General features: G+C 42.0%; 44 protein-coding genes and 8 pseudogenes (2 of these 52 cut by a window edge). 26 read left to right on the top strand and 26 right to left on the bottom strand.

Translation table 11 applies throughout. The features are described 5' to 3' along the window. The 5 genes from ANSO36C_RS06835 to ANSO36C_RS06820 form a co-directional block, all read left to right on the top strand. On the top strand, nucleotides 1-2,367 hold the 3' portion of the coding sequence (locus ANSO36C_RS06835; protein WP_251958920.1) for a CHAT domain-containing protein. The gene continues 1,485 nt to the left of window position 1, outside the view; only the last 2,367 of its 3,852 coding nucleotides appear in the window; its start codon lies beyond the left edge, outside the window; its stop codon occupies nucleotides 2,365-2,367. A 161-nt stretch (nucleotides 2,368-2,528) separates the two neighbouring features. Next, nucleotides 2,529-2,678 carry a M14 family zinc carboxypeptidase gene (locus ANSO36C_RS34765; RefSeq protein WP_410174709.1) on the top strand — a complete coding sequence of 50 codons (150 nt, stop codon included), beginning with the start codon at nucleotides 2,529-2,531 and terminating at the stop codon, nucleotides 2,676-2,678. Continuing rightward, entirely contained in the window at nucleotides 2,666-2,914 is a 249-nt protein-coding gene (locus ANSO36C_RS06830; RefSeq protein ID WP_251958919.1) for a M14 family zinc carboxypeptidase, read from the top strand. The genes ANSO36C_RS34765 and ANSO36C_RS06830 overlap by 13 nt, the downstream gene beginning before the upstream one ends. Before the next feature lie 99 nt (nucleotides 2,915-3,013). Beyond that, nucleotides 3,014-3,520: a GNAT family N-acetyltransferase gene (locus ANSO36C_RS06825; protein ID WP_251958918.1), complete on the top strand. Its 507-nt coding sequence runs from the start codon at nucleotides 3,014-3,016 to the stop codon at nucleotides 3,518-3,520. 727 nt (nucleotides 3,521-4,247) lie between these two features. Then, entirely contained in the window at nucleotides 4,248-5,936 is a 1,689-nt protein-coding gene (locus ANSO36C_RS06820; RefSeq protein ID WP_251958917.1) for a fasciclin domain-containing protein, read from the top strand. 50 nt (nucleotides 5,937-5,986) lie between these two features. Here ANSO36C_RS06820 and ANSO36C_RS06815 read toward each other — a convergent pair whose 3' ends face one another. Next, nucleotides 5,987-6,652 (bottom strand): class I SAM-dependent methyltransferase, encoded by a 666-nt coding sequence (locus ANSO36C_RS06815; RefSeq protein WP_251958916.1) that lies wholly within the window; start codon nucleotides 6,650-6,652, stop codon nucleotides 5,987-5,989. A 67-nt stretch (nucleotides 6,653-6,719) separates the two neighbouring features. Between ANSO36C_RS06815 and ANSO36C_RS06810 the strand changes: the two genes are divergently transcribed. The 8 genes from ANSO36C_RS06810 to ANSO36C_RS06775 all read left to right on the top strand — a co-directional run bounded on the left by ANSO36C_RS06810 (nucleotide 6,720) and on the right by ANSO36C_RS06775 (nucleotide 17,291). Further along, on the top strand, nucleotides 6,720-7,127 hold the full coding sequence (locus ANSO36C_RS06810; RefSeq protein ID WP_251960266.1) for a hypothetical protein: 408 nt from the start codon (nucleotides 6,720-6,722) through the stop codon (nucleotides 7,125-7,127). 205 nt (nucleotides 7,128-7,332) lie between these two features. Continuing rightward, nucleotides 7,333-8,106: a hypothetical protein gene (locus ANSO36C_RS06805; RefSeq protein WP_251958915.1), complete on the top strand. Its 774-nt coding sequence runs from the start codon at nucleotides 7,333-7,335 to the stop codon at nucleotides 8,104-8,106. Between the two features lie 267 nt (nucleotides 8,107-8,373). Next, nucleotides 8,374-8,787 carry a thiol-disulfide oxidoreductase DCC family protein gene (locus ANSO36C_RS06800; RefSeq protein WP_251958914.1) on the top strand — a complete coding sequence of 138 codons (414 nt, stop codon included), beginning with the start codon at nucleotides 8,374-8,376 and terminating at the stop codon, nucleotides 8,785-8,787. Between the two features lie 259 nt (nucleotides 8,788-9,046). Further along, nucleotides 9,047-9,271, top strand: a complete 225-nt coding sequence (locus ANSO36C_RS06795; RefSeq protein WP_251958913.1) for a hypothetical protein — start codon at nucleotides 9,047-9,049, stop codon at nucleotides 9,269-9,271. Next, on the top strand, nucleotides 9,261-10,358 hold the full coding sequence (locus tag ANSO36C_RS06790) for a helix-turn-helix domain-containing protein (RefSeq protein ID WP_251958912.1): 1,098 nt from the start codon (nucleotides 9,261-9,263) through the stop codon (nucleotides 10,356-10,358). The genes ANSO36C_RS06795 and ANSO36C_RS06790 overlap by 11 nt, the downstream gene beginning before the upstream one ends. 183 nt (nucleotides 10,359-10,541) lie before the next feature. Further along, on the top strand, nucleotides 10,542-12,389 hold the full coding sequence (gene treZ / locus ANSO36C_RS06785; protein WP_251960265.1) for a malto-oligosyltrehalose trehalohydrolase: 1,848 nt from the start codon (nucleotides 10,542-10,544) through the stop codon (nucleotides 12,387-12,389). Nucleotides 12,390-12,877: 488 nt separating this feature from the next. Further along, nucleotides 12,878-15,676, top strand: a complete 2,799-nt coding sequence (treY, locus tag ANSO36C_RS06780) for a malto-oligosyltrehalose synthase (RefSeq protein ID WP_251958911.1) — start codon at nucleotides 12,878-12,880, stop codon at nucleotides 15,674-15,676. A 97-nt stretch (nucleotides 15,677-15,773) separates the two neighbouring features. After that, nucleotides 15,774-17,291 (top strand): trehalase family glycosidase, encoded by a 1,518-nt coding sequence (locus ANSO36C_RS06775; RefSeq protein WP_251958910.1) that lies wholly within the window; start codon nucleotides 15,774-15,776, stop codon nucleotides 17,289-17,291. Between the two features lie 87 nt (nucleotides 17,292-17,378). Here the strand turns inward: ANSO36C_RS06775 and ANSO36C_RS06770 are convergent, their stop codons facing one another. After that, complete coding sequence (locus tag ANSO36C_RS06770) at nucleotides 17,379-18,068, bottom strand: PEP-CTERM sorting domain-containing protein (RefSeq protein ID WP_251958909.1); 690 nt, start codon at nucleotides 18,066-18,068, stop codon at nucleotides 17,379-17,381. Nucleotides 18,069-18,802: 734 nt separating this feature from the next. Beyond that, entirely contained in the window at nucleotides 18,803-18,955 is a 153-nt protein-coding gene (locus ANSO36C_RS06765) for a hypothetical protein (RefSeq protein ID WP_251958908.1), read from the bottom strand. 453 nt (nucleotides 18,956-19,408) lie between these two features. On the opposite strand from ANSO36C_RS06765, the gene ANSO36C_RS06760 reads away from it, so the two are divergent. The 4 genes and pseudogenes from ANSO36C_RS06760 (at nucleotide 19,409) to ANSO36C_RS06745 (ending at nucleotide 24,123) form a co-directional block, all read left to right on the top strand. After that, complete coding sequence (locus tag ANSO36C_RS06760) at nucleotides 19,409-20,815, top strand: nicotinate phosphoribosyltransferase (protein ID WP_251958907.1); 1,407 nt, start codon at nucleotides 19,409-19,411, stop codon at nucleotides 20,813-20,815. A 72-nt stretch (nucleotides 20,816-20,887) separates the two neighbouring features. Then, a pseudogene (locus ANSO36C_RS06755) lies at nucleotides 20,888-21,400 on the top strand (nicotinate-nucleotide adenylyltransferase); the annotation flags it as partial. Nucleotides 21,401-21,447: 47 nt separating this feature from the next. Further along, nucleotides 21,448-22,194, top strand: a pseudogene (locus tag ANSO36C_RS06750) (NUDIX hydrolase). A 180-nt stretch (nucleotides 22,195-22,374) separates the two neighbouring features. Continuing rightward, nucleotides 22,375-24,123 carry an NAD+ synthase gene (locus ANSO36C_RS06745; protein ID WP_251958905.1) on the top strand — a complete coding sequence of 583 codons (1,749 nt, stop codon included), beginning with the start codon at nucleotides 22,375-22,377 and terminating at the stop codon, nucleotides 24,121-24,123. 181 nt (nucleotides 24,124-24,304) lie between these two features. Here the strand turns inward: ANSO36C_RS06745 and ANSO36C_RS06740 are convergent, their stop codons facing one another. The 3 genes and pseudogenes from ANSO36C_RS06740 to ANSO36C_RS06730 all read right to left on the bottom strand — a co-directional run bounded on the left by ANSO36C_RS06740 (nucleotide 24,305) and on the right by ANSO36C_RS06730 (nucleotide 26,070). Then, complete coding sequence (locus tag ANSO36C_RS06740; RefSeq protein ID WP_251960264.1) at nucleotides 24,305-25,024, bottom strand: response regulator transcription factor; 720 nt, start codon at nucleotides 25,022-25,024, stop codon at nucleotides 24,305-24,307. 609 nt (nucleotides 25,025-25,633) lie between these two features. Then, nucleotides 25,634-25,918 (bottom strand): annotated as a pseudogene (locus tag ANSO36C_RS34175) (histidine kinase dimerization/phospho-acceptor domain-containing protein); the annotation flags it as partial. Then, nucleotides 25,879-26,070 carry a PAS domain-containing protein gene (locus ANSO36C_RS06730; RefSeq protein ID WP_251960263.1) on the bottom strand — a complete coding sequence of 64 codons (192 nt, stop codon included), beginning with the start codon at nucleotides 26,068-26,070 and terminating at the stop codon, nucleotides 25,879-25,881. The gene ANSO36C_RS06730 and the pseudogene ANSO36C_RS34175, both read right to left, overlap by 40 nt. Before the next feature lie 135 nt (nucleotides 26,071-26,205). Between ANSO36C_RS06730 and ANSO36C_RS06725 the strand changes: the two are divergent. After that, nucleotides 26,206-26,490 (top strand): annotated as a pseudogene (locus ANSO36C_RS06725) (IS4 family transposase); the annotation flags it as partial. Between the two features lie 426 nt (nucleotides 26,491-26,916). On the opposite strand, the gene ANSO36C_RS06720 reads toward ANSO36C_RS06725, so the two are convergent. The 5 genes from ANSO36C_RS06720 to ANSO36C_RS06700 form a co-directional block, all read right to left on the bottom strand. Then, nucleotides 26,917-27,771, bottom strand: coding sequence for a phosphodiester glycosidase family protein (locus ANSO36C_RS06720; protein ID WP_251958904.1), 855 nt, complete (start codon nucleotides 27,769-27,771; stop codon nucleotides 26,917-26,919). Between the two features lie 591 nt (nucleotides 27,772-28,362). Further along, nucleotides 28,363-29,616: a DUF4912 domain-containing protein gene (locus ANSO36C_RS06715; protein WP_251958903.1), complete on the bottom strand. Its 1,254-nt coding sequence runs from the start codon at nucleotides 29,614-29,616 to the stop codon at nucleotides 28,363-28,365. A 418-nt stretch (nucleotides 29,617-30,034) separates the two neighbouring features. Further along, a complete protein-coding gene (pyrR, locus tag ANSO36C_RS06710) occupies nucleotides 30,035-30,571 on the bottom strand; it encodes a bifunctional pyr operon transcriptional regulator/uracil phosphoribosyltransferase PyrR (protein ID WP_251958902.1) in 537 nt (178 codons plus the stop codon). Nucleotides 30,572-30,678: 107 nt separating this feature from the next. Next, nucleotides 30,679-31,650: an adenosylcobinamide-phosphate synthase CbiB gene (gene cbiB / locus ANSO36C_RS06705; RefSeq protein ID WP_251958901.1), complete on the bottom strand. Its 972-nt coding sequence runs from the start codon at nucleotides 31,648-31,650 to the stop codon at nucleotides 30,679-30,681. A gap of 43 nt (nucleotides 31,651-31,693) precedes the next feature. Next, a complete protein-coding gene (locus ANSO36C_RS06700; RefSeq protein WP_251958900.1) occupies nucleotides 31,694-32,134 on the bottom strand; it encodes an Rrf2 family transcriptional regulator in 441 nt (146 codons plus the stop codon). Nucleotides 32,135-32,629: 495 nt separating this feature from the next. Between ANSO36C_RS06700 and ANSO36C_RS06695 the strand changes: the two genes are divergently transcribed. Continuing rightward, nucleotides 32,630-33,043, top strand: a complete 414-nt coding sequence (locus ANSO36C_RS06695; RefSeq protein ID WP_251958899.1) for an AbrB family transcriptional regulator — start codon at nucleotides 32,630-32,632, stop codon at nucleotides 33,041-33,043. Between the two features lie 120 nt (nucleotides 33,044-33,163). On the opposite strand, the gene ANSO36C_RS06690 is transcribed toward ANSO36C_RS06695, so the two are convergent. After that, nucleotides 33,164-35,068, bottom strand: coding sequence for a chloride channel protein (locus ANSO36C_RS06690; RefSeq protein WP_251958898.1), 1,905 nt, complete (start codon nucleotides 35,066-35,068; stop codon nucleotides 33,164-33,166). Between the two features lie 478 nt (nucleotides 35,069-35,546). Between ANSO36C_RS06690 and ANSO36C_RS06685 the strand changes: the two genes are divergently transcribed. Then, nucleotides 35,547-35,933, top strand: a complete 387-nt coding sequence (locus ANSO36C_RS06685) for a hypothetical protein (RefSeq protein WP_251958897.1) — start codon at nucleotides 35,547-35,549, stop codon at nucleotides 35,931-35,933. A 268-nt stretch (nucleotides 35,934-36,201) separates the two neighbouring features. Here the strand turns inward: ANSO36C_RS06685 and ANSO36C_RS06680 are convergent, their stop codons facing one another. From ANSO36C_RS06680 to ANSO36C_RS06645, 9 genes are all read right to left on the bottom strand, one after another. Then, entirely contained in the window at nucleotides 36,202-37,821 is a 1,620-nt protein-coding gene (locus ANSO36C_RS06680) for an ArnT family glycosyltransferase (RefSeq protein WP_251958896.1), read from the bottom strand. Nucleotides 37,822-38,536: 715 nt separating this feature from the next. Beyond that, nucleotides 38,537-39,844 (bottom strand): recombinase family protein, encoded by a 1,308-nt coding sequence (locus ANSO36C_RS06675; RefSeq protein WP_251958895.1) that lies wholly within the window; start codon nucleotides 39,842-39,844, stop codon nucleotides 38,537-38,539. Between the two features lie 27 nt (nucleotides 39,845-39,871). Beyond that, entirely contained in the window at nucleotides 39,872-39,997 is a 126-nt protein-coding gene (locus ANSO36C_RS33830; RefSeq protein WP_267145358.1) for a hypothetical protein, read from the bottom strand. After that, a complete protein-coding gene (locus ANSO36C_RS06670; protein ID WP_251958894.1) occupies nucleotides 39,994-40,353 on the bottom strand; it encodes a VOC family protein in 360 nt (119 codons plus the stop codon). Before ANSO36C_RS06670 ends, ANSO36C_RS33830 begins: the two co-directional genes overlap by 4 nt. A gap of 111 nt (nucleotides 40,354-40,464) precedes the next feature. Continuing rightward, nucleotides 40,465-42,069: a hybrid sensor histidine kinase/response regulator gene (locus tag ANSO36C_RS06665; RefSeq protein WP_251958893.1), complete on the bottom strand. Its 1,605-nt coding sequence runs from the start codon at nucleotides 42,067-42,069 to the stop codon at nucleotides 40,465-40,467. Nucleotides 42,070-42,071: 2 nt separating this feature from the next. After that, a complete protein-coding gene (locus ANSO36C_RS06660) occupies nucleotides 42,072-43,667 on the bottom strand; it encodes a histidine kinase dimerization/phosphoacceptor domain -containing protein (RefSeq protein WP_251958892.1) in 1,596 nt (531 codons plus the stop codon). Beyond that, nucleotides 43,664-45,115: a PAS domain-containing protein gene (locus tag ANSO36C_RS06655; protein ID WP_251958891.1), complete on the bottom strand. Its 1,452-nt coding sequence runs from the start codon at nucleotides 45,113-45,115 to the stop codon at nucleotides 43,664-43,666. Before ANSO36C_RS06655 ends, ANSO36C_RS06660 begins: the two co-directional genes overlap by 4 nt. Next, nucleotides 45,082-45,285, bottom strand: coding sequence for a hypothetical protein (locus ANSO36C_RS06650; RefSeq protein WP_251958890.1), 204 nt, complete (start codon nucleotides 45,283-45,285; stop codon nucleotides 45,082-45,084). Before ANSO36C_RS06650 ends, ANSO36C_RS06655 begins: the two co-directional genes overlap by 34 nt. 163 nt (nucleotides 45,286-45,448) lie before the next feature. Continuing rightward, nucleotides 45,449-46,396, bottom strand: a complete 948-nt coding sequence (locus ANSO36C_RS06645; RefSeq protein WP_251958889.1) for a response regulator — start codon at nucleotides 46,394-46,396, stop codon at nucleotides 45,449-45,451. Nucleotides 46,397-46,558: 162 nt separating this feature from the next. Between ANSO36C_RS06645 and ldpA the strand changes: the two are divergent. Together ldpA and ANSO36C_RS06635 are read left to right on the top strand one after the other, a co-directional pair. Beyond that, nucleotides 46,559-47,718, top strand: a pseudogene (gene ldpA / locus ANSO36C_RS06640) (circadian clock protein LdpA). 93 nt (nucleotides 47,719-47,811) lie between these two features. After that, entirely contained in the window at nucleotides 47,812-49,545 is a 1,734-nt protein-coding gene (locus tag ANSO36C_RS06635; RefSeq protein ID WP_251958888.1) for a R3H domain-containing nucleic acid-binding protein, read from the top strand. Nucleotides 49,546-50,338: 793 nt separating this feature from the next. Here ANSO36C_RS06635 and ANSO36C_RS06630 read toward each other — a convergent pair. Beyond that, nucleotides 50,339-50,633: pseudogene (locus ANSO36C_RS06630) on the bottom strand (2Fe-2S iron-sulfur cluster-binding protein). A gap of 144 nt (nucleotides 50,634-50,777) precedes the next feature. Next, nucleotides 50,778-51,616: pseudogene (locus ANSO36C_RS06625) on the bottom strand (uroporphyrinogen-III synthase). Between the two features lie 159 nt (nucleotides 51,617-51,775). Between ANSO36C_RS06625 and ANSO36C_RS06620 the strand changes: the two are divergent. Next, nucleotides 51,776-52,688: pseudogene (locus ANSO36C_RS06620) on the top strand (S1C family serine protease). A 163-nt stretch (nucleotides 52,689-52,851) separates the two neighbouring features. On the opposite strand, the gene ANSO36C_RS06615 reads toward ANSO36C_RS06620, so the two are convergent. Next, nucleotides 52,852-53,193 carry a hypothetical protein gene (locus ANSO36C_RS06615; protein ID WP_251958887.1) on the bottom strand — a complete coding sequence of 114 codons (342 nt, stop codon included), beginning with the start codon at nucleotides 53,191-53,193 and terminating at the stop codon, nucleotides 52,852-52,854. A gap of 156 nt (nucleotides 53,194-53,349) precedes the next feature. Between ANSO36C_RS06615 and ANSO36C_RS34170 the strand changes: the two genes are divergently transcribed. Both ANSO36C_RS34170 and ANSO36C_RS06600 read left to right on the top strand, forming a co-directional pair. Then, nucleotides 53,350-54,738, top strand: a complete 1,389-nt coding sequence (locus tag ANSO36C_RS34170; RefSeq protein ID WP_323374571.1) for a trypsin-like peptidase domain-containing protein — start codon at nucleotides 53,350-53,352, stop codon at nucleotides 54,736-54,738. Nucleotides 54,739-54,832: 94 nt separating this feature from the next. Further along, nucleotides 54,833-56,062, top strand: a complete 1,230-nt coding sequence (locus ANSO36C_RS06600) for a glycosyltransferase family 4 protein (RefSeq protein ID WP_251958886.1) — start codon at nucleotides 54,833-54,835, stop codon at nucleotides 56,060-56,062. Between the two features lie 369 nt (nucleotides 56,063-56,431). On the opposite strand, the gene ANSO36C_RS06595 is transcribed toward ANSO36C_RS06600, so the two are convergent. Then, nucleotides 56,432-56,731 carry a hypothetical protein gene (locus tag ANSO36C_RS06595; protein WP_251958885.1) on the bottom strand — a complete coding sequence of 100 codons (300 nt, stop codon included), beginning with the start codon at nucleotides 56,729-56,731 and terminating at the stop codon, nucleotides 56,432-56,434. Then, the gene (locus tag ANSO36C_RS06590; protein ID WP_251958884.1) at nucleotides 56,724-56,957 is read right to left on the bottom strand and encodes a hypothetical protein; all 234 of its coding nucleotides are present in this window, start codon (nucleotides 56,955-56,957) and stop codon (nucleotides 56,724-56,726) included. The genes ANSO36C_RS06595 and ANSO36C_RS06590 overlap by 8 nt, the downstream gene beginning before the upstream one ends. A gap of 536 nt (nucleotides 56,958-57,493) precedes the next feature. Here ANSO36C_RS06590 and ANSO36C_RS06585 point away from each other — a divergent pair. Further along, nucleotides 57,494-57,671, top strand: the beginning of a protein-coding gene (locus ANSO36C_RS06585; RefSeq protein WP_251958883.1) for a DUF3131 domain-containing protein. Its footprint extends 1,115 nt past the window's final position; 178 of the gene's 1,293 nt are visible here — the first part of the coding sequence; it begins with the start codon at nucleotides 57,494-57,496; its stop codon lies beyond the right edge, outside the window.

Raw genomic sequence — 57,671 nt, 5'->3', positions numbered from 1 at the left:
GAAGCTATTGCTAGCTATGACCAAGCGCTGCATCTGGAACCAGAAGACCAGGAAAACTGGTATCACCGAGGCATAGCCCTAGCTGTAAGTGAACAATTTGCCGAGGCGATTGTATCTTATGACAGAGCGATAGAAATTGACCCAGAGTACCACGAAGTTTGGATAGACAGGGGTGTAGTGCTGTTTAATTTAGGAAGATGGTCAGAAGCGATCGCCTCCTGGGATAAAGCACTTTCAGTTCAAGCCGACTTTTACTTAGCTTGGTACAACCGGGGTATAGCATTAGACAACTTGGGGCGTAGACAAGAAGCGATCGCCTCCTATCGGCAAGCGATCGCTATCAAACCCGACTTCCACCTAGCTTGGTATAATCAGGCAGTAGCACTGTTTTATTTAGAACAATTTGTCGAAGCGATCGCTTGTTATGACAACGCTTTGCAAATTAAACAAGATTATTGGGAAGCTTGGATTGGTCGGGGAACTGCGATCGGTCATTTAGTCAACTCTGACGTATTGCAGAATTTATTGAGTAGTATCACAGCAGCAAATCCCGCCTTACAACTGGGTGGCTACGAAGGGAAAGTAGCCAGCTACGAGGAAGGGTTAAAGCATCTGCGGACAGATACCCACCCAGAAGGTTGGGGTAGATTGCATTTAGCGATCGCTAATACTTACTACGAAGAAGGTAAAAAACATACCAATACGCGCGACTATTGGCGTAAAGCTGCATCTGAGTACCATCAGGCACTGTTAACCCTCACATTAGAATATTTTCCCCAGTTGCATTTAGAGGTTTTACAATCTCTAAGCAAAGTGCTAATGGGCTTGGGACAGACAACACAAGTTCAAGAATTGCTGCAACGCGGTACAGATTTATTGCGACAATTACTGAGTGAAGAAACTCGCTCAGATGAAAGTAAAAAACAGCTAGCTTTAAAATTTGCAGGCTTTGATCAATTAGCTGTTGATTTAGCTGTAGAGTCGGGTGATTTAGTAGAAGCTTGGGAAATTGCCGAGCAAGGTAAAAATGCTTGTTTAAACTGGCTGCTTTCTGGCTGGAATGATAATATATACTCGCCTTATTATGGCGCAATTCAACAACTATTCAATCCCACAACAGCAATTATTTACTGGCATATTAGTCCAGTTGCCCTACATACTTTCATTCTCAAAGACCAAGCGCCATCACCAATTCTCCTGTTTACACCCATGCAAGATACTGGGGCAATATCTTTAGGAGAAGACGCTATCCGTCTTAATGAATTGCCTTTACCCGAAGCAGTGCAACGCTTAATTGAATTTGAAACTTGGCTAGAAGATTGGCATCAACAATACCAAGAATATCGCACTACAGCCCAAGACAAAGAAAGTAAAAGTCACCATTCTTGGCGAACTGAGATGGAAGAGAAACTGTTGCAACTGTATGAAATCCTAAATATTTCCACAATTGCACAGGAACTCGAAGGCATCACCCAACTGGTCTTAATTCCTCACCGTGACTTGTACAAATTGCCCATTCATACACTTTTCCATCTTTCTTCGCCATCACCAGAAGAGTTACCCAACGTAGAATCAAATTTCAGCGTCACCTATCTACCTAGTGCCCAAATAGGTTTATCAATCAGGACTGAGGATATTTGGCAGTGGCAAAATAAGTTCTTGCTTAGTGTTGAACATCCTGAAAGTACAGGTTATCCTACACTGAAATTTGCCAAACTGGAGTCTGAAATTGTTAGTCAGATGTTCAATAATATCCAACGAATTCAGGGAGCAGAGGCTACGAAAAGTATTGTTGAAAATGCCCTATCTGATAATTATAATATTTTGCATTTTACGGGTCATGTCGCTAATAATTTAGCTGAACCTAAAAAATCAGAATTAGCATTAGCAGGTGAAGACAGACTGACTCTCGATGAAATCTGCCAACAAAATCTAGGAAGTTACAACCTTATTACTCTCTCTGCTTGTGAAAATTTGAGTACTAGCAACCACACTATCAATAGCGAATATGTGAGTTTAGTCAGTGGTTTTGTGAGTCAAGGCGTACCTCATGTAGTGAGTACTCTCTGGAGTGTAGAATCTTCGGCTAGTGCTTTGGTAATGATCGAGTTTTACCGAAGATTACAGCCCAATAAATCAGCAGTTACTGCCTTAGCGGAAGCAACACGATGGCTGAAAGAACTAACTGCTGGAGAGCTAACAAAATGGTATGAAGATATCTTGAATAATCTGCATCCAGAGGAAGTAAGAATTCAAACTTATTTAACAACACAACTATATAGAAATAGTAAAATGGCATCAGATAAAAATCTTTATAACCATCCTTATTACTGGGCAGCATTCACGATTACGGGGAAGCAAAATTAGATAATTCGTAATTCGTAATGACGCTGCTGCGGACGCTCGATTAGTCGCTACCGCTTCGCTAACGCTAACGTAATTCGTAATGGGGAGGTTTGTTATGCCAGATATTCAGTTTGATAAATACTGTCGTTATGAAGACCTAGGAATTTCCCCAGCTAGTACGCATCGAAAGTATTGGCAAAAGTTACGAAGGGCGTGACATCTGGCTATTCACAGTTACCAATTTTGCCACTGCTGCACATCAAGAAAAACCTGCCCTTTGGGTTGATGACAACATCCACGCCACTGAACTAGCACCGTCATGCAAACATTAGTTACAGCTTACGGTACTCACTCAGAAATTACCCGTTGTTTGGATACTCGCACCTTCTACATTTGCCCCCGTGTTAATCTTGATGGTGCTAAGTTGGCATTGGCTGACAAACCGAAATTTATTCGCTCCGGTACTCGTCCCTATCCCCATGATGAGGAACGTAACGACGGGTTAGTGATAGAAGATATCGATGGCTATGGTCGGATTTTACTAATGCGAATCCCCGATGCTAATTAATGGGGCTTGGAAAGTCTGCCCTACTGAACCACGGCTGTTAGTGCGACGTGAATCAATAGAAATAGGTGGTCAATATTATCGCGTATTAAGTGGGTAGGCATGATTAAATATAAGATGTCATTGCGAGTGAAACGAAGCAATCGCAAATTCTCTGGGATCGTTCGCCTGATTAGACGCGACGAACTTCCTCAACTTCTGGCGTTGTATCACCACCTAAATCCTGTCGATGCACCTCTACCTGCTGACGATGTTTTACAATCCATTTGGGATAAGATTTTACATGATCCCCGTTTGTATTACGTTGTAGCTGATCTTGCTAATCAGTTAGTAGCAACGTGTAACTTAACCATTGTTCCCAACTTGACGCGTGGCGCACGTCCCTACGGGATTATTGAAAATGTTGTCACTCACCCCGATTATCGACGGCAGGGATTAGGTACGCAAGTGCTGCACTATGCCTTAGCTTTGGCATGGGAGCAACAGTGTTATAAAGTGATGCTTTTAAGTGGCTCAAAACGCGAGGAGACTTTGCACTTCTATGAAAAAGTAGGGTTTAAGCGTAGACTAAAAACCGGATTTATTGCCCTACCTCCAGAGGAGTTATAAGTAAGGTTCATCCAGATTGGACAGCTTTTAAAAAGCCTAATCTATCTTTGGATTCCTTTTCATAAAATTGTCTTTTGCAAAAAACTTAATTCTTAGGCAAAAATATTGGGTCAATCAGGCTGGAAATTTTTGATTGCGATCGCTAATTTTCAGTTTAATATTTTGAAATTTACCATCGGGGACAACTATCTAAAGAGTGAAAGTGTTTCCTTAAAATCTAGCCCTGAGTTAGTTGTATAATCAGGATTAAAGACTAATAATACATTATATGGCCAAGACACATTTTACTTATTAAATCTTGCTACAAATCATGATGCATTGAGCTTGACGGCATTAACTCTCCTCGGCAATTCTAAAGATACGGCTATTTAAGGCCAATTATCTTACTGCTTGGCTGCAATTTTAGAAATAATGAAATCGCCTACTTGCACTAATTATCTTTATTGTTGCAATCTACCACATTACCACAGTATGCCTGCTTATTTTTAGTGTCATCTGCGGTTTTTGAAAAAACAAATAAGATTCCTATACCATCTGTAGTGAACATTAGGATAAATGTTATGAGATGTCAAAGCAGCTACTCATAATCTCCCGCATTTTAATTTTCCAGAGTTAACGGGTTTCATATCGAGGTAAACCAAATAACTATCTGGATATTTGTATTCACTTAAGTTGCATTCAGTATTTCCCAATAGTCAACCCAAAAAATTCAAAAGAGGATATTTCCATGTCTAGTTTGTTTCCCTGGTCATCAACAAAGATTGCTTTGCTAGTTCTGGGAATGACCACAGCTATAATAAGTCCCATCGTAATTTCTAGCCCAGCTTTATCCCAAACCACTGTTCCATCTACAACCCCATCTACAACCCCATCACCAACTTCAACAGTTAACTTGTCTGATGTTTCCTCAGATTATTGGGCGCGTCCTTTCATTCAAGTTTTAGCTGAAAATAACGTCATTAGTGGCTTTCCTGATGGCAGTTTTAGACCGAATCAACCTGTGACTCGTGCTGAATTTGCCGCCTTGATTCAAAAAGCTTTCGGCAACCAAAACCGAGTTCGGCAATTAAGCCCAGGTGGATTTAGTGATGTTCCTGCTGGCTACTGGGCGGCTTCTGCAATTCAAAGCGCCTACGAAACTGGATTTTTAGCAGGCTATCCTGGGAACGTGTTTAGACCAAATCAACAAATACCCAGAGTACAGGGAATCGTTGCTTTAAGTAATGGCTTGGGTTTATCTGGTGGCGATACAAGTACTCTTAGTACTTACTACACCGACGCTTCAGCTATCCCAGACTACGCTGTTGGAAGTGTGGCAGCAGCAACACAAGGTAATCTTGTTGTCAACTACCCAGATGTAAAACAACTCAATCCGCAACAGTCCCTGACTCGTGCTGAAGCCGCAGCACTTTTATATCAAGCTTTGGCTAGACAAGGACGGGTGCAACCCATTGCTAGTAATCTTCCAGCTAGTCAGTATGTCGTAGCTGGAACTCCTGGCGGTACTCAAACCGGTACTGATATTGTTTCTCTTGCTGCATCCAGTACTTCTTTTACCACTCTGACTTCTTTATTAAAGACATCGGGTTTAGCTGATGTTCTGCAACAGGCGGGGCCTTATACAGTTTTCGCTCCCACCGATCAAGCATTTGCTGCTTTACCTGCTGCTACTTTACAACAGTTACAGCAACCAGAGAATAGAGATGCATTAATTAAGATTTTGAGATATCACGTAGTTCCCGGTGCGGTAACTGCCAGTCAACTTTCGGCTGGGGAACTGAGAACCGATGAAGGAACACCGGTAAATATTCAAATCGATACCGCTAACAATCAAGTCGGCGTGAATAATGCCAGAGTTCTCCAGGCAGACGTGAAAGCTAGCAATGGTATTATCCATGCAATTAACCAAGTCCTGATCCCAGCTGATGTTAATATTAGTCAGTTAAATCAGCCACCAACAGGAAACACAGATGGTACAACTGATACTACAGTAGGTAGAGCTACTCGTGGTGGCAGAAGCTATATCGGTGTTGCTGGTAACATTGGTTTGAGCGGCAGCGATACAGCTTTGAGTGACGGTAACTTTGCAGTAATCAGTAAAGTTGGTCTGACACGCAATATATCAGTGCGGCCATCAGTTTTATTTGGAGACGATACAATATTTTTGGTTCCATTGACTTTGGATTTTTCTCCCCAAGCAGGAGCTGAGGTGGGACAAAGAACCTTTGCTATATCTCCTTACGTAGGTGCTGGCGTAGCTATTGAAGCTAATCTTGATACTGATTTTGGATTACTGCTAACTGGTGGTGTAGACGTTCCTCTGGGTACTCGGTTTACGCTGACAGGTGCTGTAAATGCTGCTTTTATGGATGAAACTGATGTTGGGCTACTATTCGGACTTGGCTACAACTTCTAAGAGTTAACAGTATCAACACGCGGTAGGGACGCACAGTTGTGCGTCCCTATTTAGGGCCGCTTGATGGCTAAAGTAAGTCCATCGGCGATGGGGACAAGGGAGAGTGTTATTCGTTCGTCATGATGTAACTTTTTGTTGAGCGCCCGGATAGATTGGGTGCTTTCATCTTGATATTGATCTTCAGCTACTTGTCCCGACCATAAAACATTATCAATAGCAATTAATCCACCTGGACGTACTAATTGCAGCGATCGCTCATAATATCCATCATAATTTTCTTTATCAGCATCAATAAAGGCAAAATCATAAGTCTCAGCTTGCCCAGTTGCCAATAGCTGATCTAAAGTTTCCAAAGCTGGTGCTAATCGCAGCTCGATTTTATCAGCAACCCCAGCTTTCTGCCAATACCGTCGGGCGATCGCAGTAAATTCTTCACTCACATCACAAGCGATAATCTTGCCATCAGGCGGTAGTGCTAAAGCTACAGAAAGTGAGCTATAACCTGTAAAAACTCCAACTTCTAGGGTTTTCTTCGCTCCAATTAACTGCACCAGAAGGCTCATAAACTGCCCTTGTTCTGGTGAAATCTGCATTCCCCTCTGGGGATGATTGGCGGTTTCTTGGCGTAACTTCCCAAGAATTTCTGGTTCTCGTAGCGAAACTGATAAAAGATAATTGTACAGTTGGTTATCAAGACCTATAGACTGTTTTGGCATGGTAGATGAGAGAATTGAGAGAATCTACAGTTATACTATCGCTGATAAGTGGAATCTCAGGAATAACATGGTGCGGTTAGTTTTGACAGCAATATTGCTAGTGCTAGTAACAGCTTGTGGCAGTATTGGACTGCTACCGACAAACGATTTAGTGCAAAAAGCGATCGCACTTGGGCTAGAGCAAACTCAACAAAAACTTAGCCAACAGTTGGATCTAGATTTTCAAGGATTTGAAATCAAGCGGCTATCAATTGCCCAGGAACAACCTCTAACGATTGAAAATTTACCAGCTTTCCACGTTCGGGGAACCTACGACTTGATTATTAAGCTACCAAAACGACAGTTGACGCAAGCAAAAAAACCCTTTGATGTTTACCTGCAAATTCAGCAAGAAGGTAAAACTTGGCGATTGCTGCTTCCAGATAAAGGTAGTAAAGATACTCAACCAATTTGGCGTAGTTATCTCATTCAATAGCTGGTTTGTGCAACTACAAAAACCATCACAATCATCTCTGTTGCGACTTTTTCCAAAAAGGTAGCAAAGAGACTCAACCTAATCGGCGTAGCTATTTCATCAAAAAGCTGGTGTGTGCAAATAGAAAAACCAGCACAATTATTTACGTATAACTGCTAGGGTACAGTCATGATCGAGGTGATAGTTTCACCGGAGACAGGGTAAAATGTATATTAACTTTTTCATCAGTTCCATTGCCGGAATTGTGGTTGTGGTGCTAACGGCTTTTGGCTTACTGCAATGGTTGCACATCCCTGCTGGTAACTTTCTTGATTGGGTGATTGGTGGTGCAAGTTTTTGGTGGCTATTGGTAATTGTTACCGTCCCGTGGAATGTGCATTTTCAAGCCAAAGAAGTCTTAGCAGAGGCAGCACAATCAACTGAGAGAGGAATTCCAGTCGATGAGAAACAAGTGAAGTATGTCACAGTGTTGGCAAAGCGATCGCTTTGGGTTGCCATTGCTTTACACTTATTCTCAGCCATTGGTCTTTATACTCTTGCTGCCACTGGTATTAGTACGGTGGGATATATAAGTTCTGGTGCAGCTTTGTTATTAACAATTCTGCGTCCAGCAATTCGCGCTTATGAGTATTTATATGCACGGTTAGCGATGATTCGTCAAGAATGGAAGTATCCGCGTGAAGATATTTTTGAACTGCGCGATCGCTTCTCTATATTGGAACAAAAAATCCAGTCATTGGAAGATCAACTCAACGCAGAACAACCCTATTCATTACCCGCAACTCAACAACGCTTTGCCGAAGAGACTCGTAGAGATTTAGCTCGAATTGCGGCTAATTTAGAAGAATTACGAGCGACAAATCAGACTGAACATGAGCGTTTGGGAAGAGAAGCCAGAAATGCGATCGCGCAACTTTCCACCGACGGGCAATTTCTCGATCATGTCCGCGAAATTATTCGATTTTTTAAGACTGCTTAATTATTGCTCCAATAACTCTAGAACTTACGCAAAATATCTCTCAAACTCTGATTTCTCTGTGCCCTCCGTGCCTCTGCGGTTCGTTATTTCTTCAGGAGGCAGAAGGCAGAAAGCAGTATCGATGAAACAAGTTGATCATAAGCAATAATCAGGCAAATGTAGCGTTGTAAAGTACACCCGTAGAGAACATACCGTGCTTAGGCTACAGTTTTCTAAGCTAGAATACCAAAGTTGTATTTATACACATCTGACAACTCAGTTATTTTTATGAATTACTACGTAATCTACGATGGCAATTGTAATCTCTGCGTTACCTTAGTGCGATCGCTAGAAACCTTAGACCAAGGAAAGCTGTTTCGCTACAGTCCCATGCAAGATGAGCAAACACTTTTACAGTGGGGAATTACAGCCCAAGACTGTGAACAAGGGATGATTTTAATTGATGGTAACGAACCTCAAAGACGTTGGCAAGGTAGTGATGCAGCTGAAGAAATTGGGCGATTATTGCCAGCAGGAAGTATTTTTGTAGACGCTTATCGAGCCTTACCGGGGATGAAATGGGCAGGCGATCGCTTTTACGAACAAATCCGCGATAATCGCTACACCATATTTGGTAAGCGTTCTAATACATATCAATCGGCATACTGTGTGGATGGTAGCTGCAAAGCGGGTAATGAGTAACTTTGAGACTGAGCTAGCTTTAGTACATAAGTTCTAGTATTCAATACGATAACTCCCATTTCCGGAGGATTACTATCATTTTTGATTTTTAAACCTAAAATATTGTTAACCCTTGAGGTTAATAATATTTTAGAATGGTGGTATAATGGATATTGTATTTAGAAACAAAAAATTTCAGAAAGAGTGCAATAAACACAGCCTCCTAGTACAAAAACACGGTCTAAACAGGGCGAAACTCATTGAGCTAAGGCTCGACATCTTGCGTGATGCCAACATACTTGAGGATACGCGAAATCTTCCAGGGAATTGCCACGAACTGCATCAAAACCGCGCAGGTCAGTTATCACTGGACTTAGATGGGCCATATAGGTTGATCTTTGAACCAGCAGATCAACCAATTCCGCTCAAACCAGATGGTGGACTTGACTGGAATAAAGTTACTGCCGTTGAAATACTCGGCGTGGAGAATACACATGGAAAATAAAATTCAAAATCAGTACAGTCCAGATTATGTTTCCCCTCCAGGGGATACTCTACTAGAAGTTCTGGAAGAACGGCGGATGACCCAAGCAGAACTGGCAGAACGGACTGGAAGACCTAAAAAAACAATTAACGAAATTATTAGTGGTAAAGCAGCAATTACCCCTGAAACTGCATTACAGCTAGAACTGGTATTTAATATACCAGCTAGTTTTTGGAACAACCGCGAACGACGATACCGAGAATTTTTAGCGCAACAGGAAGAAAAAGAGCGCTTAGAAAAGCAAGTAGCATGGCTTAAAGGAATTCCTGTTACAGCCATGATTAAGTCTGGCTGGATTCGCCTCTGTCGGGACAAAGTTGAGCAACTGCGGGAAGTGCTAAATTTTTTCGCCGTTACCTCCCCTGAAAATTGGGAGGGAATATGGTTGAAGACTCATATAAATTTTCGTAAATCTCAAGCATTTCAAAGTGACCTTGGTGCTATTACCGCTTGGCTGCGTCGAGGAGAAATTGAAGCATCTGAGATTGCTTGTGCTCCCTATGATGCCAAAAAGTTTCAGGAAGCACTGCAAAAAATCCGCGCTTTAACTGTGGAACCACCAGAAATTTTCCAGCTAAAAGTGAAGCGTCTGTGTGCAGAAGCTGGTGTTGCTGTAGTTTTTGTACCACAACTTCCTAAAACACGAACCAGTGGAGCAACTCATTGGTTGAATCCTGATAAAGCACTGATTCAACTCAGTTTGCGCTACAAGACTGATGACCATTTATGGTTTACTTTCTTCCATGAAGCTGGTCACATTTTGCTGCATGGTAAGCGTGATTTCTTTCTTGAGGGTACAGGTGTTGCATCTGTCAATGATCAAGAAAAGGAGGAAGAAGCAAACAAATTCGCTGCGGATATACTCATCCCCCCTGCCGATTTGAAAATATTTCTGGCATCAGTTCAACAATTCAGTAAAGCAAATATTATTCAGTTTGCTGCTGAAATCGGCATTGCACCAGGGATTTTAGTTGGTAGACTTCAGCACGATAATTTATTACCGCCTAGCCACTGCAATGATCTCAAACAAAAGCTTGAGTGGGCGTGAGATGATGAATAGCTAATTAGATAGACTTTTTCAGTACAAAAATCCGCCTCCAGGTGCTAGCAAAAACTCTGCTAGACCAACCATTATGCTATCTAGCGTGTTTGTAAACATTTTGCAATCAATGACATTTGCGATTGCGCCACGATTCGGCACAACAAACTGAAACTGATGGGAGGATACTGCGTGAGAATAGGTGCTAACTACTTGGGTGACGGAGAATGTGAATTTACAGTTTGGTCTCCGCTATTAGAGAGCGTCACTGTACAAATTTTGACGCCAGAACAGCAGTTAATTCCCCTCAAGCCTCAGTCTGAGGGATATTGGCAGACGAAAGTCAATGATGTGTATCCAGGCACACTTTATCGGTATGTCTTAAATGGGCAAGACGCTTTTGCCGATCCCGCGTCGCAGTATCAACCAGAAGGGGTGCATGGGCCGTCGCAAATTGTCGATCAACACTTTGATTGGACTGATGAAGGGTGGACTGGTATTCCTGTGGAGTCAATGATTTTCTACGAACTCCATGTTGGAACATTCACGCCTGAAGGAACTTTCACCGCTATTATTCCCCGCTTACCGGAACTGAGAGAACTGGGAATTAACGCCATTGAAATCATGCCCATCTCCCAGTTTCCGGGAGATACCCATATTGAAGCAACTCTTGCATATCGCAACTGGGGTTATGACGGCGTTTACCCTTATGCTGTGCAAAATTCTTACGGTAGCCCAGCCGAACTGAAACAACTGGTAAATGCTTGCCACCAACACGGAATTGCTGTAGTACTGGATGTGGTGTATAACCACTTTGGGCCAGAAGGCAATTATGTGAGTCAGTTCGCGCCCTACTTTACTAAAACTTATAAAACACCTTGGGGCGAAGCGCTGAATTTCGACGATGCCCATAGTCAAGGTGTGAGAAATTATTTTATCGAAAATGCGCTTTACTGGTTGGGCGAGTTCCACATAGATGCATTGCGGCTGGATGCTATTCAAGCAATTTACGATTTGGGAGCGAAGCATTTTCTGTGGGAATTGGCGGAAGCAGTTCATCATTTTTCACAACAAGGGCAAAAATGGAAACGCCATTTAATTGCCGAAAGTGATATGAATAATCCGCAAATAATTCGTCCAGTAGAATTGGGTGGATATGGACTTGATGCCCAGTGGAGTGATGATTTTCACCATTCATTGCACGCACTGTTGACAGGCGATCGCCAAGGATATTATCAAGATTTTGGGCAAGTAGCTCAGTTGGCAAAAGCTTATGAAGATACTTTTGTCTACGATTGGAAGTACGCACCACACCGCAAGAGATTTCATGGCGTATCTTGCCGCGATCGCCCCCTATCACAATTTACAATCTGTATTCAGAATCACGATCAAATCGGCAATCAAATGAAAGGAGAACGCCTCAGCCAGCGAATCTCTTTTGAGGGATTAAAGTTAGCTGCTGGCGCTGTGTTGCTGTCGCCCAATTTACCCTTGTTATTCATGGGAGAAGAATACGGCGAAACAGCACCCTTCATTTACTTTGTCAGTCACTCCGATCCCGATTTAATTCAAGCAGTTCAAGCCGGACGCAAACAAGAATTTGAAGCATTTCACTATGCAGATGATCCCCCAGATCCCGAATCGGCAGAAACTTTCCTAAAGTCTAAACTCAATTGGGAATTACGCAATGACGGTAAACACAAAGTTCTGTGGGATTGGTATCGCCAGTTAATTAATTTACGTAAGACGCATCCAGCCCTTTTGAATCAAGAGCGCAACTCTATCAAAGCGACTAGCGATAAAGATAAGCAGTTGGTCATCGTGCGCCGTTGGTGCGAATCGAGTGAACTAATATTTGTGATGAATTTCAATTCGTCTCCAGTGACAGTGAATTTGCCGTTTGAGCAAAATGCTAATAAATTGTTAGACTCTGCTGATACCTCATGGTTTGGGCATGGTTCAGAAGCTGCTGAACATCTGTCTGTGGGACAAGAAGTAAAATTGCAACCTACTAGTTTAGTACTCTATGAAAAAGGATGAGGGGGAGAGTTAGAGCTTAAAGTTTCAGCCTTATAACTTTAACGTTAGAGCAATAAGGCTTAAGGTTCGAGCTAGAAGACTTAAAGTTTGAGCAATAAGACTTAAGGTTCGAGCTAGAAGACTTAACGTTCGAGCTAGAAGACTTAACGTTCGAGCTAGAAGACTTAACGTTCGAGCTAGAAGACTTAACGTTCGAGCTAGAAGACTTAACGTTCGAGCAATAAGCTTAAGGTTCGAGCAACAAGGCTTAAGGTTTGAGCTAAAAGGTTGTTTTAAAAATGGTTGACTGTGATGTTAGGCACTTATTTATCTCCCCTAACCCCACCCTAACCCTCCCCTTGTAAAGGGGAGGGAACTAGATTTCTTCTTTCCCCCCTTTATAAGGGGGGATTAAGGGGGGTAATACGCTTAGGACTTTTCAAACATCCTCTAAAAGGTTCAGCGTTTATCCTCAAAACCTCATCTCCCTTATCCCCCACTAAAAAAATATGCGAATTCCTACCGCCACTTATCGAATCCAGTTTACACCTCAATTTGGCTTTGACAACGCCAAAGCGATCGCAGCTTATCTAGCAGATTTAGGTATTTCCGATTTGTATGCTTCACCCATTTTTAAAGCACGATCCGGAAGTACACACGGCTACGATATAGTAGATGCCACTCAACTTAACCCAGAACTTGGAACTAATGAATCTTTTGATGCATTAGTTAATGAAATCCAATCTCTTGGTATGGGCTGGTTACAAGATATTGTGCCCAACCACATGGCCTATAGCAGCGAAAACGATTATTTAATGGACGTATTGGAACACGGCCCAGACTCTATCTATACCGACTACTTCGATGTTTCTTGGAATGCTCCCTTTGGCGATCGCCAAGAGCGAATTCTCGCGCCGTTGTTGGGAGATTTCTATGGTGCATCCCTAGAAAACGGACATATTCAACTGCAATACGAACAAAACGGTTTAACTGTCAACTATTACAGCTTAAAATTACCACTCCGGTTAGAATCTTACACAAAATTTATCACCCATAATCTGGGTCAACTCACGCGCACACTGGGACGCAATCATCCTGATTTTATTAAGCTATTGGGAATTCTCTACATTCTCAAAAATGTACCTTCAGAAGTTGCAGGAAAACAGCGACAAGACCAAATTGCATTTATTAAAGGCTTGGTTTGGGAACTCTACACCACAAACGACACCATCCGCGAATTCATTGACGAAAATATCAAAACTTTCAACGGTGAACTCGGTAATTCAGAAAGCTATAACCTCCTAGATGAATTACTTAATGACCAGTTTTACCGCCTCGCCTTCTGGAAAGTTGGCGCGGAGGAAATGAACTACCGCCGTTTCTTTACTGTCAATGAACTGATTTCCGTTAAAGTTGAAGAAGTGCGGGTTTTTAATAATACCCACAGCCTAATTCAGAAGCTGGTTGAAGAAGGCAAATTTACTGGTTTACGGATTGACCATATTGATGGGCTTTATAACCCAATCCAGTATTTAGAAAGGCTGCGGGAAAAGATGGGAGATGTTTATATCACCGTCGAGAAGATTTTAGAAATCACCGAAGAATTGCCGGAAAACTGGGCAATTGAAGGAACGTCTGGTTATGATTTTCTCAACTATGTAAATGGCGTATTTTGTCAAACAGAAAATGAATCATCGTTGGATAAAATTTACCAAAACTTTATCAGTTCCAGAATAGATTATGCCTCAGTAGTGAAAGATAAAAAGCACTTAATTTTGGAAAAGAATTTAGCAGGTGACATTGACAATCTGGCACTTTTGTTAAAGAATGTTTCCAGCAAATATCGCTATGGCAATGATTTTACACTCAATGGATTAAAAAGAGCGATCGCGGAAGTTTTAACACTGTTCCCGATTTACCGCACATATATTACACCCGATGGGATTGGAGATAGCGATCGCGCTACCATTCAAGAAGTAATTGATCAAGCCAAAAAACAAACGCCCCTGTTGCACAATGAACTGACTTTTATTGAAAAGTTAATGCTGCTAGAGTTTGATAATTCTCTGACTCAAACAGAACGCGAACAATGGATATATTTTGTCTTGCGGATGCAGCAATACAGTGGGCCGTTAATGGCAAAAGGCGTTGAAGACACCACATTATATGTTTACAATCGCTTGCTGTCGCTGAATGAAGTCGGGGGAAATCCTGGTCATTTTGGCATCGACTTAGCCAAATTTCATGCCTTTAACAAACAGCACCAAGAAACCTGGCCTCACACAATGAACACCACCGCCACCCACGACACCAAACGCGGCGAAGATGTTCGCGCCAGATTGAATGTCCTCTCAGAAATCCCCGATGAATGGGATCAGCAGGTAAACACCTGGAGTGCCATGAATCGAGGACATCGTAGCCATCGCCAGGGCTTTGCTATGCCCGATCGCAACGATGAGTACTTTCTCTATCAAACCTTAGTAGGGGCATTTCCCTTTGCTGAACAAGACCATGCATCCTTCGTGGAACGGGTGAAAGACTATATAATAAAGGCAATTCGAGAAGCAAAAGTGCATACAGCATGGTTGCGGCCTGATAGCGAATATGAAGAAGCTTGTACCTCCTTTATTGAGAAAGTACTTGACCCTTCCCTCTCTAGCGAATTTTTAGAAGCCTTTCATCCCTTTCAAGGGCGAATTGCAGAGTATGGTATCTTCAATTCCCTTTCCCAAACTATACTGAAGATTACCGCCCCCGGCGTACCCGATGTATACCAAGGAACAGAACTTTGGGAACTAAGCCTAGTCGATCCAGACAATCGCCGCCCGGTAGATTTTGAACAGCGACGCACCTACTTAAGCACCATCCGCAAACAGGTGAAAACCGACATTCTAGGTTTGATTCAAGAATTACTGAGTGATAAAACCGACGGCAGAATCAAACTGTTTTTAACGGCTCAATTACTCCAAGCCAGAACAAACTATGTCTCATTATTCCAAGACGGCGACTATCTCCCCTTAGAAGTACAGGGAACCTACGCCAATCACATTATCGCCTTTGCACGACGGGAAGGTAATCAAACAGCAATCGCGATCGCCCCTCGTTTTTTAACAAGTCTCATCCAACCAGGAGAAAACCCCTTGGGTGAGTCAGTATGGCAAGATACGCACCTACAATTACCCCCTGGAACTCCCTCCACCTGGAAAAACGTCATCACTCAACAACCCCTACAAACCACACAAACCCTATCTATCGGATCAGCCCTCGCCCATTTCCCAGTCGCCCTATTAGTTAGTACTGCCCAATAAAAACATAAATCTACCCCACGCAGAGAAAACCCCTAAAACCTCTGCGTACCTCTGCGATTCCCTTTGCGTCCCTTTGCGTTAAAAAAAATTCTGAATTATGATCACTTCCCCCACACTTACCACCACGCAGATAGACACCCTACGCCTCCATATCAAAAAAACCTGGAAAACCTTAACGCGATCGCACGAACACTTATTACAATCTGCCAAAGATACCAAACTAGACCACAAAACCGACACTCCCTGGATCGTCTACATTTCCCCCTTAGAAGATTGTCCCGACATTCAGACAGTGTTAGAGCGATCGCTATCTTCCAAAGATATGCAAGAAATTGAAATTCGCACTTTGCCGTCAGAAGTCGAAGCGATTAAAGAGCATGGGTTACTATACCTACCAGGGCCTTATGTCGTACCAGGTGGTCGGTTTAACGAAATGTATGGCTGGGACAGCTACTTTATATTACTGGGACTTCTGCAAGACGAGGAATGGGAGCTAGCGCAAAGCCAGGTAGATCAATTCTTGTACCAGGTGAAGCATTACGGCACTATCCTCAATGCCAACCGGACTTATATGCTGTCGCGATCGCAACCTCCAGTCCTCAGCATGATGGTTTTGGCATTATTCCAGCACACCCAGGATGAAGAGTGGTTGAGGACAACCGTACCGCTTTTAGAACAATTTTACTATTACTGGGTAGTACCGCCCCATTTGAATTCTGGAACCGGCTTATCCAGATTTTATGCCTTTGGCGAAGGCCCCGCGCCAGAAGTTTTATTTTCCGAGCGCGATGATGAGGGAAAAAGCCACTATGATCGCGTCAAGGAATATTACCAAACCTTTGAGGTTGAAGATTACGACGTTAATCTTTACTACGATCGCGAAAATGACAAACTGACCCACCTATTTTACAAGGGCGATCGCACCATGCGCGAGTCCGGTTTTGATATCACCAACCGATTTGGCCCCTTCAGTGCTGATATCCTCCACTATGCTCCTGTGTGCCTCAACAGTTTGCTATATCAGGTAGAACAAGATTTAGCGCAAATTAACGCTATTTTAGGGAACGAGCAACTAGAAAAACAATGGCGCGATCGCAGCGCATATCGGCGCGATCGAATCGATCAATTTCTCTGGAATGAAGAACGAGGACTCTATTGCGATTATCACTTCCAGAGTGGAAAACGCCGTTGCTACGAATTTGCTACCACATTCTATCCCCTGTGGCTAGGAATTTCTTCTCAAGCCCAAGCCCAGCGCGTCGTTGACAACCTCTCTTTGTTTGAAGCCCCAGGCGGAATTCTTACCAGTACTCATGTCACCGGGAACCAGTGGGATGCTCCCTTCGGCTGGGCCCCATTGACATTTATTGCTGTCGAGGGACTTCATCGTTATGGGTTTCATACAGAAGGCGATCGCATTGCTAACAAATTCCTGACTATGGTAATTAAAGAATTCGAGCGTCACAATACCCTAGTTGAAAAATATGATGTTGAGCGCTGTTCTGCCAACGTTTCCTACGAAATCACCTTTGGATATAGTTCTAACGAAGTTGGCTTCGGTTGGACAAACGGAGTCATTCTGGAACTTTTAGCAGGCGGTGAGAAAAAAGTTTAAATAAAAAGGCGTGAGGTTTTTCTCACGCCCTGAACTTACTCATTTTTTAAATTTCAAGAGCTAAAAAAGAAAAAACAAAACTGATAATTAAGCTTTGATTTTTTCTTGTTTCCACTTTTTATCATGATTTCCTTTGAATAAGGTAGCAAGTCCAAAAGCTAAACCTGCTCCAAACAAAATAGATGGTTCAGGAACTGGTGTCCTGGAAGTTGGTACACTATTAAAATAGCTATCACTAGCACCCCCTGGAAGACTGCCCACATGGATACCTAGCTTCAACGTACCAGCATTGATAGCTGCAAGAACAGCATTGTAGTTAGCAGTGAATGTAATACCTAAAGATTCTCCAGATTGTACTGCTTTGGAGTTACCACCGTCTGGATCTGCACCAAAGGTTGTACCATCCCATCCAGAAATATTGTTACTTTGCGACAAATTTTGAGTACTTTTTTCAAACAGAACATTACCAGTATTATTTATATTCAGCTTGATGTTAGACAAAAGACTAGATACACTATTGTCAAGGCTAAAAGCGACCTGTTTCAAAGCTGGGTTCGAAAAAGTAGTAGAAGCATTATTCAAAAATTTGAATAAAACTGTACCACCTCCCTTGTCAGTTACATCAAGTAAAAAATCTTTAGCAAAAGCATCACCAACAGTATCACCTCCTGGAATATTTTGAAAACCAAAAGTTGCAGCCGAAGCTGGTGCAGAGGTTGCAATAACAGTAGCTCCAATTCCAGCCAAAAGAAGAGAAGCAATCGTGGTAACTTTCATCTCAGTAAATCCATTTATTTCGCCGTCAATATTAAATTAGTTCTTTTTTCTTTAAACAAGTAGATTTACTGACTGATTTCATCAAAATTTTATTGATTCTCTTGCTCATATAAAGCAGCAATAAGGAAAAAATAGCTATAAAAAATTCACAGAAAATTTACCGAAAAATTAGAAAATTATTTTATAGTTATTTAAAAAATGGTATGAAGCGATAATTTCTTCATAATTATTCTTTTAATTCAGCATTACAAAGATGTGCAATCGCAATGTCTCTACGTAATACCAATCCCAACAAGGTTCGGATAAGCAGGGGAGAGAAGAGAGTTCTTATTAAGCAATTTCTCTTCTCCCTCTGCTAAAGAACATCTCACCTCAACAGATAACTTTGTTAACCGAACCGTATTGATACCAATCCTGTATAAAGATGCGCGTTATAAAACCCCCCTGTAGTTTTTCCTTAGCAAAAGGGGACTACAGGGGGGTAAATATAAAAAAAGGTATAAGGATTTAGTCTATCGAAAAAGGAATTAGCAAAGGGTACGCAATTACCTGACTAATATCTGTGCGTAATGGCGAGGTAAAAAGCCAATAACAGTTTGAGATTCGCTAACTTCAATTTCAACCTACAAACTCAATCACTTTAGACGAATAAATCGTGTGCTGAATCCCCTCGTCTGTATTCTAAATTATTCTGAATTATTCTGAATTTTGAGTATTGTATTCTTTATCAACACTTACCAAGTATCATCTCTACGCTTATCGTAAGGCTCACCTGTAAAAGGTTGTACGCCTGTAGCAGGATAAGCGTCATCATTAGGCCCAAAAATCCGCATTGCAGCTTCAGAAATATACTGAGTTATATTCGCAATGATTCGGGAAATAGCCATAATATTGGACTCCGTTTTTCGAGCCGCTTTAATTGTGCTACCTATACTCTAATACTGATATTCAAGGCTGGCTCTTATTCTCAATATATTGAGACTATATGCAATGTTTATTCAGATAACTTCTCAATACTTTAGCTTGTCAAAAACTCAAACTTTTGCCTTTGATTCTAATTGTAACATAGTTGTTTCTTCAACCCCAGTTGGGAAAAGAGCAAAGCAAAACAAACTTTCTCTGACAGGATATTGTTTCCCTTCATTAGCCGCCTTATTTCATTAACATTATTGTTAGCTCCTACTATTAAAAAATATTAAGTATTCTATGAAGTTAGTATTAATTTGCCTATAAATCTATTGTTATACGGCAATCTCAGAAAATATACTTGCCGGGAGTTGACATTATTTATGGTAAATATTACCATAAATAAAAGAAGCATCTTGTAAGGAAGCTCTTGCATGACAACTTTGGATTATGTATATAAACAGCAAAACCAGCACAACCAGGAACTAAACCTTTCTGCGGATGATTACAGCTTGCTGACCGACCTTTATCAATTGACGATGGCAGCTTGTTACACAGGCGAAGGTATCGAACAACGACGGGCCAGCTTTGAGTTGTCTGTTAGACGATTGCCAGAGGGTTTTGGTTATTTAATTGCAATGGGGCTGACGCAGGCATTGGAATATTTAGCCAAAATTCGCTTTAGTTCCGCGCAAATTGCAGCATTACAAGCAACGGGAATTTTTGCTCATGCAGGCGATCGCTTTTGGTCACTTTTAGCTGAGGGTAAATTTACGGGTGATGTTTGGGCAGTACCAGAAGGGACAGCTGTGTTTGCCAATCAACCCCTGTTGCGAGTAGAAGCACCCCTTTGGCAAGCGCAACTAGTGGAAACTTACCTCCTGAATACGATTAATTACCAGACTCTGATTGCCACAAAAGCAGCCCGGTTGCGGGATGTAGCGGGGGAATCAGCAACACTTTTAGAATTTGGCACAAGACGAGCATTTAGTCCCCAAGGGTCATTGTGGGCGGCGCGGGCGGCGTTAGCGGGTGGGTTAGATTCCACTTCCAATGTGTTAGCAGCGCTACAACTAGGACAACAGCCAAGTGGTACGATGGCACACGCCCTGGTGATGGCGTTGTCAGCAATAGAAGGCACTGAAGAACAAGCTTTTAGTGCATTTCATCGATATTTTCCGGGTGCGCCATTGCTGATTGATACTTACGATACCATCGCTGCTGCCGGGCGCTTGGCCGAAAAAGTAAATTCCGGGGAAATGCAATTAACAGGAGTGAGATTGGACTCAGGAGATTTAGTTACCTTATCAAAACAGGTGCGATCGCTCCTTCCTGGTGTGCCAATTTTTGCCAGTGGCGACTTGGATGAGTGGGAAATTGCCAGATTAAAAGCTGCTGGCGCTGAGATTGATGGTTACGGACTGGGAACGCGACTAGTTACAGGTTCGCCTGTAAATGGAGTCTATAAACTTGTAGACATTGATGGTATCCCAGTGATGAAGCAGTCTAGTGGTAAAGTTACTTATCCAGGGCGCAAGCAGATTTTTCGCTCGTTTACGGGAGGTAAGGTAAAAGCAGACAGGTTGGGACTTTTAGGTGAAATTCCTGTGGATGAAGAACCTTTGTTGCAATTGGTAGTGCAGGAAGGTCAACGGGTGCAACCGTTAGAGTCTTTGGCAACAATTCGTCAACGTACCGCCGCTTCAGTTGCTAGTTTGCCACAACAGACACGGCTTTTGGATCATCCGGTGGCTGTAGAAGTGGAAATTTCTGAGGGGTTACGGGTGTTGACGGAGAAGACTAAGAAACGAACCGCAGAGGCACAGAGAACACAGAGGTAAGAAGTACTCTTTCAGTCTGTCTTAATTACGAATTACGTTAGCGAAGCGGGGCGAAGCCCATTACGAATTATTATGAGAGTTGCTTTGTTTGGTACTAGTGCCGATCCACCAACTGCGGGACATCAAAAAATTCTGAGTTGGTTGTCTGAGCGTTATGATTGGGTAGCGGTTTGGGCGGCGGATAATCCGTTTAAGTCTCATCAAACACCCCTAGAACATCGGGCGGCAATGTTGCGACTGTTGATTGCGGATATAGACGCGCCAAGGCACAATATTGCTTTGGAACAAGAATTAAGTAGCTTCCGAACACTGGAAACAGTGGAAAAAGCGAAGTTTACTTGGGGTGAAGACGCTGAATTAACGATGATCATTGGTTCAGATTTACTGAATCAGCTACCACGTTGGTATCGCATTGAAGATTTGTTACAGCAAGTGCAACTACTAATTGTACCGCGACCCGGATATGCAATAGATGAGTCTAGTTCAGAGGTAGTGCAAAAGCTGGGAGGGAAAATTGCGATCGCTAGTCTGACCGGTCTAGATGTTTCCTCAACAGCGTACCGCGAACATGGAGATTCTCAAGCCCTCACAGCCCCTGTAGTTGCCTATATTAATCGAGAGCATTTGTACGAATGCCAGGACGTTCACAAAAAAGATACCAACTCCGTTAAACCAACAACTTTTGGCCGATTTCAAGGTTGGTGTTGATAATGTAATTTTTTCTGTAGATACTGTACAAAATCGGCTGTTAGTTTTACTCGTAATGCGACAGCAAGAACCATTTTTAAATCATTGGAGTCTTCCCGGTACTTTGGTACGTCCCGGAGAGTCTTTAGAAGATGCCGCCTATCGCATTATGGCAGAGAAAATTAAGGTCAACAATCTCTATTTAGAACAACTCTATACATTTGGCGGGCCAAATCGCGATCCACGGGAAGCAATTGATAGTTATGGTGTGCGTTATCTATCAGTTAGTTACTTTGCCCTAGTGCGATTTGAAGAAGCCGAATTGATTGCCGATCGCATGACTGGCATCGCTTGGTATCCAGTAAAGCAAGTGCCGCAATTAGCTTTTGACCATAATGAAATTCTGGCTTATGGACACAGGCGATTACGAAATAAATTAGAGTATAGCCCCGTGGCTTTTGAAGTCTTGCCAGAAATGTTCACTTTGAATGATTTATATCAGTTATACGCCACAGTTTTAGGTGATAACTTTTCCGATTATTCTAATTTTCGAGCGCGTCTACTCAAGTTAGGTTTTTTTATGCGATACCGGAATTAAAGTATCACGGGGCGCTGGCCGTCCAGCTAGTTTGTATAAGTTTGACGCAGAAGCATTTGCTCCTTTAAAAGATAAACCTTTGGTGTTTATTTAACCAATCACTTTGTAGAGTTCAAATTCCTGCAATACCTTTCGGTTAAGATCCCCCCGCCCTTTTTAAGGGGGGTTGGGGGGATCTTCAAAATATTAAAACGTTAACTGAACGGCATTGCAAAGTCCAGAGTAACTTATGACTCTTGACAAATGACAAATGACCAATGACAAATAAAATAATATGAAAATTGCGATCGCTCAAATTAATCCTACTATCGGTGATTTGCTTTTAAATGCCCAAAAAATTCTAGAGGCAGCACAACGAGCAGCATCTAGCGGTGCGCGTTTATTGCTGACACCAGAACTTTCTTTATGTGGCTATCCACCAAGAGATTTATTACTAAATCCTAGTTTTGTGGAAGCGATGGGCATCACTTTACAAAACTTGGCTCAAGATTTACCACCAAATTTAGCTGTGTTAGTTGGAACTGTTGAACAGAATCTTAACGCACATATTAGTGGCGGTAAAACCTTATTTAACAGTATGGCTTTGTTAGAAAATAGCAAGGTCAAGCAAGTTTTTCACAAGCGACTTTTGCCTACTTACGATGTATTTGATGAACGTCGCTATTTTGAACCAGGGTTACAAGCTAATTATTTCACTTTAGATAATATCGATATTGGCGTAACTATTTGCGAAGATTTATGGAATGATGAGGAATTCTGGGGCAAACGTAGTTATACAGTAAATCCGATTGCTGACTTAGCAATTTTGGATGTAGATTTGGTTGTAAATTTGTCTGCTTCCCCCTACACTGTCGGCAAGCAGCAGTTTCGTGAAACAATACTCAGGCATAGTGCAATACGTTTTCAACAACCGATAATTTATGCTAATCAGGTTGGCGGAAATGACGATCTAATTTTCGATGGGCGTAGTTTTGTCTTAAATCGTCAAGGTGAAATTATGTGTCGCGCTCGTGGTTTTGACACTGATTTATTAGTAGTAGAATTTGATGAAGCGCAACGAGATTTTCAATTAGGTACTGTAGCACCTGTTTATGAATCGGGAGATGAAGAAATTTGGCAAGCGTTGGTTTTGGGAGTGCGAGATTACGCTCGTAAGTGTCGCTTTTCTAAAGTAGTATTGGGTCTAAGTGGTGGGATTGACTCGGCAATCGTAGCTGCGATCGCCACGGCGGCACTTGGTAAAGAAAATGTCCTCGGTGTTCTTATGCCTTCCCCTTATAGTTCCGACCATTCCATCAGCGATGCTGTAGCATTAGCTGAAAATTTGGGGATTAAGACTAATCTTTTACCAATTGGCGAGTTAATGCAAGGCTTCGATCAAACTTTAGGTAATTTGTTTGCAGGTACAGAGTTTGGACTGGCTGAAGAGAATATACAGTCCCGAATTCGGGGTAATTTATTAATGGCGATCGCTAATAAATTTGGCTATCTGCTTTTATCTACGGGTAACAAGTCAGAAATGGCAGTTGGTTACTGTACTCTTTACGGCGATATGAATGGCGGGTTAGCAGTGATTGCAGATGTTCCTAAAACCCGTGTGTATTCACTTTGCCAATGGTTAAATCGCAATAATGAAGTCATCCCGCAAAATGTTCTAACTAAACCACCCAGCGCCGAACTCAAACCAGGCCAAGTGGATCAAGACTCTCTACCGCCTTACGAAATTTTGGACGATATTTTGCAACGCCTGATTCATAATCACCAATCAGCAGCACAAATAGTTGCAGCCGGTCACGATGCGGTGATTGTAGACAAAGTAATCCAAATGGTGGCGCGGGCTGAATTTAAGCGGCGACAAGCACCCCCCGGCTTAAAAATCACCGATCGCGCTTTTGGAACCGGTTGGCGAATGCCCATCGCCAGTAACTGGGTTGGTTTGAAAAAGGCTTACCAGACTAAAACCATAGCTACACCTACCTTGGTTTCTGGGGATGGACAAGATGCCCATCCACAAATCAAGTAAATATAACTCCTGTGGGGTGGGCAACATGAGCGCCCAGCTTATGCAATTTAAATGTGGAACAGCTTATGAGGCTTGAACAGACAGGAAATCACCAAATCAGTTTGTATCAACACTCCAAATTAACTCAACTTATCTGAGCTATTCTTTGTAATGAAGCACTGTTGAAATCAAATCAGGAAACTTAAGAAATAGGATTATCATCAGGTGCTTCAAACTTGTAACCATAGCCGCGTACAGTTTTAATAAACTCCGGTATGCTAGGATCGACTTCCATCTTCTTACGAAGCTGACCAATATGCACATCAACCACACGTCCGTCTCCTATGTAGTCGCAACCCCAGATTTTTTGAATTAGCTGTGGGCGACTCCAAGCCTGATTAGGATGACTTGCCAAAAAATGTAAAATATTAAATTCTAGCGCTGTTAAAGCGAGAGGTTTATCATTGAGTGTTACCTCCCGTCCCTCTGGGTTAATTACTAGCTGCTTGAAAATGATACGTTGTGTTGGGGAGGGATTGATGTAGCGTATCCGCCTCAAAAGCGCTTCTACTCTGACTTCAACTTCTGCAAGACTAAATGGTTTAGTCATGAAATCATCAGCACCTGCGCTCAAGATTTTAATTTTATCAGCCTCTTCAGTCCTACTAGTCAGTATCAACACTAAAACATTAGTACGACTTTGCATTTCTTGACAGAGGCTATAACCAGTAACATCCGGCAAATTCCAATCCAGAATCACTAAAGCTGGGTTAAATTGTTCAAACAACGATAAGGCAGTCTTACCATCTGCTGCGGCCTCTATTTGATATTTCCGGCTTAAAAAACGATAAACAAGATTTCGGACACCAAAGTCGTCATCGACGATCAAAATTTTAGGAGTAGTAGCGGGAACCATAACCATAATGCTGCCTATTGTTGATTGGGCGATTCGTTCTTGTGCCAGTTTTGCGTTACGTGTTTTTGTTGAGAGTATATTCACGCGCATCTCTGCTGAGTGCGATCGCTACTGTAGTACTTGTGTACAATCAATTTTCCATGAAGTTTAGGAAAACTTCAGCCATTATAGTGCTAATAAAATGTATAACTATTGTATGGTTTTTGTATAGTTTTGAATTTATATGGTATAATTTTTGCTTTTATCATATTTAAATACGTCTAGTTGCAGACCATCTTCATAACCGCAGTAGTCCAGAAAAACATCAAATGCCACCGCAATCGCTACAATTTTAAAACACCAAAGCACTCCCCGATTAATTAGACCTCTACAAAGCCTCACAAACTCAGCTATAAGCCAATCTAGATGCTCAACTTCTAGTTGCCCAAATGTACTCAAGCCAAAGGGAATGTTTTCTTGAAAAAGGTCTACGAAAATTTACCCTGGTGCATTTACATATAGATGCCCTTTTAAGCATATACTATACTACAAGTTTCAGCCTTAGACTATGACAAGCCAAGGACTGAGAGTAGGGAGCAGGGAGCAGGGAGCAAAGGAGAAAATTTCCCAGCAAGCCTAGCTATTCCCACTCCTGCCAATCAGAGTTGCAATTGCCTTGACTAACTCCTCTGGTTCGACGGGTTTGGACAAATGCTTTTGAAACCCTGATTCGAGTGCTTGTTGCTGGTTGATTTCTCCTGCATAAGCAGTTAAAGCGATCGCTTTCTTCACTGCTGGTGCGTCAAACTCACGAGTTTGCAAGAGTTTCGCCCAACCAAGAATGAGATTAAGAGGCGATCGCAATTCATGGGAAAGCACTGCTAGAAACTCATCCTTAATGCGGTTGGCTCTTTCGGCTTCATATCAAACTGAACAACAGTTTGTTGTGCCATCGCCCGATGAACCTGAGTATAAAACTCGGTTTTAACCACATCTGGAAACACTTCCCAAATTATCCTACCTTGCAACTCTTCCTTTTGAATGCCAGCAACTTCTGCTATCCGGTCATTCACAAAGGTATAACGCCATTGTCGATCCAACCTTGTTCGCGTTCCATTGCCTCTTGGCGGAGACGAGCCATTTTTAGGGCTGCCTCTACCCGCGCCAACAATTCACGGGCAGAGAACGGTTTAATCAGATAATCATCTATCTGGGTGGGTGATACTAATGGTGTTCAAATCCAAATTTTTGCCACTTGGATTTTTTATGCTGTTCTCAATCAATTATGTATTGATGTAGCGTTGGCGCAGCCCGCCGTAGGCATCGCTCTCAACCAACCAAAAGAGCGAATTTCTACAGAAATGGTGTTTCGCAGTTTATACCATTTTTCTCAAGCTGTTCTCCGTGGTGATGCACATGAGGCTGTTCCTTATCTTGTGGAACGTCAAAAGCTGTTTGGATTAGTTAAAGCAAGGCGTAAGCGTCATCGATAGATTGACACTTACACCCAACAAATTTGGGCAATATCTTCTTAAGTTGACACCAATGGGCAGTGCCGTGCCCTTACACCTTGCCATATATTTTGTACTGCATCTGAATGATAACCGCTATAAGTTCTAAACAAGTGCAAATCAAGGTGTACAAACATAACCATGAATTTGTTAATCGTTGGGTGAATCCAAACAAACTTGAGAATTTGCAAAAACTTAAAGAGTTTGCACTCTAAAGTTTCGCAAGATGCAAGTAAATATAATCTTAGCCAGCTAAAAAAAACTATTTGAAATTTCTAAACAGATTAAAAAAAGACTTGAATCTCCAAAGATTTAAGTTATTAGCCATAAAATAATTTTTTGGGTACTTTTTCGAGTTTTAAAGAAACCTTCTGTACAAAACCTTAAATAGTGGTTAGTATAACTCTTTTATTTTTTGTAAATCAAAAAAACTGAACCGATTGTCCCAAGATTTTCTACATAAGTGTTCTGGTTGTAATACAATCCTGGAGACATACCTCCATCAAATAAAATCCCTTCTTGAATTTTGCCTAAACAGTTATTCCCAGCAATGCCTTCGAGGACATTATCAAACATATCTGGTAGTAACTCTTGATTAACTTGAGATAAATCAATATCTGAATTAGCTTTCAAGTCATTAACTAGTAAAATTACATAGCCTTGATTAGTGATAGCTGCCAAAGAGCGATTTCTAGCATTCTTACAAGCAAATTCTCCCAAATCTTGGCAAATATCTTTAAACTTACCCTGACGATAAAATCTGCCATTACCACCCACTAAATTGTAATTGAGAATATCGCTTTTTCTTCTGCCAGTTTGGATAGTAGCCTGTCGCTGGTTGGGTGTACCTCCTGATATTCCAAAAGAAGAACGTTTATTTTTAAATGCTCCTGAATACTCTACGCCACGAGAAACATTTAAGCCTTGTGGTTTATCATCAGTATCTATATAATCAGCATTGATTGCGGCGATTGGTGACTGTCCGTTTAATTTAGCATTCTCATCGGCGATAAGTTCACGAAACTGTTTTGCTATATATTCTTTACGCAGTTTACCTCTAGCATCTTTAGCGTAGAGTTTATGAGATAGACCAACGTTAACTTTGAAATCTAATTCTGCTGATTTGGGATTAAAAATAATTACATTGTTAATACCTCTTTGATTTTTTTTACCTTGATTATTAGTTTTAAAAAAATCAATACTGAAGTTAGCATTTTTACCAGGGCAAGTTTTAGATGCTTTTGGGGCTGAATTTGCTTCCATTTTTTGACAACCTGATAAAAAACTCGCACCAATTATCCAGATAAATAACAAAAATAATTTTGGTGTACTACATATAATTCAAAAAGATTTAATCATGCCTACCTACTTATAAAACAATACAGTTCAGTTAAGCAATTTTTTCCTTCTCATTCTTCTCTTTGACGTCGCGCCAGTTGCTACCCTGCGGGAACGCTAAGAGCGAACAAGTCGGGAAACCCGCCCAACGCACTGGCTTCTCTGCGCCTTCTCTACGAGACGCTACGCGTTGGCGAAAGCCTCTCGTAGAGAAGGCGGTAGCCTGCGGCAAGCCGAAGCGTCTACGTTAAAAAGTTGACTTTGATAACAGAGTTTTAGTCTTAACTGAACCATATTGATACCATTTAACTTTAATAATGATACAAATACGCTGGTAAGGGCATGGCAATGCCATGCCCCTACGATAAATCTATGTGTATCAGGCTTTTCGTGAATTGGTATGACTTATAAAAGTTTTTTGTAATCTATTAAATACTCAAAAATCCCCCTTTTTTAGGGGGATTTTGATTTATTTTCCCGTTTTTAAGGGAGGTTATGAGGGATATTTAATATCCTCTAAGAGAACCATTCTAAAACAGCTTCTTCTTTGGTGTTAGTATTCCGAGATGGTGTTTCACGATTAAATTTCATTTGAATTGACCGGGTTTGCTCACCATCAGCAGCTACAGCCAAAATCGGATAGTCGATTAAACCATCCTGGAAGGACATTTGGAAGCGGAACGTCCCATCTGGATTTAGCTTAATTTCACGACCACCAATAGTTACGGTAGCATCGGGTTCGGTTGCACCATAGACTATCAATTCAGCATCGGCAATTAACCAGAACTGGCGCGGACGCACTGGTACGGCGGAAGCCGAGAAGCCAACACCTGACATTCCCACACCGGAAGCGGTTAAGCCAGATACGGTGGGAACTGCCCACATACCCACACCAGATGGGAAAATGTAGGAGCTAATGGGTTGCACTCCACCTGCTACTTGATGCTGGGAACCGAAGATAGAACCAGCAACCCTTAGCGCTTCGGCAGATTCTGCTAAACCAAATATTTGGTCGTAGATGGGGTTGCCGTTACCATTGACAACAGCATTACCATTAGCTGTTGCTGCAATCTTCTTGGCTGGGGGAACTAGTTCGTACTGAGTCTTACCACGCAAATCTTCTTCAAAGTTGACGGTGATGAAGACATCTTCTATCCAGTCTGAAGGATAAACGGGAGGAATGTGTACTCTAGTTGAACGAGCTAGTACTAACCAACGACCATCAGCAGTACGATAGCCGATATCGATCACATAATCGCGATCGCTAACTGGAACTGGTATATACCATTCTCTAGCTAGTTCATCAGCAGGATATTCTTGAATGCTATGGGGGCTTTGGTATTCGATATTAATGTCGGTGACATCATAAATCCGTAGTGCCAATTGTTGTCCCCCTTGGCGGCGTAGTTCCTGTTTGTGTTCATTGGGAACATCCCAGTAAGTGTAAGCCCACTGAGGATCACGCGGTAAGAGTACAATCCGGCTATCACCGTAGCCAGAAGGCAAATCTGCCAGTCCTTCATCAACATCAGCTAAAGATCCACCAGTACGATCTTCCTGACCTAATTCAAACTTTGCAGCTTCCACGGTTTCTTGTGCCTCCAATGAACGAGATGGACTGAGTAAAGTTTTGCTGCGCTGGACATCTTGGATTGATGCCAACAGTTGCGATTTACGCATTCGGCTATAGCGAGAAATGCTATATTCACTAGCAACTTTGCGTAGTTGGCGTAAGGTCATCTCCTCTAGTGGCGGGCGTTCTTTTGCCATTAATTTGGCCTCCAGTAGTTTAAGCGGTAAATGATTTCCCCTGGTTAAAGAATGCTATGTAAAATCTCATCCATTCCAGATGAATTTCTTATCCTGACTCCTGGTTTTGCCCAGTTGTTACGTTTTTTAATCTGTTTTTAAATTGAGCTAAGATCCAATCAATTCCCTAGTTCTGCCAAAATTAGCATTTCTTTGGGATCGGAGGAGTTTTATTTGTTAAGTCAATATTAACCACTAAGCATATCTAGGGATCAAGTGTTTTCTATAGGTTTTTTACCTGTTTCACGAATTTATCAGCTCTTCTGGGATCGAATTGTCATGTTTTCATAACATTAGTACTTGTGCATAAGTTGAGCGATCGCCCCAATGTTAACTTTGCATGACATTAGATTGTGGTTATTCGACTAATCAAATATGACTAATGACTAATCAACTCCACTGCATCTCGTCCATCAGAATTTTGTAAGAAAACTTTGACAATTTCTTCTTTAGCAGTAGGCAACTTTTTGCCAATAAAATCTGGGTGAATTGGTAATTCTCGATGGCCTCTGTCTACCAATACAGCTAAACGAATCACTTCTGGTCTACCGTAATCGTTGACTGCATTCAAAGCAGCGCGAATCGTCCGTCCTTTGAAAATCACATCATCTACGAGTACTACCGTTTTCCCCGTCAGGTCAAAAGGAATTTCGCTTTTTGTGGGAGTTCGCAATCCAATTTTGTCAAGGTCATCTCGATAAAATGTAATGTCCAAAGCACCGACTGACACGGCGACACCTTCCAATATTTCAATCTGACGCCCTAACAATTCGGCTAATAACGCACCCCTGGTATAAATCCCAAGCAGCACCAGTTGAGACAAATCACGCGTCCTTTCCACAATTTGAGACGCAAGACGAGTCAAGGTACGACGGATTTCTTCGGATGAAAGAATTTCAACTACTTTGGCAGACATGGCGAGTGATAAGTTAGGAGTGATGAGTTAAGAGTTAGGAATTTTATTCTTAACTCCTGTAGAGACACGATTAATCGCGTCTCTAACTCCTAACTTTATACTTATCATTACCTATTTGGAAGTATTAAGAATATAGCGATCGCTATTCCCAACCATAGCAAAAAACAATATCGAGTCAGCTGCAAAGCATTCTGAATAGAAGTTGCAGTAATAGGATAGATAGCATCTCCTAGCAGTGGTTTGTCCTTAGCTACCCCGCGATACCAATTTGTACCTCCCATCTGCACGCCCAAAAAAGCAGCATAGGCGCACTCACTCCAGCCAGAATTGGGACTAGGATCGTTCACTGCATCCCGACGGCAAATTCGCCAAATATACATCGGTTTACCCGATAACAGCGCCAGAGTCAGGACTGTTAACCGACAAGGTAGCCAAGTCAAACAATCTTCCAACCGCGCACAAAACCATCCTAAATAAGTATAGGGTGCTTCCCGGTAGCCCACCATTGAATCAAGGGTACTACTGGCTTTATATGCCAAAGCTAAGGGAGTTGGCCCGATAACTGGTATGAACACACCAACAATTGCATAAAAAAGCGGAGCCATTACTCCATCGGTGGCATTTTCTGCAACTGTTTCTAAAACGGCTCGCAAAATTTCTGCTTGTGAAAGGTTTTGTGTATCTCGACCAACATAATTACTTAAAATCTTCCGAACCTCAGCCAAATCTCCTGCTGTTAAAGGTTTTAAAACAGCCTCTGCTGCTGCTCGTAAACTTCTGCCAGCAAAACAACTAGCCAAAAGAATGCTATTTATGGCAATTCCTAGTAATGGATGAACCAATCTGGCAATTTTTATAATCAAAAAGCCAACAAGCCCGCTACCAATTATTAAAATAATCCCTAATACAATTCCTGCTAGACGTTGTGTTAGAGAATTTTGACACAATTGGAGAGAAAATTTGCTTAAGCGAGAAATTACCCAGCCCATAACTTGCACTGGATGAGGCCAATCCCAAGGATCGCCAATTAAGTAATCTAAAAATGCAGCAATTATTAAGATATAGATACTATTAGTCATAAGCCACGAGTCAAAGGTCAATATTTAGACTATTGACTCTTGACTAAACCACAAAACTTGCTTCTTCTCCCAGGGAAGCTTGCCAGCTACGAGCATCGTAATAAAGGTCTGCCAGAGTAATACTGTACAAAGCTTCTTTGAGCTTTTGGTTGAGTCTTTGCCAAAGGCTAAATGTTACCCAATCTTCAGCTTGTGTCGCTGCTGGGGTGTGATGGGGTAAATGGCTAGTTTCGCCAACTGCTTCTAAAATTTGTCCTATAGATATTTGTGCAGGCTCTCTTGCCAATTGGTATCCGCCGATGCTACCACGAATTGATTTAACTATTGATGCACGACGCATTTCTATTAGTAGTTTTTCAAGGTAAGGAGCTGGGATATCTTGGCGTTTAGCGATCGCTCTTACAGATGCAGGGCCATATCTTGGCTGTAAACTTAAATCTAGCAACGCCTTGACACTATAGTGTCCTCTGGTAGTTAGTTTCATTTTTGCAAGTTTTGTTGTTTGTAGTCATTTATCCTTATACTAATTCTTTGCGAAACTGCACAAAATTAGGCTTGGTAAGACAACTTGCTCTGAGCAACTGGTTCTATGCAACCTTACAGGTAATCGGTATTAGTCATTTGTAAATATCCAATGGCTAATGATCAATGACCAAGGATCAGTTTTACTTATCATTTTGTAACTTAGTTACCATCGAAAGCTTGTAGACAAGTTTTCGAGCGTTAGTTTAGAAAACTTAAAACAATTCTAGTCTAGCAGTGATTCACTAACTATATATATATAGTTATCAGCATTGCCAGCATTTTCTAAAATAGATTGTTTTGGCAATATTGGTAATGGCATAACAATTGTGCCTATGAGTGTAATATACTTGGCTAGGTTGAGATAAAAACTAAAGGATTATGTTCCTATTAGCTCAACCTCAGCTAAAATAAAATCGATTCAAACACTTCAAACATTCATTTTCGACCTAAGTTGATGCCTAAACTGAAAAAAATTGAACCCCTACTCGGTGAAGAACTGCTCAAAAAAGTCAAAGAGCTAGAGAGCGAGAGCAAGGAAGATAAAGCCAAGAAGTGCGGCTACTATACCGTTACCAAAAATGGTATAGAGCGCGTCAATATGATGAAGTTCTTAAATGCCCTAATTGATGCTGAAGGCATTCAGTTGGACAGTACACCCAGCGCTAATGGGCGTGGTGGACGTAGTGCTAGCTATAGAATTAGTGTGCAATCGAATGGTAACTTACTTATAGGTTCAGCTTATACAAAACAGATGAATCTTCAACCAGGAGATGAGTTTCTGATCACTTTAGGCAAAAAGCACATTCGTCTAAAACAGGTAGATCCAGAAGATCGGGAAGATGATGAAGCCATAGACGCTACAGCTTAATAAATTGGTTATTAGTCCTTTGTCATTAGTCCTTTGTCCTTTGTGAAAACAATGACTATAAACAGTCATTAGTCAAGTGTCATTTGTGAAAAATAATGACTAATGACCAATGACCAATGACTAATGACTAATGACTATATCTGTGGTGGGTAAGACTGGTAAATAGTGGCGAAGTGCCTTGCGCGTGACGGCTAAATTGCAGGTTAATGCAATTTGCTCTTTTTCTAGTAAACCCAAAATGCGATCGGGTTTGTCTCGTGCTACCACTGGTAATTGATGCAAACCTCGAAGACTCATGCGGTCTAAAGCTTCAGATAAAAGTTCATCTTGCCATGCATAGAGTATTTCAGTAGTACAAATGTCTATGAGGGTTTGACTGGATAAATTATCTGGAATTTCAGTTAGGGAATTTTGGTAAGTTTGCCAAAGAGCAAGGGCACGATTAATATCTTCCAGAGAGAGTATACCAACTAATTGCTCTGCTTCATCAACTACTAAAGCACTGCGGACGCGATCGCGGATCATTTCTACAGCAGCTTCTAATACCCCAAGGGTTGCAGGTAGCTTTTTTGGACAGGGGTACATAGCATCTTCTACCAAAATTTGCTGCACAATTTCCGCTTGTTCATCTTTTAATTCCGAAAGACCAATTTGTTGTAAGTTAGAGTTAGAGTTAAAAGTTGGTTTAATCCTTTCCGCTAGCCAAACACTCAAACCTACAGCTGCCATCAACGGTAAAACAATCCGATAGTCACGGGTTAATTCAAACAACATTAAAATAGCCGTTAACGGCGCTCTCACACTAGCAGCTAATACTGCTGCCATTCCCACCATTGCGTAAGCTGGAGGAGCCGCCATTAAATCGCAAATATTTGGGAATGCCACAGCCAAAATTTTGGCGTAAGCTGACCCAAAAGAAGCACCTAAAAACATTGCTGGTGCAAACAAACCGCCGATGAAACCGCTACCTGCACTAATTGCTGTAATCAGTAGCTTCACCACTAACAGCAGCACCAACAGGTAGAGTGGAAACTCCACATCCTGAAGCATTGCTTCTACAGTTTCATAACCTACGCCTAAAATTTGCGGGAAGTGCAAAGCAACTGCGCCAATTATCACACCGCCAATAATTGGATGAATCGGCTCAGGAATTTGCCCCAAAAAAGCGAAACCTGGAACTCTCCCAGCAAAACAGGCTTTTGCTACCCGAATTGATTGAGTATAAGCCAGAGAAACGAGGCTGGCCCCTAAACCTAAGCCAAGATAAAGGGGTAATTCCAAAGGACTGCGGACTTGGTAAGCAGGCAAATCAAAAGCAGGTTGTGCCCCTAAACCAATTTGGGCAATTAATGCTGCTACCACCGCCGCTAGCAGCACTACACTTACAGCAGAAGTAGCGAAAGATGTAGCTCCCATCACTACCTCTAGGGCAAAAAATACTCCAGCGATGGGAGCATTAAATCCCGCAGCAAGTCCAGCCGCCGCCCCAGCACCCAACAGCAAACGTTGTCGTTCTTGAGATACGTTAAGGATCACAGAGAACAACATTCCAAAATTCGCGCCAATTTCTACACTCGGCCCCTCCGGCCCCAAAGAAGCACCGCTCCCCAAAGAAACAGATGCGGCCAACATTTTCGTAACTGGTCGTAGTGGTCGCCTAATCTCTTTTCCCTGCGAGGCGGCGATGAGAGATGAAAGTTCAGGGCCAAAATCTTGAGTGCGCCAGCGCATCAAGCCAACGATTAATCCGCCAAGGGTGGGAACGCAAGCTAAAGTCCAAGCACCCCATGCACCGATTTGACCCATTAAATTTTCCAGCATCAACTGGTGAATCAGCTGGATTAAATAATGAAAGGTGACTACACCCATCCCAGTACCACCGCCAATGAGCATGGCTAAAAACAGGACAACGGTTTCTGGGGATGGTTGAAAACGATTAATTAGATGAGCTAAACGAGCGGAAGGTGTAGGAAAGGCAGGTTGTTCCGTTACCTTCCTCAATTGAGTGGGAGGCAAGAGAGTCATTGAGGGGCGGGGTAAATGTAAGAAAAAATTTAAATTTTTATCTGTTACTTCTCATTGTGAGCCATTATTTAGCAACCAGACAAGTAGACTTTATTTGCTTGATTTACAAACCTTTAGCCAAAAATGTCATTGTGCAAAATTTTTGTAGGGAGAATGGTTAAATAGGAGACAATTATTATTTAGGGGTTAGCGATCGCTAGGTTGGACATAGCTGCGGTTAGTAGAGTGCGCCTCTGCGCCAAAGCTATCGTTGTATAGAGACAAGAGAGTTTTTGGGGGTTGGGTGAACGCACCGGCAAACAAAAACTTGGAGTCATCCTTGCTTAAATCTAGCTATACTCGTCTTGCGACCATTGAGGCATCCTTGGTAGTAATACAATATATGTATGGTTTATGCCTGATGTTAGACCATACATTGATTCCAATTCAATATAGTTATTGTTATAGAGCGAGTAAATGGACTAGGCGGACGAGGTAAATGAATATACACACTTTTGATAATCATTATGTTACTTGCCCAATTTGCCAAAGAAATGCTACGCCCAAACCAGTTAAAACACGCATGGGCTTGTTTTGCTGTCCCTATTGTCAGGAACGGCTAGTCGTTTGCCAAAGTGGTCATTATGTCCGCGATCCGTTTACTTGGAGACAATTGATGATGTCTTCATCGCTACGTCGGCAAAGCCGACCTTTAGCGAGGATTCTCAGAGATTTTGTCTTGCTCAAACGTCCTATGGTAGCCTTGGCTGTAGGAAGTGCCATTTTTTTTAGTGCGATCGCTCTTACCCAAGAGAGGACAAACTACGATAGCCAAATTCTTCCCAGAACGGAAAAAATTAATGAACCAGGAAACAAATCTCAGTAAATGGATTACTTTTGTATAAATCAGATTTTGTTTTGATTTTTGTAATATTATAACTAAATACTTATGTAAAACCGTGTCTTATTGCCCTAAATAAGACACGGTTTGACATTATGTTCGCGGAAATACCGGGAGCATTCCAAATGTGTAAGTTATATCAAACCCAAGTTATAAATTGTCAGGTAATACTTGTATCATTACCTTTTGGGCAATGATCTGATTTTTTATTCACAAGGGGACAAGGAGAATAACCATGCCCAATGCCCCACATTTATAATCGTTCAGTGTCTTTTGTAATCAGTTTCCAGCCTTCAGCTTGGTCAATTAGCTTCATCGACTCTAGTTGAAGATTGTTGAAAGCAGATGCATGAAGTAGAAAGTAGGGTTGGCCGTTGTAGTGCCAATAATATTGGAGTTCACCAACAGAAGCGGGAATGATGGTGCGATCGCTATAATAATCCAACGAGGGACGATGGTGGGGAAAAGATGTGTAAATCTTCTTCGTAGCTGGATTTGCCCGCACAATCATCGCTGCTACTGGTTTAACTGGATAGGCTTCAGATAATTCCCAAACCCAGTAGTTAGATTTCATTAACAACAGCAGTGAAATATAACTTCCCCAAAACAAAATCTTCAGAAATTGGCCGTCGCCCCGTTCTGCCAAAATAGCTGCTAAGGTCATAGTTAAAGCCACTGCTGCAAAAATCAGTTGTAGGTCTGTTTTCGGTGTTGTGCCCCAACTAAAATAAATACTACCAGCAGAAGCAACTACAGCAAGTATTGCTAAACCAGCAACCCAAGCACGGGGGTAGGATGAGAGTAAAGGCGAATTTTCTGTTTCTGATAACTGGATACCAAAAGCTAAAGCTAAACTAGGGTAAATCGGGAATAGATACCAGGGAACTTTGGTAATCATGAAAGAAATTACCAGCAGGTAAACACCACTCCATGCCATTATTAGTTTTGCCCAGCTAAGGTTGCGATTTTCCCAAGTTAAGCGGGCAGTTTGCGGTAAGAATAATAACCAAGGCCATGTGTATTTGAGAAGTTCAATCACATAGTACCAAGGTGGTTGAGAATTCGCTTCTACAACTGAGCCAATTCGGCCTAATGATGGGTTTGCAAGGCCAATTTGAACGAAAGTATAACCGTATTCAATTAGTTGGGCACTATACCAAGCAGCGACAGGCAGAATGCCAATTAAGATTGCTATCCAGAAATAGTAACAGGTGAGCAGTCGTGGTGTATCCCAAAATAGAAAGACGATCGCGATCGCACCTAGTAATATGCCTAGTAATCCTTGAGTGAGGCAAATGAATCCGAAGCTAATGCCAACACCAAGACAATAACGTAAATCTCGGCGCGATCGCAACACGCACAACATCATCACCATCAAAAAACTTACCATTGCCCCATCTAACATTGCTAACCGCCCATGACGTACTACGGGTAGCATTGTTAGGTAAATCAAAGCGCTATAAATCGCTGCCCAACGCTGGCGAAATATCTCTTGAGCAATGCAATACAGTAAAGGTACAGATGTCGCTGTTAAAATTGCTCCAGGGAGACGCGTTGTCAACTCATTTTCGCCTCCCAAAGAATAAGCCCAAGCAATTAGCAAATGCATCAAAGGCGGCTTGTTGTGATATGGTTCGCCTCCTAGTGTTGGGTAAAGCCAACGCATGGAACCTGCTGGCGCTTGCCAAATTTCATGAGCAACCTGTGCCACAGTCCCTTCATCCCAATCTCGCAGAGGCAATCCTCCCAGATTGATGCTAAACAGTAATACTGCTGCTAACAGCAATACTATTAGCCATACCCAATCAATCCATTTGCCAACTGTGCGATGCTGTTTTTCCAGATGACTCCAAATAAAACTTCCTTCTTGCATATTCTATGTTAATCATTTTACTTGCTGGTTTGATTACATAGAGACATCTAGCTAATCTCCAATGTTGCCACCCAGTAACAACGTATGTTCTTAACAATTGCTAGTTTCTAAGATTAACTCAACTTTTTATAATTAGCCCTATTTTTTGAAAAATTCATCTTAGTTATTTAAACAACATTTCAGCAGGTAAATGATAAAAATAATACAAACAATAAATTATTTATTACCTCTTAAGTAGTCCGGGTATTAACTAGCATCTTATTTTTTAACCTTAGTTTAATTTTTATCTACTTAATTGTAATACCTTTTATTTGTGAGGTTAAACCAAGTTTTCTTAGCTTCTTGTTTTTGGTGTTCTTCTCTACAAAAACTATGTGTAGCTTGATTATACGTAAGATTATGTACCTTTTATGATTTATTAATCATATAGTTTGGTGTATCTTAATACAGAATTTATATAAGTTAGCTTAACCACGAAAATACAGAAATAATTGTTATAAACTTTGAATTTTGTCCTGATGGGAAAGTAATCTTCAGAATAAAATATAAGCATTGAGGATGAGAACAAAAATTTAATATTCAAAATTGTAATAATGAAAATTAGGATGTTATAGAAATTCTCTAAAAAAGTATTGAAATCAACAAACAAGCGAAAATATTGAGTTTATTTACTCAACCAAATTTATTATTTTTGACAAAGACAAGCATATTTAAGTTAAAAAATAAAAATAACTCTGAGTTGTAATTCTTTATTTTGAAAAGTAATGTCAATTTGCCTAATAAATTCTCGAAAGTAAAATCGTCGCTCTGTTTCTGACAAATCTAACCAAAATTGTGGTATGGAAACAGCTTGAGCAACAGAACGCAAGTTAACTGGAGGGAGAGTTGCCAACTTTGCTTCGAGTGCAGAAATTTCTGTGCGGAGTTTGTAAGCCCTTAACTTTGCTGTTTCAGCATCTAAAATTCCAGTTTCAATTAAAGCGGGTAACTGGACGAGTATTTCTTGCTGACGAGCGATCGCTTGCCCTAAACTATTCTTGACTGCATCCAATTGCGGAAAATTCATCCCTGCTACCGCCAGTGGTAAATCACGGCAAACCGTTTCAATTGTATGTTCCAACACCTCTTGGTAAGGAATAGCCTTACACTTGGGGCGTTGAGGGCAGCTAGTAGAACGTAAATAAAGATACTCCTTATCTTGGTTGCGTTGGGTGACACGGGTAACTGTCAAATGTGACTGACACTCAGCGCAAACAACCAACCCAGCTAGAGAACGCGGTGCGCTAGCAGTTCGGGATGATAAACGGCTGTTACGGCGTAAAAGTCGGTCAACTTGGGCTGCTTCTTCTTTAGAAATGATTGGAATATGGGTATTGGAGATAATTTCACCATTTTGGTAAGCTGTATTGCCGCGATAAACTGGATTAGTCAGCCAGCGCCTTCCTGTAGTGACAGAGATTTTCTTACCGTATTTTTTTGCCAAGTAACGAACTGAACCTCGCAGGGAACCATAAAGTAGAAAGTGTTCAAAAAAATCTTTGACTACTGGTGAAGTACTGCGATCAACAGTATATTTTCCCTTACCTCGGCGATAGCCGTAGGGAACTTTGCCGGGTGGCGGTGCAACCTCAAGACGATTACGGGCGTGTCCTTGACGGATGCGGCGACTACGTTGCTGACGTTGGATTGCGTGTAACAAATTCAGTAAATCAGCGCCCAGTGGGTAATTTTCGGAAGTGTAGGGTTGTTCAGTGGCGATTACCGCTATTCCCATTACTTCGAGTTTATTTAAGCGATCGCTAATTTCTTCTACAGTATCACCCAATTCTTCCAACCGACGAATCAACAAATAATCTGCTGATTCAGTTTCGCAATCGGTAAATAATTGTTGTAATTGCGATCGTTCAGAAGAGTCTGGCTTGCCCAAATCTTCATAAACCCGATCTACTTCCCATCCCCAATCGGCTTGATCGGGAGAAGATTCTAAAAGCGGATCGGTGTAAGAATAGGCAATAATTTTCATTTGTCATTTGTCATTTGTCATTGGTTATTAATTCTCTTCCCTCATCTCCCTCATCTCCCTCATCTCCCTCATCTCCCTCATCTCCCTCATCTCCCTCATCTCCCTCATCTCCCTCATCTCCCTCATCTCCCCCTGCCTCCCCTGCTTCCTCACTGCTGACTCAACTCGATAATATTCCCATCAGGATCTTGAGTGAACAGGGCAGCGCGACCGGAGGCGCTGGTTTGAATGGGATAATTATGATTTAGTAATTCCTGTTTGGCGGTGTCTAAGTCAGCAACAGAGAAAGCAATGTGGGGATTGCGCCCCCATTTTTCGTTTGGGTTTTTCGTGGGGACAGTAGGCGCAACTATCAGGTGAAGTTGGTAGTTGCCGACTTGATACCATGCGCCAGCGTATTTCAGGGAACGATCTATTTTAGATAATCCCAACACTTTGCCATAAAATTGCTCGGAGCGTTCTAAGTCAGTCACAAGAATCGCTGTATGGAGACTTTGAGTAATCTGCATTGTCGGTAATATGCGTAGGCGTAGCCTGCCGCAGGCATCGCGTTTATTTAGATTTTGACGTACTTTGAACTCTTTCGGGCAATGGGGAGACAATTACAAATGACAAATACATCAAAGACTCAACGGCAGTTTAACTGTAAACGTTGTCCAGCCTTGAGTGCTGGTAACTTCTATTGTGCCTTGGAGATATTTGACTAACTTCTTCACTAATGCTAAACCTAATCCTGTGCCACTCTGTTGCCAGCGTTCGCTTTGAGGAATTCGGTAAAACGGCTCAAAGATTCGAGATTGTTCTTTTTTCGGAATTATCACCCCAGAATTGCTAATTTCAATTTGAAAGTAGGGAGATGGAAAATTAAGTAATACACCAGATTCAGCATCTTCATTAGTGTCGATTAGCTGAACATCGACTGCAATCTGTCCATCAGGCGGTGTATATTTACAAGCATTGTTGAGTAACTCTGAGATAATTTCGGTCAAGCTAGACAAGTCTGAAACTAAGGGTGGTAAATTTGGAGCAACGCTAAGTTTAAAAGACTGTTGCCTAGCTTGAGCGCGTTCCTGAAAATACTCGGCAACGTGAGGCAGCCATCTTTGGAGTTGAATTGAAGTTAATTCTAAAGGATAGATATCTGCATCAATCATCCGTATATGCAGTAAATTATCTACTAAATCTAGTTCTTGTTCGCACTGATCGCGCAGAATACTTAAATAGCGGGCTACAGATTCAGATGGGGAAAGTGCCTTTGCATTTAAAATACCCTGCTGATCAAGAATATTTTCTAGTACGGAGATTGCCATTTTGATGTTTGATAAGGGCGTTCGCATTTCATGAGAAGTGGTTGCCAGAAAATCTTCTTTCAACTGGTTCAGCCGTTGAAGTTCTGCCACTTGAATTTCTAGTTGTCGGGCACGTTCACTTGCGAGATTACGTTCTTCAGTTAACCGTCGTTGTGTGTCATCTCGGAAAACTAGGATTGCTCCTGTAATTACACCATTATTATTTCTGAGGGGAGTAGCACTGTCAGCTATTGGTATATTTATCCCGTTTTTAGGAACTAGTAAAACGCCACTGCTTAGATAGACAATAGTTTCTTGTTGGAGGGCTGCGATAATTGGATTTTCTACCGAAAGCTGAGTTTGCTCATCAATAAGTTTGATAACTTCAGTTAACATCCTGTTCTTAGCTTCGTTCCATCGCCACCCCGTCAGAGCTTCAGCTACCTGATTGATATATTTAATATGTAATTCATTGTCTACTACAATTACCCCATCACCCATTCCTCGAAGCACAGAACTCAAAAATTGCTCGCGATCATAGCGATTGAGTGCTGTTTGAATGGCAACATAAAGTTCTTGCTCTTTGATGGGTTTAAGAATATACCCAAAAGGGGATGTCAGGGTTGCCCGTTCTACAGTGAACTTATCAGAGTGACCTGTGACATAGATAACAGGGATTTGCAGATTATGCCAAATTTGCTCTGCTGCCTGAATGCCGTCTATTTCACCTCGTAACCTGATATCCATTAGAATCAAGTTTGGGCGTAGCTTAGTCGCTCTTGCGATCGCTCCTTCTGCGGAGTCGGCAATATCTAAGACAACGTATCCCAAAGACTCTAAAGTTTCTTGTAAGTTGATAGCAAGAATATACTCATCTTCAACGACAAGGACTTTAACTGTCTCCTTTTTCACTGTGTTTGAGGGGATACTAATCATGTTTATGACCGAATATTTGTAAAAGTAATTTTGAACTCTGTTCCCTGTTGAGAGTTAATTTCAAGCTTTCCTCTTAGCTGCTTGACTAAACCCTGAACTAGTGTTATGCCGAGTGTTTTAGCTTTTTTGCTATCAAAATTTTCAGGTAAACCAACACCATTATCTCGGATAATAAGTGTCAAAGTAGATTCCGGTTCTTGATAAAACTTAACCTCAATTTCGCCTCCACGATTACCTACAAAGGCATATTTTAAAGCATTGGAAACCAGTTCATTGATAATCAAGCCACAAGGAATTGCGGTTTCGATGTCGAGGCTAGCATTATCAACTTGAATATTAAGCGTAATCGGGCTGGAACTAACATTATAAGAATCAAATAAATGAGTTATTAAATCTGGGATATATTGAGCAAAATCAATATCGGCGAGGTCTTCAGAACGGTACAACTTTTCATGAACTAAGGCAATAGAAGCAATACGGTTTTGGCTATCGCGCAAAATTGCTGTTACTACAGGATCTTGTGTCCGTCGGCACTGCATTTGCAGTAAACTGCTGACGATTCCTAAATTATTTTTTACACGATGGTGAATTTCTTTAAGTAATACTTCCTTTTCTTTCAGAGAGGCTTTAATTGTTTCCTCCGCTTGCTTTTGCTCGGTGATATCTTGTTGAACAGCTACAAGGACATTTCCATACTCAGGATGCCTAAAAACGGAAGCAGTAGCGCTACACCAGAATAAACTGCCATCTTTTTTAACATTATGAACCTCATAGCTTGCTTCACTCTGTTGTAAGATATTAGTTCTAATGGCCTGGTTAACATCTTCAGGTGTCATAAGTTCATTTCCGTGGTTAACAATTGACACATGCTTGCCAATTAATTCACCAGGGTCATAACCAAACATCTGTTCAAATTTAGGATTGGTGTAGACAAACACATCATCTGTGGCACGAATTAGGCAAATTCCCTCCGCCATGTTGCGGATAATTACTGCTTGCAACTCTAACATTTGTTCAGCGCGTTTGCGATCGCTGATTTCAACTACAACCATGCCCATGCTAGTGGGTTGATCGGCTTCAGACTGAATTGGAAAATAAGAAGCTAGCCAAGTTCTGATTACACCTGGGAGTTTTGGGGTTTCTCCACTGATCTCAAAATCCAGAATCGCTTCACCTGTAGTTAAAACATTTTGAAAGATCGGTTCGAGCCTTGATGCCAAATCAGGGACAATCTCCCACAGAGTTTTACCAATATGCGCGGCTGCGGGAATACCATTAATTTCTGCTAATGCTTCATTAATCAATGAGTAACGCAGTTGCCGATCCAGAATGGTTATACCAACGGGTGCGCTATTGATAAAAGTATCCAATAAATTTTGCTTGTGAGCCAGTTCTCGTTCTAAAATTTTACGTTCTGTGATGTCGATCGCTACCCTACCCACTAATTTTTGTTCAGACAATCCGAGAATTGGGAATTTGTATACCAAGAACTCACCAAGAATGCCATCTGTTCGAGAAGCAACTTTGATTGTCTCAATTGCCTGATTTGTTGTGTAACTGTCTGAATATGCTCGAAATGCTGCGAAAGTTAACTTCATCTATGGTAAAGGTCAAAAACTGATTGCCCAATTACCTGTTCGGGTAGTAATTGAAATGTCCGCAAGTATACTTGGTTTGAGTAAAGTATATGCCCATCTGTATTAGAGATCCACGCTAGTACTGGGCTGTTGTTCATAAATGCCTGGAACCTTGCTTCACTTTCTCGCAAGGCTGCTTCTGCTTGTTTGCGTAAGCGAAGCTCGTCGTAGACATCGCTGATGTCAATAATTACTCCTAGCATCTGTACAGGGTCGCCTACTTCGTTATAAACGCCCCGCCCTTTCCCTGTGAACCAGTGAACACTACCATTAGGATAAATTACTCGGTATTCACCCTGAAAATTAGTATGTTGTTCCAGAGCATTTGATACAGCTTGCTCAATTTGGTCAACATCCTCTGGATGAACACAATCGCGCCATAGCTGATAACTAGCTACGGATATTTCTGGCTCTAAACCTAACAAACGATAATGGTTGTCGTTCCAGACAACTTCACCTGTTTTAAGATTCCAATCCCAAATACCGATGTGATTAAATTCTAACGTTAGCCTTAGTTGTTCTTCACTTCTGGCCAAAGCTGCTTCAGTTTGTTTACGTTCTGTAATATCTAGAACAGATCCCAGTAGCTTAACTGCCTGCCCTTGAGGGTCATAAGCTATCTCTGCTTTCGCCTCAAGGTAGCGCACTAAACCATCGGGTCGAACAATTCGATACTCAGTATTAAAAAAGGTTTCTTGAGCGATTGCCTGTTGGATGTGGGTCTTCATCCAGGCGCGATCGTCTGGGTGAACTATCTGGAGAAATTCTTCTTCGGTCGGTTCGCTTTGAGTTGGATTTAGACCAAAAATGCGAAAAGTTTCTATTGACCAGCAGCGCTTTTTAGTTTCTAAATTAAATTCCCAACTACCTACATGGGCAATCTGTTGAGTAGTGGCTAGCAGTGCTTCACTCCGTCGGAGTCTTTCTTCAGTCTGTATGCGATCGGTAATATCCTCAAGTGAACCGACCAATCGCAGTGGATTTCCTTGCTTATTCCAAATTCCTTTAGCCCGCGATTTAAACCAGCGATAGCTGCCATTTTTGCAACGGAGACGATATTCAACTTTATAATCTGAAACTTGCCGGAGCAAATAAGCTTCTTGTGCAGCCATGACTCTGGCATAATCATCAGGATGAATGCGAATACTCCACTCATCATCGCGATCGCTAAGTTCGTTAGGTTCATATCCCAACATTGTGAACCAACGCCGAGAACGGAAGGTTTGATTAGTAGATATGTCCCAATCCCAAATTCCCTCCTTAGTACCTGCGATCGCTAATTGCCAACGTTCTTCATTTTGGCGCAAGGTTTCTTCAGCTTTTTGGCGTTCGCGCAGTGCAGCTTGTTGTTCACTGATATCTCGCCCTTCTGGAATCAACAAAACAACTTGGCCTGTCTCGTCTTGCAATGGACGTAAAGAAAATCGATTGTTATTACTCGGTTATTTGCGCCTAGAACATCGACTTCATAGCGGACAAACTCTCCTTGAGCTGCCAAAGCGATCGCTTGTTTTAATTCTGCTTGAGTTTGCGATGAAATTGTCCACCAGTGTGTTTCCCAAAAAGGGCGATTGATCACATCTTCAAGCTGAGTCCGCCAAAACTGAGCGCAGCCTGGTTGGCCTCCAGTAAAATGCCATCTGGCGTTAGTAGCCCTGTGAACTGGAAAGTATTATTAAAGATGGCATAAAAACGGCGATTGCTTTGGTGCAATTTGGCAATACGTTCTTCTACTTTGGCTTCTAACTCGGTATGAGGGTTTCGAGCTTGTGGTAAAGTTCGCCTTGTTGGATGGCGATCGCAAATTGCACCGTCAGTTGGTTGAGCAATTCCACCTCAAATGTTTGCCATTGTCGAGGGCTAGAACATTGATGCACAATAAATAACCCCCAGAGTTCCAGTTCAGGAGTCCCCTTACTTTCTAACAAAATCGGCACAACTAAATTCGCCTTCACCTGAAACCGTTCTAAAAGTTGAATATGGCAATCACTTAAATCCGCTTCGTAGATGTTCGCCACTGTGCAGATTTTTCCCCGCCGGTTTTGCTGAAAACAGGTATCTTCAATCTCAAATCCCAAGATTGGTGTCCATTGGGGTAATACTGACTCTGCTACGACCTTACCCAGCATTTGAGGAGTAAACTGATACACCAACACACGATCAGCCTTGAGTAACTGGCAGACTTCTTTGACACTAGTAGTGAGGATATCTTGAAGCTTCAAGGATTGGCGGATATGCAGAGCGATCGCTCCGACTAACTTTTGTTGTTCTTGTTGTTGTTTTAGCTGCCGCATTAGCTGCTTATGCTTGCTTGCGCCATGAACCGCTCGACGTAAATTATCAGCAGTCAGTTTTCCCTTGACAAGATAATCTTGCGCCCCACTCTTGATAGCTTGGACTGCGATCGTTTCGTCGCCCTGCCCAGTTAACATCATCACAGATGTATGGCTACCTTGGGTTTGTCGCTGTAATTCATGCAGAAATTCCAGCCCATCCATATCTGGCAATCGGTAGTCCAATAGAATTACATCCGGTGTTTTCCATTGACAAACTTCCAACGCTTCTTTGCCAGACTCAAATTCGTAAATTTCGTAGGTGTAGCGATCGTCCCGATCTAAGAAGCGTCGATATAAAGCTCTGTCTTCAGCAGAGTCTTCTACGAAAAATACAGTTATTAGATGGACTCTCATACAGTTCGACCTCCTAAAAAAGTAGAGGGATGGCGTATAAAGCATAGGAAGAAATAATTAATATCTAATTTATTTCCCAATCCCCAATCTCCAAATCAAGAAATCCGAATTTTTCTTGATCACAGACTACTATTTTTAATCGTATAAACGCATAATAGAAGTGTGACTGATCTGTTCGCCCCTTTACAATCTCTCAAACAAGGTAACTGGTTCAAGCTGATCTGCGGAGCCAGCTTCCAGCATTTGCCGGCAGTCAGAAGTTTAACGTTAGCCTATACTTTGGCGGGCGCTGACTGCATAGATGTTGCAGCTGATCCTGCGGTGATTGCAGCAGCGCAAGCAGGGCTACAAATAGCCAAATCTCTGGCTAGTGATGCCCAAAAGCGAGGCTTTGAGTACAAAGGAAATTCGCCCTTTTTGATGGTCAGCCTGAACGATGGAGAAGATCCCCATTTTCGGAAAGCAGAATTTGCTCCTACTAAGTGTCCTACAGACTGCCCACGTCCCTGTGAACGGATTTGTCCAGCACAAGCCATTGTGTTTAACAGTATAAAAGAAGACTTTTCAGGAGTAATATCCGAAAAGTGCTATGGCTGTGGTCGTTGCATACCAATTTGTCCGCATAATAGAATTAGTACCTCATCGTATGCCTCAACGTCGGGAGCGATCGCGCCTTTAGTAATGTCAACGGGAGTAGATGCCGTAGAAATCCATACAAAAGTTGGGCGGTTGGCAGAATTTGAGAAATTATGGCAAGCAATTTCACCGTGGGCTGATCAACTAAAGTTACTAGCTATCAGCTGTCCCGATGGCGAAGGGATGACTGATTACCTAAAAGCACTGCATAAGCTAATTGTCCCATTCAAGAGTGCTTTAATTTGGCAAACTGATGGTCGTCCTATGAGTGGTGATATTGGCGATGGCACCACAATAGCCTCGGTGAAATTAGGACAAAAAGTTTTGGCAGCTAAGTTACCGGGATATGTGCAAGTTAGCAGGTGGCACAAATAGCTATAGCCGTTGCTAAGTTAAGGGCAATGGGACTACTGAGCGATTTTAGATTGCCGATTTTAGATTTTGGATTAGAAGACACCAATCCACAATCTAAAATCCAAAATCCAAAATCCAAAATTTCCGGGTTGCCTACGGTAGCTACGCCCGTGTACTGCTGTCACCAATTCTCGAACAGTTAGAGAATAAGGAGGTAAATAACACCACGTAAAGGCGACTGTTCGCCTAGAAGAGATGACATATTACTTTGGCAAGCTGTAGAACTTGCCCATTCTCTCGTTTCCCAGATAAAGTCACAGCACGAGCGCTAATCGCTATATGTTTTGAGCATTAGGATGAGCATCTAAGAAAGAGCGAAGACTGAAAGCATTGATTTACGTTTGTTTCCGTCACTAATAGAAAGCATGACGATTACAGACGATCTCCAAAAGTTATTAGACATTTTGCCCCAAGACCTGCGACAAGTACTAGAGAATCATCCCAAACGAGATAGTTTAGTAGAAGTGGTCTTGGATTTGGGTCGTCGCCCAGAGGCTCGCTTTCCTAATCAAGCTGAGTATCTGAGCGAAGTACCCGTTACTCAAGAACAGATAGATGATTGTATTCAACGAGTTGGAATCTTTGGCGGAGATAATCGAGCAGGAATTGAGCAAACTTTGCATCGGATCAGCGCCATCCGCAACCGCACTGGTAAGATTATTGGCTTGACCTGTCGCGTCGGTCGGGCGATATTCGGAACCATTGGCATGATCCGCGATTTGGTAGAAACGGGTAAATCGATTCTCATGCTGGGGCGTCCAGGCGTGGGCAAAACTACTGCCTTACGGGAAATTGCCCGTGTTTTAGCCGATGAATTACATAAGCGAGTGGTAATTATTGACACCTCCAACGAAATCGCTGGGGATGGTGATGTTGCCCACCCCGCTATTGGTCGCGCTCGGCGAATGCAAGTTGCTCATCCAAACCAACAGCATCAGGTGATGATTGAGGCAGTAGAAAACCACATGCCAGAAGTCATTGTCATTGATGAAATTGGCACAGAACTCGAAGCTTTAGCGGCTCGTACCATTGCGGAACGGGGTGTACAGTTGGTAGGGACTGCCCACGGAAATCAGATTGAAAACCTGATTAAAAACCCCACCCTGGCTGATTTAGTTGGGGGTATCCAAGCTGTGACACTGGGAGACGACGAAGCCAGACGGCGGGGCAGTCAAAAGACTGTTTTGGAGCGTAAAGCCCCACCTACCTTTGAAATTGCTGTGGAAATGTTGGAACGCCAACGCTGGACAGTACACGAAAGTGTTGCTGACACAGTAGATAATCTGTTGCGGGGTCGTCAGGCTACCCCACAAACGAGAACCGTTGATGACCAAGGTAAAATTGCTGTTACAAGGCAGTTAGCTGTTGTCAACGGTCGTGGTGGACAGCTAGCGACCGTGGAAGAATCTTTCCCATCGGCGCGGCCGTCTAATGGCTGGCGTTCATCTGGACAAATGGTAGCATTGCCACAATTGCCTGTAGAGCGGGTAACTGGGCGCAGTGAGTTTGACCGTTTGCTGGATGAATCTTTCAATTATTCTGAAAGCATTGATCTAAATGCTGCTACAAGAGTGCCAGGGCCGAATGGTGAAGATTTGCCATTGCACGTTTACCCTTATGGGGTTAGCCGCCACCAACTAGAACAGGTAATTAGCGTGCTAACTTTACCTGTAGTATTGACAAAAGATATAGATAGTGCTGATGCAATTTTAGCATTGCGATCGCACGTCAAAAACCACGCCAAATTGCGCCAAATGGCCAAAGCCCGTCATGTACCCATCCACATGATTAAGTCCAGCACCATTCCGCAAATTACCCGTGGTTTGCGGCGGTTGCTGAACATGGACGATCCAGAAATGGCTGATGATCTAGAACTACAATTGTTTTTGCACAATGGTAGTGATGATGAGATGGATGCCTTGGAAGAAGCTAGACTTGCTGTTGAGCAAATTGTGATTCCGAAAGGACAGCCAGTGGAGTTATTACCACGTTCTCCCCAAGTTCGCAAAATGCAACATGAGTTGGTAGAACATTATCGCCTCAAGTCGCATAGTTTTGGTGAAGAACCAAATCGCCGCTTACGGATTTATCCGGCGTAACCTCACCCTAACCCCTCTCCGCATTGCGAAGAGGGGTTAAGAGTGAGGTTCATTGTTAATCAGCAACTCGACTTCATTAAGTAACCGCTCAACTGAACCTACGAATTATTTTAATATTCTGAATATTACTTCTATTCCTCTGTCCTAAAAGGACAGAGGAATAGAATTTTCCCCCTCTTACTTTAAGTGGAAGGGGGCTAGGTTTGATTGACACTCCTCGACCTAAAGGTACGAGGATCTTGGTTCAGCGAGTCCACTTAAATTAGACCCCTTGCGGTATCTAACCCAGAGGTGGTTCTCTCCTCAAGCGTTAACTTTCCGAGTGCCCCTCGGTAGTTGGATGATTCCAAAATTTGTTTGATTGAAATTCTGATCGCCTAGTCCCCATGAAGATTTTACCTATTCCTGGGCAGGAACTAGAACTATGGAATAGAACCCCATATCTTCAATTGTCAAGGTACAGATTGCCGTTAGGCATTTAGGTTTTTATACAGGTTGATTACCGTTCCTGTTAAACGTAATTTTACCAGAACGTGACTGAGGCGTAAACAACCTCAAACCGTTTTCATCCCTTGCCTAAAGTACGTAATACGGCGCGTAGCGCCTGTTAGTCAAGGGCTTTCAACGAGTATTTTTGTAAAAGTTGCACACGACATATAATTTAGGACTCCTGTTTGATTTTTGAACAAAATTCAATACAGATTTATTCCTTCTTCCCTTTTTTCTGTTACGGAGCAAAAACCAGCGTTACAGGAAGAAGGCAAGTCCAGATCATATTCTTCGTTAGCGATCTTTAAAGCTCATCTTCTTGATGGGTTAAGATTGTACAGTCAGAAGTAGCATAGGCAAACACAGGTAAGGACAAATCCATCGTTAATTTGATCGTCGTCTAAGAAGTTCTGATCGTCTTGGTTAATTGAACCTGAAATCAGTTTCCCGGTGCAGCTAGAGCAAGAACCAGCCCTACAGGAGTAGGGTAAGTCTATACCTTCGTCATCGACAGCCGCATCTAAGATGTATACATCATCCTCAACATTAATTGTTTTGTCGCCATCTGGGGTCTTTAATGTGACTTTATAAGTTGCCATGTAACAATCCCTAGTTCAAATAAACTCCATATTCGATACTACGAGTTTATGTGCTGCTAGTCTAGAGTTGATTACGGTTGACTGTTTAGATTCTCTAGGGGTTAGTCGGGCTAGTTTATATGTACCAAAAGCTCTACACGAAAATCAGAGAGGAAAAAATGCTGCGATTGCATCAGCAAATCCTTGAAATGAACTATACTCCTTAGACACGATAGAGACATTCATACCCAATTTTTGGGTGTTAGCGGCGGTATAAGGGCCAAAACATGCAATGACACAATGTTCATAATCGCTTGGTGAGTTGACCATTGTCAAAAAGCTTTCTACTTCTGCTGTGCTACTAAAGGCAATTACATCAATCATTCCTTGACGCATCAAGTTTAATTCAACACCGTAGATACTTGCGTCTAAACCTTGTGTGATATACGTGGATACGCGAGTTACTTCTATACCCAATTTCTGCAAATCCGTAATTAAGTTGGGTACAACATCAGGCTCAGGCAAACCAACAACTTCTGGAGCAGGTAATAGTACTTTTTTTTCGTGAATATGCGGAAGTTTCGCTAATTCAGCCACAATTCCGGCTGGACTAGATTCTGTGGGAATTAAATCTACTTTGCCACAAAAAGATAATAAGCTTTCTGCGTCTTTCCTAAAGCACATAATTGGCATTTTTGCACCACAGATACAGGAATATCTAAATCATTCAGCCGATGAAAAAATGCAGTGATACCATTTCTACTTGTGAAGACAATCCAATCAAATTCTTCTATGTGGATGAGAGCAGTATCTAATTTATTGTAGTTTGATAAATAGCGAGTTTCGATAGTGGGCATGAAAACAGGTAAACCACCTTGTTTGATGATTTGTTCAGATAACCTATAAGCATAATTTCTCGGTGCTGTAACTAAAATTCTCTTGCCATATAGAGGTAATTCTCTGGATGGAGTAAGCAAGTTTATTTCTCTTAATTGGGTGTGCATTTGTTTATCTCCTATTTCATATCTTGATTCCGCAACGCCAAAAAGCTGATGCAAATCCTAGCCATTTTTCTAGGATAAATTCTCCCCATTTTTCCGATGTCGTCTGTGTTGATAAAACGGCACTATATGAATATCTAAGAACGTTTACGGAAAAATCTTATGTCTTCATTACTGGCTTTGTCCAACAGTTTAGCTGATACCGTAGAAGAAGCTGGGAGTGCTGTGGTTGCTGTCAATGGGGGTACACGTGTTTCCCCAAGTGGCATTCACTGGCGTAATGGTATTATTGTTACCTCTGATGAGTCTCTCCAGCGCTATGACGATATCACCATTACCCTATCAAATGGTAGTACTGCACCAGTAACACTCGTTGGTCATGACTCTAGCACCGATATAGCTGTTTTTAAACTAGAGAATGTAGAAATACCTGTGGCAAAAATTGGCGATGCTAAAACGCTCAAAGTCGGTCATCTGGTATTAGGACTGGCAAGAGGTAGCGAAGGTGACTTAAAGGCGGCGATGGGTGCAGTGAGTGTAGTTAGCGGTGCTTGGCGGAGTATGAGTGGCGGAAATATTGATCAATTCATTCGCCCAGACATCACCCTTTATTCTGGTTTTGCAGGTGGGCCGCTTGTGGATGCTGCTGGTTTTGTGGTAGGAATGAATACATCGGGGCGGCGTGGTACTGCTTTAACGATTCCTACTGCTACAGTCGATCGCGTGGTTGATCAATTAGTAGCAAAAGGACGTATTTCTAAGGGCTACTTGGGTGTGGGAATGCAACCTGTACGCTTACCAAAACAATCTAAAAACTGCTCTCAATTTAAGTTCGGCAACTGGGGTAATTGTTGTCAATGTTGAGGCTTCGGGCCCTGCTGAAAAAGCAGGTGTGTTGCTTGGCGATGTTTTGGTAACATTCGATGGCGTAACGGTGGGCGATACAGGTGATGTGTTGGCGCTGCTTAATAGTAGCGATCGCATTGGTAAAGCTGTCAATGTGCAAGTTGTCCGGGGTGGAGTTTTAGTTGAGTTAGCGATCGCAGTTGGCGAACGGTCTACTAAGGAGGAATAATGCCAATTTGGATGGGTTTAACTAGCTGTGTCAAGATTTATAGCGATTCCAATTCAGATGCAGTACAAGATTATATCGCGGGGTGTAGGGGCACGGCAGTGTCGTGCCCACACGGGTGTACCTCACGTAAATGAAAAGCGCTATATCTAACTTTTCTATTCATTCAAGCTTCTGAACTCGAAACTTTAACTTCCGAACACGGAACTTTGACCTTTTTACTGGAACGTTCAAGCTTTGAACTCGGAACTTCGACCTTTTTACTCAAACGTTGAGCTTTTGAACTCGGAACTTCGACCTTTTTACTCAAACGTTGAGCTTTTGAACTCGGAACTTCCACCTTTTTGCTCGAACGTTGAGCCTCTGAACTCGGAACTTCGACCTTTTTGCTCGAACGTTGAGCTTTTGAACTCGAAACTTCGACCTTTTTGCTCGAACGTTGAGCCTTTGAACTCGGAACTGTGAGAATTTGCTTTGCAAAGTTGGGTTGATTGATATCTTGCAGCATTCTCAATTATCCCAACCCGACTAAAAACTATTGTCAGCTAATAGATTTTACTGTGACATACTTAAAAATTGCATAACATGGCAAACACAACATTAACTAACATCGCTGCTGAATTGACAGAGGTAGCTGCTAAACTACGCGACTCGCACTGTTAAAGTGAAAAGCGGCTCTTTGGGAATCGGTTCTGGTGTAATTTGGCAACCTGACGGACTAATTATCACGAATGCTCATGTAGCAACCAGCAATCGCGCAACTGTGGAATTGGCGGACGGAAGAGTATTTGACGCGCTGCGTACACAATTTGATCCACAGCAGGATTTAGCCGCCCTGAAAATTGTTGCCACTGATTTAAATGCTGCAACCATCGGCAATTCTGAGGCGCTACGAGTGGGTGAATTAGTTTTAGCGGTGGGTAATCCCTTTGCTGACAGTGGTGCTGTGACAACTGGAATTATCTATGCAAATAATCCACGAGCAGTTATGGCCGATTTACGGCTGTATCCTGGAAACTCTGGAGGGCCGCTTGCCGATTGTCAAGGCCAAGTTGTGGGAATTAATACGATGATTGCTAATGGTTTGGCTGTGGCAGTTCCCAGCAAAACTGTTAAGCGTTTTTTACAGGTAAATAGTCGTCTGCAACTGGGAGTTACACTGCAACCTGTGCTTTTAGATAGACGTAGATTGGGTTTATTGGTGCTGTCAATCTTACCTGACAGTGTAGCGGCAACTGCTGGTGTGCAAATTGGCGATGTCTTAATTGGAGTTTCGGGGCGATTATTCACTAGCATCAATGACTTAAGCAAATATCTTTATCACAGTAAAGGATCTGTGCCGCTACAACTCCTACGCGGTGGACGGCAATTTGTGATTTATGTTGGTGTGCCGTCTGAGAAAAACTGCTGTGGAGGCAACATGATTCGGGTAATGGTAGTTGCTACTTCCCCTGTGGTGCGGGCAGGGTTATCAGCTGTGGTGGCTACCAATCCCCGGTTGACGGTTGTGGGGAGTGCATCTGATTTGGATGTATTGGCGAGTGAAGTTGGGCAATTACAACCAGATGTGGTGCTGGTAGATTTAAGCGGTAATCTTCAAAAATCAGTGTGGGAAAAATTGCTGGCTATTCAAGAACAGCAATACCCATTAGGAATGATCGTCATTGTTGAGGAACTCGATAACATTGACTTAGAGACAGCGTTACGTTCTGGAATCCGGGGAATATTGCCCAGTACTAGCACAGAGTCAGAAATTGTTGCGGCTGTGGAGGCGATCGCTTTTGGTTTGCTGGTGCTGCACCCGGATGCTGTAGAATTACTGTCTATCCGCGAAAAAGTGGTAACGAATCCTGTACAAAGCTTGACACCACGGGAGATAGAGGTTTTAGGTATGCTTGGGTCAGGTTTGGGGAATAAAGCGATCGCTAAACGTTTGCATATTTCTGAGCATACCGTCAAATTTCATCTCTCATCTATTTTTCAAAAGCTCAGTGTCTCCAGTCGCACCGAAGCTGTTGCTGTGGGTGTGCGCCTGGGTTTAATTATGCTTTAAGGCAGGGGCAAATAGACCTCTTGTATAAATCAAATGATGACATCAGCCTTCAATGAGGTCATGGTGTATGTATCACATTTGATTCATCACTTATATGAACATTTTAATGCTCTCTTCCACCTTTCCTTATCCACCAACGCGCGGGGGAACCCAAGTTAGGACATTTAATTTACTTAAATACTTGAGTCAACGCCATACTGTCACCCTAGCGACTCAACGCGAAGGCGATGTTACAGATGCAGAAATAGCAGGATTACACGATTGTGTGGATCATCTAGCTATTTTTGAACGTCCGCCAGATTCTCCAACTACCGGAATATTAAAGAAAATACAGCGATTTGGTAGATTTTTACAACAGGGGACACCGCCAAGTGTACTCAACCGCTACTCGGTTGAAATGCAAACATGGGTTGATAACTGGGTGAAGGCAGGGAAATGCGATGTAATTACTTGCGAACATAGCGTCAATGAAATTTATGTGCAGCCACATTTTCAGAAACAGCTAAAAACCATAGTGAATGTTCATAGTTCTGTTTACGCTACCTGTCGGAACCAACTAGCAACAGGCATTTCTGAAAATTCCCTCAGAGATAAAATTAATCTGCCACTTTTGCGTCGTTATGAGCAAAGCTACTGTGCTAAATTTTCGGCAATTGTCGCAACAACAGAAGAAGATAAAATTCAACTACAGGAATTTAACCCCAATAGTGAAATTACAGTTATTCCCAATGGCGTAGATTTAGTTTCTTTCCCCAACCGTACCACCGATCCAGGAGGACATCGCTTAATTTTTATTGGGGCAATGGATAATTTAGCAAACATTGATGCTGTCTGCTTTTTCAGCAAGGAGGTTTTGCCAGAAATCCAAAAATTATATCCTGATACAACTTTTGATATTGTCGGTTCTCATCCAGTATCAGAAGTTTTAGCGCTTAATCAAAAACCAGGAATTAATGTAATTGGGCGTGTGCCTTCGATGGTAGAATATTTGCATCAAGCCACCATCTGCGTTGTACCCATGCGAACTGGGTTTGGCATTAAAAATAAAACTTTAGAGGCAATGGCAGCTGGTATACCTGTAGTAGCTAGCGATCGCGGCTTAGAAGGATTGAGCGTAGATGGTGCTAGTCATACATTACGGGCATTACGAGCCAATACACCCACAGAGTATGTCACCGCGATTAGTCAACTATTTGATCATCCACATCTGCGATCGGAATTGTCTGACAACGGTAGACAACTTGTAGAAACAGAGTTCACTTGGGATATCGCTGGTAAAAGTTATGAACAAGTTTGTCTTGGAAGGAATAATACTAATTCGTAATTCGTAATACTCGCTAAAAGCGAGAAGCAAACTACGTAATTCGCAATTAGGACACACATAAAACCAATTCGCAATTCGCAATTCGCAATTAATTCAGACACCCACAAGAGGTGGGGTTTTTACCTACCTTGAGAAAACTTGGATTTTTTCGTCCACCAGGGGCGAGGTTTTGAACCTAGCTTTTTCTGATAAAAACGCTTGATCTAATAAAGATCCCATTTTATGCTTTTAGATAAATTCTAATTGTTCTATCTTATAGCTATGGGATAAATATTTGTAGAGAGGTTGCATTGCAACGTCTCTACATCGCTCGTGCAAATTATCTTATCCAAATTGGATTGTTTCAGGATTAGCTTAGTAAAAAGCACATTAATTATTTTCAAACTTAGTTGAAGCTCCTAACACAAGTAATTTCTTATGCTTACGCTTATTCTTATTTTTCAGGGTAGTCAAATAGTTATCAACGTAACGGAAAGCCGCTTCACAGTCGTAATCAGCAATAGCTATAGCTTGCAAGAAAACCTTTGAGGGAATTTCAAACCCTAAAAATTTTTCTGTTAAAACTAACAAATCTTTATCTGTGGCAGGAAAAGTAGTTTCTTCTATATCTTCAATATCTTCTGCATCTTCTGAATTAGAAAATATATCTTCAAGTAATGTTTTATACACTTTGTACCTCCCCAAAAGCATAAGATGCAAAGCCTGTGATAAAGTTCAGTTGCTGATCGCGAGTTTGTAAGTTCAGTGGGAGTTCAGTACCAGGACATCCTATTTCCCGTAAAATCTCCAAACAATAAGTACTGAGTTGAGTGTATGGAGCTTGCTCCAATTCTTGAGCTACTTCTAGAGCCATCTTCAGATTGACTTGGATAACCGTCTTTACAGGGTTGGTCATAAACACGCCCTAAGAAACTGGATGCTCTAAGTTTTGATCACAAGTCCAAATAGCGTAACGGTGTTTTTGCGGATTTTATGAAGAAAGTAAATTAAAGTATCAGCGCATTTGCGGTAATCTATCCGAAATTATGCAAACTAGCCTGATATCTCAGCAATCTCGCTCTAGGTGCGTCGTCGTACCCCTTTACGGAAGTAGGCTATGCGTAGCATCCATCTTTTGAAGAAAGCGATCGCTTATCTTAAATTGTCTTCACATTTTGAAGAAGAATTCAGGAGTCAGAATGGGCTAAACGCCCCGCTACCGCTAACAGGAGTCAGAGGCTCCTGCGTCGCTAACGCTGTGCTATCGAGCGTCTTTAAGACCACCAAATTTTCAATTTGGTGGGGGTTTTAAACCCGTTTATTCAGACGATCGAGTACAGAATTCATACTGAATTCTGACTCCTGACTCCTGAATTCTGTTTAGATAAAGCTCGATTTATGAAATATAACTGTACAGACGGGCTATGACGCTCCTAACTCCTTCTTTGCAATATGATGATATACAAGCACCATCAACAAAAGCTGTTGAGATGGATTGCATTGTTCCTAGTTGGGACATTTTTGCAATTGTTGTTTTACATCCCGACACCAGTCTTATCGCAAAATTCCAATAGCTGTAGCAATATTACAGTCCCTCTGACACCTGAAGAACAAACTTATGCTCGTTCTG

The sequence above is a fragment of the Nostoc cf. commune SO-36 genome (assembly GCF_023734775.1).
GTDB lineage: Bacteria > Cyanobacteriota > Cyanobacteriia > Cyanobacteriales > Nostocaceae > Nostoc > Nostoc commune_A.
Note: the sequence above shows the minus strand (reverse complement) of the source record. Positions and strands in the feature narration are given on the sequence as shown.

What these genes read in the sequence shown, in the direction of transcription:
- ANSO36C_RS06830 (WP_251958919.1), top strand. Translation starts at nt 2,666, where the DNA reads ATGCAAACATTAGTTACAGCTTACGGTACTCACTCAGAAATTACCCGT.
- ANSO36C_RS06825 (WP_251958918.1), top strand. Translation starts at nt 3,014, where the DNA reads ATGATTAAATATAAGATGTCATTGCGAGTGAAACGAAGCAATCGCAAA.
- ANSO36C_RS06820 (WP_251958917.1), top strand. Translation starts at nt 4,248, where the DNA reads ATGTCTAGTTTGTTTCCCTGGTCATCAACAAAGATTGCTTTGCTAGTT.
- ANSO36C_RS06815 (WP_251958916.1), bottom strand. Translation starts at nt 6,652, where the DNA reads ATGCCAAAACAGTCTATAGGTCTTGATAACCAACTGTACAATTATCTT.
- ANSO36C_RS06810 (WP_251960266.1), top strand. Translation starts at nt 6,720, where the DNA reads ATGGTGCGGTTAGTTTTGACAGCAATATTGCTAGTGCTAGTAACAGCT.
- ANSO36C_RS06805 (WP_251958915.1), top strand. Translation starts at nt 7,333, where the DNA reads ATGTATATTAACTTTTTCATCAGTTCCATTGCCGGAATTGTGGTTGTG.
- ANSO36C_RS06800 (WP_251958914.1), top strand. Translation starts at nt 8,374, where the DNA reads ATGAATTACTACGTAATCTACGATGGCAATTGTAATCTCTGCGTTACC.
- ANSO36C_RS06790 (WP_251958912.1), top strand. Translation starts at nt 9,261, where the DNA reads ATGGAAAATAAAATTCAAAATCAGTACAGTCCAGATTATGTTTCCCCT.
- treY (WP_251958911.1), top strand. Translation starts at nt 12,878, where the DNA reads ATGCGAATTCCTACCGCCACTTATCGAATCCAGTTTACACCTCAATTT.
- ANSO36C_RS06775 (WP_251958910.1), top strand. Translation starts at nt 15,774, where the DNA reads ATGATCACTTCCCCCACACTTACCACCACGCAGATAGACACCCTACGC.
- ANSO36C_RS06770 (WP_251958909.1), bottom strand. Translation starts at nt 18,068, where the DNA reads ATGAAAGTTACCACGATTGCTTCTCTTCTTTTGGCTGGAATTGGAGCT.
- ANSO36C_RS06765 (WP_251958908.1), bottom strand. Translation starts at nt 18,955, where the DNA reads ATGGCTATTTCCCGAATCATTGCGAATATAACTCAGTATATTTCTGAA.
- ANSO36C_RS06760 (WP_251958907.1), top strand. Translation starts at nt 19,409, where the DNA reads ATGACAACTTTGGATTATGTATATAAACAGCAAAACCAGCACAACCAG.
- ANSO36C_RS06745 (WP_251958905.1), top strand. Translation starts at nt 22,375, where the DNA reads ATGAAAATTGCGATCGCTCAAATTAATCCTACTATCGGTGATTTGCTT.
- ANSO36C_RS06740 (WP_251960264.1), bottom strand. Translation starts at nt 25,024, where the DNA reads ATGGTTATGGTTCCCGCTACTACTCCTAAAATTTTGATCGTCGATGAC.
- ANSO36C_RS06720 (WP_251958904.1), bottom strand. Translation starts at nt 27,771, where the DNA reads ATGGAAGCAAATTCAGCCCCAAAAGCATCTAAAACTTGCCCTGGTAAA.
- ANSO36C_RS06715 (WP_251958903.1), bottom strand. Translation starts at nt 29,616, where the DNA reads ATGGCAAAAGAACGCCCGCCACTAGAGGAGATGACCTTACGCCAACTA.
- pyrR (WP_251958902.1), bottom strand. Translation starts at nt 30,571, where the DNA reads ATGTCTGCCAAAGTAGTTGAAATTCTTTCATCCGAAGAAATCCGTCGT.
- cbiB (WP_251958901.1), bottom strand. Translation starts at nt 31,650, where the DNA reads ATGACTAATAGTATCTATATCTTAATAATTGCTGCATTTTTAGATTAC.
- ANSO36C_RS06700 (WP_251958900.1), bottom strand. Translation starts at nt 32,134, where the DNA reads ATGAAACTAACTACCAGAGGACACTATAGTGTCAAGGCGTTGCTAGAT.
- ANSO36C_RS06695 (WP_251958899.1), top strand. Translation starts at nt 32,630, where the DNA reads ATGCCTAAACTGAAAAAAATTGAACCCCTACTCGGTGAAGAACTGCTC.
- ANSO36C_RS06690 (WP_251958898.1), bottom strand. Translation starts at nt 35,068, where the DNA reads ATGACTCTCTTGCCTCCCACTCAATTGAGGAAGGTAACGGAACAACCT.
- ANSO36C_RS06685 (WP_251958897.1), top strand. Translation starts at nt 35,547, where the DNA reads ATGAATATACACACTTTTGATAATCATTATGTTACTTGCCCAATTTGC.
- ANSO36C_RS06680 (WP_251958896.1), bottom strand. Translation starts at nt 37,821, where the DNA reads ATGCAAGAAGGAAGTTTTATTTGGAGTCATCTGGAAAAACAGCATCGC.
- ANSO36C_RS06675 (WP_251958895.1), bottom strand. Translation starts at nt 39,844, where the DNA reads ATGAAAATTATTGCCTATTCTTACACCGATCCGCTTTTAGAATCTTCT.
- ANSO36C_RS06670 (WP_251958894.1), bottom strand. Translation starts at nt 40,353, where the DNA reads ATGCAGATTACTCAAAGTCTCCATACAGCGATTCTTGTGACTGACTTA.
- ANSO36C_RS06665 (WP_251958893.1), bottom strand. Translation starts at nt 42,069, where the DNA reads ATGATTAGTATCCCCTCAAACACAGTGAAAAAGGAGACAGTTAAAGTC.
- ANSO36C_RS06660 (WP_251958892.1), bottom strand. Translation starts at nt 43,667, where the DNA reads ATGAAGTTAACTTTCGCAGCATTTCGAGCATATTCAGACAGTTACACA.
- ANSO36C_RS06645 (WP_251958889.1), bottom strand. Translation starts at nt 46,396, where the DNA reads ATGAGAGTCCATCTAATAACTGTATTTTTCGTAGAAGACTCTGCTGAA.
- ANSO36C_RS06635 (WP_251958888.1), top strand. Translation starts at nt 47,812, where the DNA reads ATGACGATTACAGACGATCTCCAAAAGTTATTAGACATTTTGCCCCAA.
- ANSO36C_RS06615 (WP_251958887.1), bottom strand. Translation starts at nt 53,193, where the DNA reads ATGCTGCAAGATATCAATCAACCCAACTTTGCAAAGCAAATTCTCACA.
- ANSO36C_RS06600 (WP_251958886.1), top strand. Translation starts at nt 54,833, where the DNA reads ATGAACATTTTAATGCTCTCTTCCACCTTTCCTTATCCACCAACGCGC.
- ANSO36C_RS06590 (WP_251958884.1), bottom strand. Translation starts at nt 56,957, where the DNA reads ATGACCAACCCTGTAAAGACGGTTATCCAAGTCAATCTGAAGATGGCT.